The following is a 55,620-nucleotide window of genomic DNA, read 5'->3' on the forward strand; positions in this document are numbered from 1 at the left end:
GACGTGTTCTTCGACGACGGCGACGTGCCACCGACCAGCTGCCGGGTCACGTACCGGGTCAACACCGTTGCGGCGGCGGGCGGTTTCGGCGTCACGATGAGCATCACCAACACCGGCTCCACGCCGATCCCGGCCTGGAAGCTGCGCTTCGTGTTCGCCAACGGGCAGCGGATAACCGACTTCTGGGGCAGCATCGTCGCGCAGGACGGCGCCCGGGTAACGATGACCAACGCACCCTGGAACGCCGCCATCGGCCCCGGGCAGACCCTGAGCAGCATCGGATTCAACGCCGCCCGGTCCGGCCGGAACAAGCGGCCGGCCGCGTTCTCGGTCAACACCACCGCCTGCCGCGCCGGCAAGCGCAGCGACGAGGGTTCGTGAAGAGAAGGCGATCGATGCGTTCGGAGGAGTTTCGAAAACTCGGTTGGGGGGTTTGGCAGGATTACGGGGTGATGACACGGGGACCGGCAAGTTTTCTCTGGTGGCTGGCGCGGGAGTACAAGGGACGGGTCGGGCTCGGCGCCATGTTCGGATCGCTCTGGTTTCTGACCCTCGCCTTCACGCCGTACCTGATCGCCCAGGCGATCGATCGCGGCCTGCACCCGCACCGGATCGAGGCGCTGCTGTTCTGGTCGGCGGCCGTCCTGGTCACCGGCGTCGCGAGCGCGGGCATGGGCATCATGCGGCACCGCAGCATGACCAAGCTCCGGCTGGCCGCCGCGCTGCGCACCGCCGATCTGGTGATGACGCACGCGACCCGGCTCGGCGCGGCGCTGCCGCGCAGGGTCACGTCCGGCGAGGTGGTCACGATCGGCATCTCGGACGTGTGGACGATCGGCCGGGCCATGAACGTCGGCGGCGTCGGCGTGGCGTCCATTCTGGCCTGTTCGGTCGTCGCGATCCTGCTCGACCGCACCTCGCCGGAGCTGGCCCTGGTGGTGCTGATCGGGGTGCCATCGCTCGCGCTGATCGTCGGGCCGCTGCTGCGCCGCACCCAGCGAGCCGGGTCCCGGTACCGATCGCGGCAGGGCGAGCTGAACGCCCGTCTCGTCGACACGCTGGGCGGCCTGCGCATCCTCAACGGTCTCGGCGGGAAACAAACCCATCTGCAGAGGTACGAGCGGCAGTCCGCGGCCCTGCGTGACCAGGGCTACCGGGTGGGTGGACCGTCGAGCTGGATCGGAGCGCTCGGCGACGGACTGCCCGTGGTCTTCCTCGCCGTGGTGGTCTGGCTGGCGGCCCGGCTCGCGGCGTCCGGCGAGATCACCGTCGGACAGCTGATCGCCGTGTACGGGTACACGGCGATGCTGGTGATCCCGGTGAACGTGCTGATCTTCTGCGGCTTCGACGTGACTCACGGACTGGTCGCGGCCCGCCGGGTGACCGATTTTCTTCGCCTGCCCGAGGACGACCCGTCCGGTGCGCCGGCCGCCGGGGTACCGGCCGCGCTTGTCGATCCGGAGTCGGGTGTGATCGCCGAGCCGGGCCGGCTCACCGCGCTGGCCGGGAACAGCCCGCAGCACGCCGCCGCCGTCATCGACCGTCTCGGCCGATACGGTCCGACCCGGGCCACCTGGGGAGGCAGACCGCTCGAGGAGTTCGCCCAGGCGGCCGTGCGCGATCGGATCCTGGTCGCGGATCAGGACGCCGACCTGTTCGCCGGCGCGCTGCGCGACGTGGTGGCCGGCAAGCACGACCCGGACGACGACCGGGTGCGATCGGCGATCGCGACCGCCGTGGCCCACGACGTCGCGACCGGACTCGATCGGGAGGTCGAGTGGGGCGGCCGCAATCTCTCCGGCGGGCAGCGGCAGCGGCTCCGGCTGGCCCGTGCCGTCTACGCCGATCCGGAGGTGCTGCTGACCGTCGAGCCGACCTCGGCCGTCGACGCGCACACCGAGGCGGCGATCGCCGAGCGGCTCGCCGCGGCGCGCGCCGGCCGCGGCACGGTCGTGGCGACCACCTCGCCGGTGCTGCTCGACCGCGCCGACGTCGTGCACTACCTGGTCGACGGCCGGGTCGCCGCCACCGGCACGCACCGCCAACTGCTCGCCGCCGAGGCCGGCTACCGATCGCTGGTCACCCGGGTGTTCGGTGAGGACGAGGCATGAGCGCCTGCACCGAGCGGCACTTCCGCAAGCTGCGCACCCAGGCCGAAGGCGAGGGCCAGAAGCGCATGCCTAGGGTGGGCACAGCATGAGCAGCGCGCTGCCCGTTGCTGACCAGCGGGCGGTCGGGCGGGCCGCGCTGCGGCTGCTCGCCGCCGACCGCCGGTCGGTCGTTGCCATGATCGTGCTGAACGCCCTGGCCGCGCTGGCCGCCCTCGGCGGACCGTTCCTGCTCGGCCGGGTCATCGACGCGGTCACCTCCGGCGGCGCCGACCGGGTCGACCGGCTCGCGTTCGGCGTGCTCGCCTGCGCCATCGCGCAGATGGCGCTGTCCCGCTTCGCCCTGGCGATCGCCTACCGTTTCGGCGAGCGCACCGCGGCCCGGATTCGCGAGGGCTACCTGCGCCGGGCCCTCGCGCTGCCGGCCGCCGTGATCGAGCGGGTGCCGGCCGGCGACCTGGCCGCGCGGGGCACCACCGACATCGACGCGGTCGCCACCACGCTGCGCGACATCCTGCCGAACCTGCTCGTCGGCCTCGTCCAGATGTTCTTCATCATCGGCGCGGTCCTGCTGGTCAACCCGCTGCTCGGCGGCGTCGGGGTGCTCGGCCTCTCCGGCATCTGGTTCGTGACCCGCTGGTACCTGCGCCGGGCGCGGGACGCGTACCTGGCCGAGGGCGCGGCGAACTCCCGGCTCGCCGACGAGCTGGCCGCCACCACCGAGGGCGCCCGCACCGTCGAGGCGTTCGACCTGCGGCGGCGCCGGCTCGACGCCGGGCACGCGGCGATCGAGGAGACCCGCCGCACCCGAATGGCCACGCTGGCCCTGCGCAGCGTGTTCTTCCCGCTGGTCGAGACCTCGTACGCGGTGCCGGCCGTGCTCGTCCTGCTGCTCGGCGGCCTGCTCTACCTGGACGGCCAGGTCACCCTCGGCACGGTTGGCGCGGCGGTGCTCTACCTGCGCCAACTGGTCGGACCGCTGGACACGCTGCTGATCTGGATCGAGCAGTTGCAGTCGAGCAGCGCCTCCTTCGCCCGCGTCGAGGGGCTGGCGGCGATTCCCGTCCCGCCCCCGGTGGTGACCGCGCGTCCACGGGACGATCGGATCGAGGTCGTGGGCGTGCGGTACGCGTACGAAAAAGGTCGTGATGTGTTGCACGACGTCGCGCTGACCGTGCGTCCCGGCGAGCGGCTGGCGATCGTCGGCCTCTCCGGCGCCGGCAAGTCCACCCTGGGCCGGCTGATCGCGGGCGTCGATCGGCCCACCGCCGGCATGGTCACGGTGGGCGGCGTGCCGATCGCCGACCTGCCGCCGGACGAGCTGCGCCGCCAGGTCGTGCTGGTCACCCAGGAGCACCACGTGTTCCGCGAGTCGTTACGGGACAACCTGATGCTCGCCGCCCCGGACGATGAACTGCGCCGCGCGCTCGCCACGGTCGGCGCCGACTGGGCCGACGATCTCGACCGGGACCTCGGCGAGCACCCGCTCGACGGCGCGCAGGCGCAGCAGTTGGCGCTGGCCCGGGTGGTGCTCGCCGACCCGCACACGGTGATCCTCGACGAGGCGACCGCGCTGCTCGACCCGACCGCGGCGCGCACGGCGGAACGGGCGCTCGCCGCGGTCCTCCACGAGCGAACGGTCATCGCGATCGCCCACCGGCTGCAAACCGCGCACGACGCCGACGAGGTCGCGGTGATGCGCGACGGCCGGATCACCGAGCTGGGCAGCCACGACGACCTGGTCGCGGCGAACGGCGAGTACGCCGCGCTGTGGCACTCCTGGCACGCTTCCGACTCGCTGGTGGACTGACCGTGGCTGGTGACTAGTCTGACGTCGATGATGACCGGCGAAGCGCAGCACGAGGCCTGGCAGCGGCGGGTGCTGCCCCCGGTCGAGCAGCCCCGTCCTGGCCTGTGGTCGATCCCGGTGCCGATCCCGGACAACCCGATGCGCTACACCCTCGCCTACGCGTTCGTCGAGGACGACGGCGTGCTGCTGGTCGATCCCGGCTGGGACGGTCCCGAGGGCCGCCGCCTGCTCACCGAGGGCCTGGCCCGGGCCGGCGCCACCCCGGCCGACGTCACCGGGATCGTGCTCACCCACATCCACCCCGATCACCACGGGATGACCGGCTGGCTGCGCGAGCAGAGCGGCGCGTGGGTCGGCATGCACCCGCTGGAGGCCGCGACCCTGCCCGGGCGGGCCTGGCGCGACGGCCGTCATCCCGGGCTCGATCCGGCCTGGTTGCGGCGGCAGGGCGTGCCCGAGGAGGAGATCGCCGGTCTCCGCGTCTCCGTGGATCGGATCGACGTGCTGCTCGCGCTGGCGCAACCCGATCGCGACCTGGAGGACGGCGACCGGCTGCCGTTGACCGACCGATCGGTGCGGGTGGTCTGGACGCCCGGGCACACGCCCGGTCACCTCTGCCTGCACGACGCCGAGGCGGGCGTCCTGCTCACCGGCGATCACCTGCTGCCGCGGATCACCCCGAACGTGGCCGCCATCGCCACCTCGACCGGTGACCCGCTCGGCTCCTACCTGGCGTCTCTCGGCCGAACCGCCTCGTTCGTGAGCGACGAGGCGCTGCCCGCGCACGAGTGGCGCTTCCGGGACATCCCGGCCCGGGTCGCCGAGATCCTCGCCCACCACGAGAAGCGCGACGCCGAGATCCTGCGCGCCGTCGACCTGCTCGACCGCCCCACGACCTGGCAGATCGCCGCCGCGCTCAGCTGGTCGCGCGGGTGGCCCTCGCTGCACGGCGTGCTGCGCCGGCTGGCCCTCGCCGAGACGCTCGCCCATCTGTGGCATCTCGCCGAGAACGGGCTGGTCAGTTCCTCTCCCGGCGACCCGGTCAGGTGGCTAAGGTGGCGCAATGTCCGTTGATGACCGCCTCACCACACTGGATGCGCTCTGGTCGGTCTGGGCCGCCACCGGGAAGGACCTGTCCGAAGCCGACTGGCACCGGCCCACCCGACTCGACGGCTGGGACCTGCGGGCGCTGTGGGCGCACTCGGCCGGTTGGCCGTTCGGCTTCTCCGTCCTGGTCGGCCGGGTCACCGACGCCGCGCCGACGCACGACACCGCCGCCGCGCTGCTGGCCGAGTTCAACGTGCCGGACGGCATCGCCAACACGATGCGCGACCGGGTCGCCGATTCCGGCCGTGACGACGCCGCGAAGTACACGCTGGAGCAGCTCGTCGATCAGTTCGTGACGACCGGGCCGGAAGCGATCGCGGCCGCTCGTGAGCTCGGCGAGGTCACCGTGGACTACTTCGGCCGGGCGGTGCTGCCCCTCGCCGAAGCGGTCAGCATCGGCATCCTCGAGGCGACCATCCACCTGCTCGACGTGCAGCGCGCCCTCGGACAGGCACCCGAGGTCCCGGCGGCCGGTCTCGATCACTCCGCCGAGGTGCTCGCCCGCATCGCGCCCCCGATCGACTTCATCGAGGCCGCGACCGGGCGCGCCTCCACCGATCTGTTCCCCGTCCTGTCCTGACGGTCGCGGCGATCAGGGCCCGATCGGCCCGATCGCTTCGGGCGGGATGGTCGCTTCAGGCGCGATGGTCACTCTAGGCGGGATGGTCGCCCTAGGCGGGATAGGAGCAGGCGGCGGCTGCTGCCGAGGCACGGTCGGCCGGGGCCAGCGTCGCCTCGGGGAAGCCGGCACCGGTCACCGTGCGGGCGGTCACCACGCCGGTCGGGCCGTCGCCGCCCATGCACGCCGCCGCGGCGACCAGCACCGGTTTGCCGTCCTGCGCGGGGACGGCCGTCCACCGGGCGGTGAACCGGGGCCGGTCGGCGGTCTTCTCGGTGAAGGCCACCTGCCGCCAGCGCCGTTCGCCGGGCTGATCGCCGTCCGGATCGAACAGCGCCGCGAACCCGACGATCTCCAACCCGGTGCCGGTCGCGCTCAGTTGCAGCGCGTGCGAGCCGGTGACGCTCAACGCGATCGCGTTCGGTCCCGGGTGGTCGTCGGTGCAGTGCGAGGGCGCGAGGCCCGGCGGCGGGTTCCCGTGCACGATCCCGGAAGCGATCACCCGGTCGTCGGACAGCTTGAACCACCGCAGGTCCGGCGACCCGCCGGTGTTGTCGTGGATCTTCTCGCCCAGGCAGTAGCCGACGAACCCGACCGTGCACCCGCCCGGGATGGTGGTGGTCACCGGCGCATCCCGGACCGCGCCGGTGTGTACCCGGGCGCCGGCCCCGTAGGTCAGCGCGGCGAACACGGGGTGCGGGACCGCCCGAGGGCAGCCGTTCGACTCTTTCCGCTGCAGCAGGACGATTGCCCCGCCCGTGGCGACGAGCAGCACGGCCGCGAGCGGAGCGAGGACCCTCCACCGCCGGCGACGCCACCCGGTCGCGGCGGGCGGTGCGGGATCGGCGCTCACCGGCGGTGAGCCGGCCGTCCGGTCAGCCTCGGCACCGGCCTCGTCGCGGACTTGTGATCCGGCCTGGCCGGCCGAAGGGAGACCGGCATCCTCGGCAGAAAGGGCGACCGGGAGCTCGCTCACGGCAGGCGACGTCGCCGCCGGCTCGGGCAGGGCCTCCCACCGCGAGCGCCAATACGCACAGTCCCCGCGGCAGGCGCCCACATAGGCGAGCACCACGTCCAGAGTCGGCTTCCGGGCGCCGCCGGCCGCCTCGGACAGCGTCGTCGCGCTGTACCCGGCGACCTTCGCCAGCGTACGGTAGGTCGGATTGCCGGCGTCGGCCCGGACTTTTCGCAGGTCGTACGCGAAAGCCTCGAGCGGACCCGCCAGCGGATCCACCGCCCTCTCCCGGCGTGCCACCCAGCCCTCCCGGCGCCTCGCGCGCCCGGCCCCGTGCCGGAATCGCCCGGAGAATCATGCCGTCGAGCCCTCCGGCCGACAAGGGCCCATCGACTTGTGTCGGTTTCGACACAAGTAGACGGGCCCTTGTCGTACTTCACTCAGCCGCAGTGAGTCCATCCACTGGTCCAGGACGTGCTCTCGTAGGTGCCGCCCCACTTGACGCAGGCACTGGCCGCGGACAGCCGCACCGGCCCGGCGTACCACTGGAACAGCCCGGGGTTGCTCCCCGACGACCCGCCCTGAACGGCGAGTGTCGCGTTCAGCCCGACCGCCCCGTTCCCGTTGTGCACCATCGTGACGACGCAGTTGTACCCGGAGTTGTAGAGCAGGTAGATCGTTGCCGACCCGAGGTTGTGCGAGTCGATGACGCTGTACCCCGACCCGCAGACCCCCGCCGCGGTGTACGGGTTGGCCGTCGAGGATCCCGACCCGCAGTGCCCGTAGTCGCTGGTCCAGGAGCTGGACGAGTACGACCCGCCCCACTTCACGCAGGACGACGGCGCATACTCGTAGACCGGTCCCGCGTAGTACGTGTAAGACCCGGAGTCGCTGGTGGACGCCCCGCCCTGCACCGCGAGCGTCGCCTTGCCCGCCACCGCCCCCGCGATGTCGCTGTAGAGCGTCACCACGCAGTTGTTCCCGCTCGAGCCGTTGTAGAGCAGATAGACCGTCGCCCCCGACAGCGCGTGGTGGTCGACCACGTCGTATCCGTCCCCGCAGACCTGGTTGGCGGTGTACGGATTCGATCCGGACGGCGCCGGCGACCCGTCCCCGCTTCCGCAGTGCCCGTAGCCGCTGGTCCACGACGAGGTCTTGTACGTGCCGCCCCACTTGACGCACGAGTCGGGCGCGTACGCGGTGACCGGTCCCGCATACCAGTGGTAGCTCCCCGGATCGGACACCGTTCCGGAACCCTGCACGGTCAGGGTCGCGTTCATCGAAACGGCACCGCCGTCGGCGTCGGCCAGCGTCACCACGCAGTTCTTGCCCGAGTCGTCGTCGTACAGCAGGAAGACGGTCGCCGCGCCGAGGTCGTGCGAGTCGACCACCCCGAACCCGCTGCCGCACAGCGCCGACGCCGAGTACGGGTTTCCCGACGTGTCCGGGGGGTTCGAGCCGCCGCTGCCGGACGCCCCGACGAACCCGGTGATGTAGTAGCTCTCCGCCGCGACCCAGGACCCGGTGGAGGCCGACCCGGCCGGGATGGTGATCTTCACGACCGACGAGGTGACGGCGAAGTGCGCCATGCTGCCGCTCTCGCCGCCCCAGTCGCCGTTCGCGGTCACCACCGAGCCGTCCGCGTTGACCGCCGTCACGATCGCGACGTGATTGGCGTAGCCGCCGCGGCTGGAGGAGAACACGACGGCGTCGCCCGGCTGGGCGGTGCCGTGGAACGTGCCGTGCGACTGCCCGTACGTGTAGAAGCTCTGCGCCGCCGCGGTCAGGCCGGACACGTTGAGCCCCGAGTTCCGCCACACCCACTTGGCGAAGTCGGCGCACCAGTACTCGGGTCCGCCCGAGTAGCCGCCCGCGCAACTGTGCTCGAACTGCGAGCCGCCGAGCGAGTTCGTGGCCGGGTGCTGCGCGCACGTGCCGGCGCTCTTGTTGTAGTTCGCCGCGGCGAGCGTGGCGGCGCTCGCGGTCGATGCCTGCGCGGCCGTCGGCGCGGCGAGGAGCGCCGCGACGAGGGCGAGGGCAAACAGAATGCGTCTCATGCCGACACCATCGATGTCGGCTGATGAAAAAAGAAGCCGGGTCAATCAACTCCGGTCAATCAACCGGCCGGCCGGCCGGCCGCGGGCCGGCGGGGTCGGCTAGGAGCCGATGACCCGTCCGCCCAGGCCGGACCGGGACGTGGGTTGGCCGACCAGCTCGACGAGCACCTCGTCGCGGCACCCGTCGCCGAAGACGGCGGTGACGGCGTCGGTGAATGCGGCGACGAGGTGGGCGACGACTCGCGCTGCGTCCTCCCTGGCGAACACCTCCTCGCGCATGCCGAAGGTGACCGAGGGAGCGGCGGTGGCGACCGCCGTTCCGCCGCGCGCCCACCGTCCGGCGGGGATGCCGATCAGCCGGACGTCCACCGAGCTGCGGGCCCATTCGCCGTACACGGACACGACGGCGCTCGTCAGTTCCCCGATGAGGGCGGGTTCGCGTCCGGCGAGCTCGTCCTCGAGCGCGTGAAGCGTCACGTGCGGCATCGGCAACTCCTCGTCCTGTGCTCTCGCGACAATCCTCTCAAGCCGACTCGTCGGGCCGGCTCCGGACCGCCAGGACGCGATCACCCGCCGGCGATGATCACCATCTGATCCGCTCTTGCGGGGGTGATGTGGATCGCCGAAGCTGCTGCATATGACGGAGACCGGCGTCCCCACCACTCCCGCGACCCGCTGGCCCGATGTGGAGCGCGTGCCCCGCGCCCCGCTGCGCGCGGTCACCGCCAGGGCGCTGCTGAAGTTCGTCGCCGGCCGGATCCCGGTCCGGGTCGTCACCGGCGACGAGCCGCAGCCGCCCGGCCCGCCGGTGCTTCGGCTGCGCCGGCCGGACGCGTTCTACCGCCGGATCGGCACGACCGGGCTGATCGGGCTGGGCGAGGCCTACCAGGCCGGCGACTGGTACGCCGACGACCTCGCCGGGCTGTTGACCGCGGCCGCCGCGGGGATGAACGGATCGCTCGGCGGCTACCGCAAGCTGGCGAAGCTGCGGCACGTGCCGTGGCTGAAGCCGCTGCACGGCGCGCGGTCGCCGGCCAGCGAGGAGAACACGGTCGAGGGCGCCCGCCGCAACATCCAGCGCCACTACGATCTGTCCAACGAGATGTTCGCGCTCTTCCTCGACGAGACCATGACGTACTCGTCGGGTCTGTTCGCCGGCCCCGAGGACGAGGACCTGGCCGCCGCCCAGCGCCGGAAGATCGACCGCCTGCTCGACCTGACCGGCGTCGGCGACGGCACGCGGGTCCTGGAGATCGGCACCGGCTGGGGCGAGCTCGCCATCCGGGCCGCCCGGCGCGGCGCCCGGGTGCACACCGTCACCATCTCGACCGAGCAGCAGCAGCTCGCCCAGCAGCGGGTGACCGACGCGGGCGTCGCCGATCGGGTGACCATCGAGCTGTGCGACTACCGGCACGTCATCGGCGAGCGGGAATACGACGCGATCATCAGCGTCGAGATGATCGAGGCGGTCGGCCGTAAGTACTGGCCGGACTACTTCGGCGCGATCGATCGGCTGCTCGCGCCCGGCGGCCGGGCCGGCCTCCAGGCGATCACCCTGCCCGATCACCGGATCGAGTTCGCCGAGACGTACACGTGGGTGCAGAAGTACATCTTCCCCGGCGGCGTGATGCTCTCGACCGAGGAGGTGGCCCGCCAACTCGCGGCGGGCACCTCGTTGCGGTCGGTCGAGAAGCGAGCGTTCGGCTGGAGTTACGCGAAGACGCTGCGGGCGTGGCGGGAAAGGTTCCTGTCCAACGCCGACCAGGTCCGGTCGCTCGGCTTCGACGACATCTTCGTGCGCACCTGGGAGTACTACCTGGCGTACTGCGAGGCGGGCTTCGTCTCCGGCGAGATCGACGTCTGTCAGCTCATTCTCGATCGGGAGTGAGCGGCGTCGCGCGCCCCGGCTCAATCACCGCGCGCCGGCGTCTCGGGCATCAGGTAGCCGTCGCGCACGATCCGGTTCACCCCGTGCAGGTAGGCCTCCGGCGACTCCGGCTTGAGCGTGGCGAGGCCGTCCACGTACCGGTTGAACATGCTGAACGCCGCCGCGATCAGCACCGTGTCGTGCACCTCCCGATCGGTGGCCCCCTCGGCGCGCGCGTCGGCCACCAGCCATGCGGTCACGTTACGGCCGTCCTCCCGAACGGCCGCCGCGATTCGCAGCAGCGACCGGAGCTTCGCGGTGATCGGCGCCGTCTCCAGGTCGGCCCGCACCTCGTCGACGAGGCGCACTCCCTGCGGCAGCTGGGCGGCCGCGAACGCGGCGTGCGACGCCGCGCAGTAGTCGCATTCGTTCAGCTCCGACACATAGGCAGCGATCAGTTCCCGCTCCCCGGGCGAGAGCGTGCTCGGCCCGCGCAGCAACACCTCGGCCAGCATCATCAATGGTTGCGCCGTCTCCGGCCGGTACCGCAGCAGCCCCTGGATCCCCGGAAACGCGGTCTCGTCAACGCCGAGGTCGATGTGCGCCATCGCAGCAGGATAGGTGTCCGGCGATCACCCGGAAAGGCCCTGGGTGTCCTGCGCGCTCGTCGGCATCGTCCTTAGGATCGACGAAGTTGCCGATCGCATCGGGAGGAACGATGGCCGTCGCGGTTGCCGCACCCCATCCGGCCGCGGTCGAGGCTGCCCGCGAGGTGGTCGCGCGGGGCGGAAACGCGTTCGACGCCGCGCTCGCGGCGGCCGGGGCGCTCACCGTCGCCTATCCGCATCAATGCTCGGCCGGGGGTGACCTGGTCGCGATCGTCCGCCCCGCCGGGGGAGTGCCCCGGGCGGTGCTGTCGATCGGCGCGGCGGCCGCGGGCGTGGACATCGCGGCGTTACGGGCGGCCGGCGATCGGATGCCGTTCGACGGGCCGCAGACGATCACGGTGCCCGGCGTGGTGGCCGGCTGGGCGGCGATCGCCGGTCTCGGTGCGCGCCTGGCCTTGAGCGAGCTGCTCGCCCCGGCGATCCGCCTGGCGACCGCGGGTGTCCCGGTCAGCCCGGGTCTGCGGCGGGCGATCGCTGGTCGGATCGATGCGATCCGGTCGGATCCGGGCTTGTCCGCCCTGCTGTTGCGCGGCGATGACCGTCTCGTGCAGCCGGTGCTCGCCGAGACGCTCACCGCGATCGGAACCGATTGGCGTTCGTTCTACGAGGGCGACCTCGCGCGGCGTCTCGCCGCGGGCCTGGGCAGGCTGGGCAGCCCGATCGTCGCCGCGGACCTCGCCGCGCACCGGGCCGAGGTGGTTCCGCCGCTGACCCGGGCGCTCGGCGAGGTCGTCTGGCATGCGGCCCCGCCGCCGGTGCAGGGCCCGACCTTCCTGGCCGTCGTCGGCGCCGACGATCTGCTCGCGGCCTCGCACCGAGCCCGCCAGGCCCGCGACGCCCGGCTCGGCGACCCGCGCACCGGCCCGATCGACCTGGACGGGATGCTCGCGCCCGACCCCGGCCGGGCTGTTGCTGTGGATGGCGCGGCCGACGGGCGAAGGGGACCGGGCACGGGAGCGGTCCGATCGGATTCGGCCCAGGTTGGACCGAAGCCGGCCGGCGACACCGTGGCGGTCACGGCCGTCGACGATGACGGGATCGCGGTCACGCTCATTCAGAGCGTCTTCGGGAGTTTCGGGTCGGGTCTGCTCGATCCGGGCACCGGGCTCGTGCTGCACAACCGCGGCTCGTCGTTCCGGCTCGAGCCGGATCACCCCGGCCGGATCGCTCCGGGCAGCCGCCCGCCGCACACGCTCTGCCCGACCATGGCGCTCACCGGCGGCGACGTGCTCGCGCTCGGCTGCCAGGGCGGCCGCAACCAGCCGTGGATCCTGGCCCAGGTCGCCGGCGAGGCGCTCGGCTCCGACGACCTGCCCGGCTTGCTGACCAGGCCGCGCTGGTTCTTCGACGGCACCGCGGTGGTGACCGAGCCGGGCGTCGACGCGCTCGTCGACGACGCCGGCCACGTACAGGTCAGCCGCCTCCGCGCCGGCCGGCTCGCGTCCGCGAGCGACCCCCGGGCCGACGGTCGGGCCGCGGTGTTGCCGGGATAGCCGCACGGCCGGTCTGTGCGCGGTGTCGCCCGGGTAGCGCACGGCAGGTGGGCGGGGTGTTACCGGGACAGCTGCGCGGTGTTCGCGGGAGAAGGCTCGGGAGAGCCGCGCCGATCAGGGGAGCAGCTGGTCGAGGGCCGGGGCCTTCTTGAAGATCCCGTCCTGCTCGCCCAACTTGGCCACCTGGTCCAACGAGGCCCGATTGATGTCCTGCGGCCAGTCCGGGAGGATCATGCCGATCCGGACCGTGTCGTTGATGGGCGTGTAGGTGCCGACCACATCCCGTACCTCATCCGGGTTGTGCTCGGCGTATCTGAGCGACTCCTTGATCGCGTCGGTGAAGGTCGTGACCAGCTGTGGGTCCTGCACGATCGTGTCCGTGCTGGTGAAGTAGAGCGCCACCGTCAGGTCGGGCGCCGTGTCCACGAAGTTCGACGCCAGCACCTGCGCGCCCGTGGTGATCGCCTCGGAGAGCTGGGGCTCGACCACCCAGATCGCGTCGACCTTGCCCGATCGCAAGGCGCCGTTCATGGTCGGGAACGGCATCGCCTCGAACTTGAGGTTCTTCGCGTCGCCGCCGGCCTTGCGCACCGACTGGCGGACCGTCGTGTCGCCGATGTTCTTCAGCACGTTGACCGCGATCGTCTTGCCGGCCAGATCCTTCGGCGACCGGATGGTGCTGCCGTCCTTGACCACGATGGCCGAGAAGTCCCGCCCGGGACGGCCGGTCGAGGCGACCCCGCTGGCGACCGCCTTGATCGGCGCGCCGTCGGCCTGCGCGGCCATCAGTGAGGTCACGTTGCTGAAGCCGAACTGGTACTTGCCGGCCAGCACGCCCTTGACGATCGGACCGCCGCCCTGCTCCTGCACCAGGTTGAGATCGATTCCCCGCTTGCTGAAGAAGCCTTTCGCCTTGCCCAGGTAGATCGGCGCGACGTCGATGATGGCGATGACGCCGACGTCCACCTTGGTGCCGACCGGCTCCTTCGCGGACTTGGCGGAGGTGCAGGCCGTGCCGGCGAGCAGCGTAGTGAGCATGGCGACCGTGGCGAGGATCCGACGCATGGGTGTGCTCCCTGGAGAAATATGCGTGGCGGACGCAGACGGACGGCGCAAGATGCGCCGGGCGCACGGTACCGCGATCTTCATCGCAATGACACAGAGAGAATGGGCAGAACTGCATTCAGTAAGGAAGGCGTGGTGACGGAGGGTGGGCGATGTGTGCCCGAGTGACCACTGTGCCCACGATGATCAGGCAGATCACCAGTCGTGCAGGGTGCCGTCCGCCAGCCGGCTCACCGGCAGCGAGGCCGGCCGGTACGGGTATTTCGCGGCGAGCGCCTCGTCGATGTCGACCCCGAGGCCCGGCTCCTCCGACGGATGCAGGTAGCCGTCCGCGTAGCGGTACCCGTGCGGGAACACCTCGTCGGTCTCGGGCGCGTGCGGCATGTACTCCTGCAGGCCGAAGTTGGGGACGGCCAGGTCCAGGTGCAGCGCCGCGGACATGCAGATCGGCGACAGGTCGGTGGCACCGTGCGAGCCGGTGCGTACGTGGTGCAGCGCGGCGAGGTCGAAGATCCGGCGCAGGTGGGTGATGCCGCCGGCGTGCACGACCGTGGCCCGGATGTAGTCGATGAGCTGCTCGCGGATCAGCCGTTCGCCGTCCCAGATCGAGTTGAAGACCTCGCCGACCGCCAGCGGCGTGGTGGTGTGCTGCCGGATCAGCCGGTAGCCGTCCGGCAGCTCGGCCGGCACCGGATCCTCCAGCCAGGTCAGCGCGTACGGCTCGAGCGACTTGCCGAGCCGCGCCGCCTCGATCGGGGTGAGCCGGTGGTGCACGTCGTGCAGCAGCCGCAGCCCCGGCCCGAACTCCGCCCGCACGCGCGCCAGAACCCCGGGAAGGTGCGCCAGGTAGTGCTCCGTGGACCACACCGACTCGGCCGGGATCGCGGCCGAGGCGGGCTCGTAGATGGCCGCCGCGGACACACCGTACATCTCGGAAATTTCTGGAATAGCCGCTTGGACGCGAACTGCTCGATAGCCGCGGGAGACGAACGAGGCCACCGACGACAGCAAATCGTCGACAGTGGCGCCATTCGCATGCCCGTACACGGAAACCCCGGAGCGCGACCGCCCGCCCAGAAGTTGGTAGACGGGAAGCCCGGCCACCTTTCCCTTGATGTCCCACAGGGCCGTGTCGACCGCCGCGATGGCCGTCATGGTGACCGGCCCCCGCCGCCAATAGGCACCCTTGTAGAGGTATTGCCAGGTGTCCTCGATCCGCGCCGGGTCGCGCCCGATCAGCAAGGGAACAACATGCTCGTTCAGGTACGCGGCAACCGCCAGTTCCCGCCCGTTGAGCGTCGCGTCGCCGACCCCGGTGAGACCGTCGGACGTCTCGATTTTGAGCGTGACGAAATTGCGGCCCGGAGAACACACGATGACCCTCGCCGCCGCGATGCTCACTGCGGCTCCTCCTTGACCCGCGCCACCAGCTGCGTCGGATTCACGAACCGCAATGCGACGACCAGTAGCACCAGCATCATGCAGGTATAGATGACCGCCATCGCGTCCACCGACTGCTGCGCGCGGATGCCGGCCGCCGACATCGTGTAGTAGAGCGCCACCACCAGCGTCTGCGAATCGGGCCCGGCGGTGAGGAAGGTCAGCTCGAACATGCCGATCGTGCGCACCAGCACGAGAATCGAGGCGGCCAGAATGCCGGGCACCAGCAACGGCGCGAGAATCCGCAGGAACACCTGCCAGGTCCGCGCCCCGCACATCCGGGCGGCCCGCTCGATCGCGGGATCGACCTGCTCGATGAACGGCGTCATGGTCAGGATCACGAACGGGATGGAGGGCACCAGATTGGCCAGCACCACGCCCGCCATGTGCCCGGCGAGCCCGTACTTGTAGAGAACGGTGGCCAGCGGAATCCCGTAGGTGATCGGCGGCATCAGGATCGGCAGCAGGAACAGCAGATAAAGCACCCGCCGGCCGGGGAAGGTGCGCCGGGCGAGCACGTACGAGGCGGGCACCCCGACCAGCACCGAGATGCCCACCACCAGCAGGGCCACCTCGACCGTCACGATCAGCACGTCGAGCAGCGTGAATTCGTGCCACGCCTGCCCGTACCACTGGGTGGTCCAGCTCTCCGGCAGCCAGGTGTCGAACCAGCGCCGGCCGAAGGAACTGACCACGACCGAGCCGATGATGCCGGCCAGCATGACGAAGAAGAATGTCACCGAGCCCCAGACCAGCCATGCGCCGGGCGACGCGGCAATGCGGAAACGGCGGCGGCTCTGCCGCGCGGGAACGGCGATCGCGGTCATCCCTTGCCTCCCGTGGATCCGGTGTAGAACAGCGCCCGCACGCCGAGGACGGCGGCCACCACCGCGAGCTCGACCACGCCCATCACCACGGCGATGGCGCTGGCGAGCGGATAGTCGTAGGACTCGTAGGCGGCGTGGTACGCCGCGATGGAGATGACCCGGGTGGTTCCGGCCGGATCGCCGACCAGAACGGCGGACGGGAAAACGCTGAACGCCAGCACGAAGGTGAGGCAGAACGTGGTGGCCAGGCCGGGCGCGAGCAGCGGCAGCGTGATCCGGTGGAATCGCGGCCACCAGCCCGCACCGAGGGTCGCCGCGGCTCGTTCGAGAGTGGGGTCGATACCGGAGAGATAGGACAGGATCAGCAGGAACGCGAACGGGAAACCGGTGATCACCAGGGAGAAGAACACGCCCCAGTAATTGTTCGTGAGCCGCAGCGGCGCGTCGATGAGGCCGGCCGACATCAGCGTGCGGTTGAGCCAGCCGGTCGGCCCGAGGAAATTGAGCAGGCCCTCGGCGGTCAGCACCGTGCCGAGCGTGATCGGAACGACCAGCAGGATGGTGAGGAGCCGTTTGCCGCGGAAACGACCGCGCATCCGGTACGCGATCGGCACGGAGGCCGCCACATTGAACAGCGCCGCCGGCAGCGCCAGTTTCAGCGTGGTCCAGATCGTGTCCCGCTGATAGGCGTCCGCGAAGAAGTCCCGGTAGGCCCCGAACACGCCGCCGTGCGTCGGCTGAAAGGACAGTCCCAGGCCGTACGCGAAGGGATAGACGAACAGGATCAGCACGCAGAGCAACGCCGGGACGAGGAGCAGCAACTGCCGGTCCACACCGCGCTCGGCCAGCCGGTGACGCCACGCGGTCATGTCGGGAACACCAGCACCCGGGCCGGGTCGGCGACCACCGCGATCTTGTCGCCGACCGAGGGCCGTTCGGTCGCCCGCAGGTGCAGCATGGTCCCCTGCTCGGTGCGGGCCTCGACGGCGAGTTCGCGTCCCTGGTACTCGACCACTTCGACGGTGGCCGGTATCCCGCCCTCGCCCAGCCGCAGGTCCTCCGGGCGTACCCCGGCCATGACCTCGTCCGCGGGCATGAGCTCGCCGATCGCCGTGCCGCGCAGTCTGATCCCCGCGCCCTCGACGTCCACGAAGTCGCGGGACACCGAACTGACCCGCATCGGCAGCAGGTTGCGGTAGCCCATGAAGTCGGCGACGTGCCGGTTAGCCGGTCTGGTGTGCAGTTGTTCGGGCGTGCCGACCTGCTGGACCCGGCCGTCGCGCAGCACGACCAGCCGGTCGGCCATCGACAGCGCCTCCTCCTGGTCGTGCGTGACGTAGACCGTGGTGAGGCCGAGCGACTGATGCAGCCGGCGGATCTCGGTGCGCATCTCCAGCCGCAGTTTGGCATCGAGGTTGGACAATGGCTCGTCCATCAGGACCAGCGCCGGTTCGAGGACGACCGCCCGGGCGATGGCGACCCGCTGTTGCTGACCGCCGGACAACTGTCCGGGGAGCTTGGTGGCGTGTTCCTCCAGGCGTACGAGCCGAATTGCCTCGTCGGTGCGACGCCGGACCTCGGCCCGCGGCAGTCGCCGCATCTGCAGGCCGAACGCGATGTTTCGGCGCACCGAGAGGTGCGGGAAAAGGGCGTAGCTCTGGAACACCATGCCGAAGCCCCGGCGCTCCGGCGGCAGCGTGTCGAGGCGCTTGTGGTCCTGCCAGATGCTGCCCTCGGAGAGCGGGAGCAGGCCGGCCAGGCAATTCAGCGCGGTCGACTTGCCGCAGCCGGACGGCCCGAGCAGGGCGATGAACTCGCCCCGGCGGATTTCCAGGCTGAGCCCGGACAGCGCGTCCTTGTCGCCGAAGCGGCGAGTCACGCTCTCCAGGCGCAGCGCCTCGAACGACGTCACTTCTTCACCTTCGCGCCGCCGATCTGGCGGTCCCAGGTGTCGAACGCGGTGACCAGCGCTTTCGCGTCCAGCGGCACTTCCAGGGGGTTGCCGGCGATGAGCTGGTCGTACTCGGGGCGGCCGTATTCGCCGATCGCTTTCTGGCTTTCCGGCGGTGCCATGGACAGCGTCACGTCCTTCACCGCGGGGCCCGGGTAGAAATAGCCCTTGTCGTACGCCTTGGCTTGCTGTTGCGGGGTGAGCATGTCCTTGAGCAGGTTGAGGATCGCGGCCTGCTTTTCGACGTCGACGCCCTTGGGAATGACCGCGTAATGCGCGTCGGTCACCCAGTGGAAACCCTGCAGGGTGCCGACCGCGGCCTCCTTGGGCACGGTGCCGAGCACCCGCGGGTTGATGTCCCAGCCGGTCGTGCTCGCGATGATTTTCGCCGAGCCGTTCGCGAGGTTCTTCATGGTCTCGCTGGTGGTCGACGGATAGAGCGTCACATATTTGTTGAGCTCCGCCAGATAGGCCCAGGTCTTGCTCCAGCCGTTGACCGGGTCCTTGGGATTCGAGTCGCCCAGCAGATAGGGCAGACCCATCAGGAAGGTACGCCCGGGGCCCGAGTTGGCCGGCCGCGCGTATTGGACCGCGCCCGGGTTGGCCTTGGCGTACGCGAGAAGGTCCTGGGCGGTCTTCGGCGGGTTCGGCACCTTGGCCGGCAGGTACTCGATCAGCGGACCGGACGGGTAGTAGGTGACCGCGACGCCGAAGTCGCCGGCCAGCTTCTGCATCGCCGCGGCGCCGGGCAGGTAGTCGGTCATGCCGGGGACCCGATCGGCGTACGTGGGCAGGAGGGGCACCCAGAGGTTCTGGTCGATGCCGGCGGCCAGCCCGTCGACGCCGGTGAGCACCAGGTCGATGTCGACGCGCCCGGCGTTCTGCTGCGCTTTGATCTTGCCGACCAGCTCGGGGGCGGTGGCCTTGGAGTAGGTGACCTTGGCGATCTGGTCCTGGTTCTTGGACACGAACTCGTCGATCATGCCCTGGGTCAGCTGGAGGTCCCCGGCCACGTCCAGGATGTTCAGCGTCACGGCCCGGCCGGGCTTGGCGGGCACGGGCCCGTCGGTCTTGGCGCTGCCGCCGGGCTTGTCGGGGGCGCCGCACGCGGCGAGCGCCAGGACTGCGGCGAGTGTTATCGCGACTTTGCGGGACATTGGGGGTATCCCTTCAGGCGGGGACGGGGCCGGTGGAGCCGCGCACCATCAACTGCGTGGGCAGTTCCCGCCGGGCCGCCGTCTGGCGGTCCGGCTCGGCCAGGAGTTGCAGGAGCAGATCCACGCCGGCCCGGCCGGACTGCTCCTTGGGAAGAGCGACGGTGGTGAGCGAGGGGTGGACCATCGCCGCGAGGGCGATGTCGTCGAAGCCGAGCACGCTGATGCCGGCCGGGACGGCGACACCCCGGGCCGTGAAACGGTTGAGCAGGCCCAGCGCGACCAGATCGTTGTAGCCGATCACCGCGGTGACCTCGGCGGCGAGCACCTGATCGGCCGCGGCCACGCCGCCCTCGAACACCGGCATGACGTTGCCGATCTCGACCAGGTCGACGCCCATCTCGCCGGCGACCAGGCGCAGCGCGCGGACTCGCTCCCGGTTCGCCCAGGAGGAGCGCGGGCCGGCCACGTACGCGATGCGGCGGTGGCCCAGGGCGGTCAGGTGGCTGACCGCCTGGCGCATGGCGTCGGTGAACTCCGGGGTCACCGACGGAACCCGGGCGATGCGCCGGTTGACCAGCACGACCGGGGTGTCGGCGACCAGCGTGCGCAGCTCCTCGTCGGGCATCCGGGGTGAGCAGAGCACGATGCCGTCGACCTGTTTCGACAGCCGCCGCACCAGACCCGCCTCGGCGGTCGCGTCCTCGTCGGTGTCGGCGAGGAAGACCGCGTAGTCGGCCTCGTGCGCGCGGGCCTGCACGCCCTTGATGACGCTCGGGAAGAACGGGTTGCCGAGGTCGGGGACGAGCAGGCCGATGTTGCCGGTGCGACCGGTGATCAGGCCGCGGGCGGCGCGGTTGGGGTGGTAGCCGAGGGCGGTCGCGGTGCGCCGGACGCGCTCGCGGGTCTCCGGATGGACCAGTTCCGGCATGGTGAGCGCGCGGGTGACGGTGGACGCCGAGACGCCGGCCGCCCGCGCCACATCCTTGATCGTCACCGCCACGCCGTCTCCCTCATCGGGGGTCAACGGCAAGTCTGAAATCCATTTCGGACCGATGTCAAGACATCGAGCATTATCTCTTCAAGATCCCGCCGGACGTCGGTGATTCCGGATGAAAACGTTGGCGATCTTGAATCAGTGCCAGTGGCGGCCGGCTCGTCGTCCGCCCCGCTGCTCGAGCGGTGGTGGGCGGCGCCGCGTCCCGGTCCCGCACGCCCGGAGCGCGGCGCCGCCCCGGGGGGAATCAGGTCGGGACGTCTATCGGGCGACGCTAACCCCACCGGTGGCGCATGCCCCTCCACCGGGCAGATGATCATGCGTGGCCGGCCGTCGGATCGGTCTTGCCCGACCACCCGGTTCCGCTGGACTCTCGAAGACTCGCGAACGACCGACGTCCATCGATCCTTTTGCGGGCGCGGGCCGTATCACCTCGGGAAAGGGGTGCCCACCATGCTCGACAGACTCCTCTCCCGCACCGGGCCCGAAGCGCCGCCCGACCTCGAGGTGCCGCCGCCGGTCATCGACGAGCCGACGCAGAAGCTGAAGGTCGTCCTGCCGTCGATCCCGCAGCGGGTGGCCGCCCGGGCGGTGATCGTCTATGAGCAGGCGCCCCGCCGGCCGTGGCGGCTCTGGGGGTTCACGGCCGTCCTGGTGGCGCTCACGATCGGAGTGGTGCTCGGGCAGGCCGAGGCGTTCCAGCCGGTCTCCCGGGGTGCGAACGCCCAGGCCGCGACGGTGCCGTCGGCCGCGCCGACGTCGGTTGCTCCGGCCGCCGCGATGACCGCGCCGCTGGGCACCGCGAAGGCGCTGGTCTTCGAGGTGACCGGGGACGCCTCGTCGGTGCACATCGCGAGCGCCGACCTCGGCGATCGGCTCTACAGCATCGTGCCGATCGGCGTGAGCGTGCCGCCCCGGATCACCGACTCGCCGCGCGGGCCGCGGCTCGTGCTCGCCAGGACCGGGGCGGAGGTCCGGCTGAGCGCGAAGGTTTCCTGGACCGTACGCCTGGCCGCGACGTCCTCGGAGCAGACGGTCGACATGCGCGCCGGTGGTCTGGCCGCGATCGAGCTGACCGGTGCGTCGGCCCGCACCGAGCTGACCCTGCCGCGGCCGCGGGCCACCGTGAAGGTGAACGTCCTGGCGCCGGTGGGGGCGCTGCGGGTGTCGACCGTGGGCGTCGTGCCGGTCCGGCTGCGCCTCGACGGGGGAGCGCAGACCGCCGTCATCGGCGGCAAGACCCATCAGAGGGTCAAGCCGCACACGACGCTCACGCCGGCCGGATGGAAAACCGCCAAGACTAGGTACGACGTGAGCGCGGCGGCGGCCCTGGGCTCGGTGTTCGCCGATCACCTCTGATCAGGTTCGCCCTCGATCGCGTGCGGTCGTCCGTGCGTTCGATCCGGCCACCGATCGCTGCGGCCTACAGTTCGAAGCGGCTGCCGACCGAGTTCGGCCGGAAGGCGCCGGGAAGCGCCGCGGCGAGCGCCTGCTGCGCCTGCCATGACGTGCAGTGCGCCGGGACCAGCATCGCCGGTGCCTCCTCGGCCAGCGCGGCGACCGTCTCCGTGACGATCGGGCCGTACTGCAGGTGGAGGCCGCCGAGCACCGCGTAGAGCCGATCGACGCCGGTGAGCCGCTTGGCGTACCGGATGATGTTGATGATCCCGGAGTGCCCGCAACCGGTCAGGATGACCAGGCCCCGATCCCGAACGTGCAGAACTATCGCCTGGTCGTCGTGCACCGCGCGGTCCGGCTCCCAGGCACCGTCGCGGAACGCCTGATGCGCGGGCGGCATGCCGGTCTCGAACGGCGTGGTGCGGTCGACCTCGCCGGTGACCAGGATCGCGTCGTCGAGCAGGAACGACGGTTGCCGCTCCTCGATGATCGTGAAGCCGGCACCCTCGATCGCGGACCGGCTCGGCGTCGGGAAGTCGAGCGTGCGATCGGGCAGCACGAGCCGGCGCCGCAGCCAGAAGTCGGGATGCAGGAAGACCGGCAGATGGGTGGGCCCGAGCCGGGCGGAGAGCCCGTTGAGCCCCATCACGTGATCGAAGTGGCCGTGGCTGAACACGATCGTCTCGAATGTCTCGGGCCGGATCGCCAGCCGATCGAGATTGCTCATCACCCCCTCGGCCGAGATGCCGGTGTCGAACAGGATGCGGTGGCCGCCGACCTCGACCATGGCCGAGAACCCGTGCTCCGCGCGGAGGAAGTCGAAGGTTTGCTTCTCCTCGGCGAGCTCGGCCGGCAGCACCGCCAGCGGCGCCGCGGTCCCGACGAGCCCCCAGCGGCGCACGAGTCCCTCGTCGGGCAGCAACGCATCCGAGGAGTTGTCCATCAGGGTCGTGATCTGCACGCCGTCGACCGGCGCGAGGCTGATCTTTTGCATCTTCGTGAGCGTACGCTCGCCGCTCGTTTTCCCGTTGCCGCTTCACGATCGGGCGCCTGCCGTTTCACGATCGGGCGCCTGCCGCTTCACGATCGGCCGCCTGCCGCTTCACGATCGGGCGCTCACGAGGAACGCAATCGCGCGACCGCGAGGGCGGCCGGCACGGGGGAGCCCTTGCCGGTGACGGCCCCCGCCGCCAGCCGGGCGAGAGCGGGCGCGATCTGAATCCCGTAGCCGCCCTGGCCGGCCAGCCAGAACAGGCCAGGCGCTGCCGGATCGGCGCCGGCCACCGGCTGCCGGTCGGGAGCGAACGTGCGCAGGCCCGCCCATGCCGTGTGCACCGAGCGCAGCCCGAGAACGGTCGCCTCGTTGACCCGTTCGATCGCCAGCGCCACATCGATGTCGTCCGGCCGGGCATCGCACGGCTCGCTCGGCGTCTCGTCGGCCGGCGACACCAGCACGCCGACCCCTTCCGGCCGGAAATAGAACGTCTCGCCGACGTCGCCCACGATCGGCCAGTCCCGATCCACCCCGGACGCGCGCACCACAGCCGCGGTCCGCCGCATCGGTCGCATCCCGACCGGTTCCACCCCCAGCGCGGAAGCGACCCGATCCGCCCACGCCCCGGCCGCGTTCACCACGGCACCCGCCTCGACCGGTCCCGCGGCCGTGTCGAGCAGCCAGCGTCCGCCCTCGTACCGGCCGGATCGGACCGCCGCATCGAGCACGATCCGTGCCCCGCGCCGTCGTGCCCCGCCCAGATAGTGCTGGTGCAGCCCCATCACGTCGATCTCCAGTGCGCCCGGCTCGCGCAGCGCCCCCGCGCACCAGTCCGGGCGCAGCGCCGGGCAGAACGTCTCCGGCCGGGGCGCCGGCACGAGCGTGGGCTGCGCCGCCGCCATCGCTTCCAGCCGGTCCATCTGCTCGGGCGGAGCGACCCAGATCATCGGCCGCGGCTTGAGCAACTCCCCGGCGGCGTCGAAGTCCGGCCGCGAGTCGGTGGTCAGCCGGCGTACCTCCGGGCTGCCGTAGCTCTCCAGGAACATGGCCGCCGATCGGCCGGTGGTGTGGTACGCGGGCCGGCTCTCCTGCTCCAGCACCAGCACCGAGCCCGCGTCGGAAAGCTCGTACGCGATCGAGACGCCGGCCATCCCGGCCCCGATCACGGCGACGTCAGCTGAGATCCTCATGGCTCATTCTGCGTGCGAAGAGTGATTCGGCGAAGCAACTCCGGGCGGGAGTCGGCCGGCCGGCGCCAGAACTGCCGGGGAGCGTATCCCTCGCGGCGCAGCCAGTGCTCGGTATAGACGATGCGCTCCGCGGGGATCACTCCGATCGGCCCCAGCGGCGGCTCGTCGAGCGGGCGTGACCGCTCGACGTGATCGGAGTGCCAGCGGACCACCGGCCAGTACCGGTCGAAGTCATCGTCGTCCGGTTCGAGGATCCGGGCGACGCCGAAGATCTGCGCTCCGCGACTGCTGGCCTGTCCGACCAGGGGTGCGAACACGCCGACGGAGACCCGCGGGTCGGCCCGGATGTTGCGCATCTTCGGCGAGGTCGCCAGCGCGGTGAAGACGATGGTGAAGTCCAGATGGAAGTACCGCACCGGCGTCGCGAGCGGCCCACTCGCACCGGTCGTGGCCAGGACACACATGTTCTGGGAGGACAGCAGGTTCAGGATGCGTTCGTCGAGCCGAGCGCGGTCCAGCCGTCTCGTCGGAGCAGGACCTGCCAGCCAAGGGTTGGTGACCACCATGATCACACCCTGCCAGACGACCGGGCCGCTCAACCTCGAGCCGCCGGCCGGGACGTGCGACTCGGGTCAGGCGAGCGGCCGGCGCACCATGAATGCCCCGCTCGCGTCGAGCGGACCGGCGCAGATCAGATCGCCGTCGTGGCGCACGAACGATCCGGGTTGGCCGAAGAACTCCAGCGCGATCGACTCCGGAAGGACCCCGCGCCGGGCGCAGAGGGTCGCATCCGATCGGAACTGGTCGTTCCGCTCCGCTGCGCTCAGTCGCAACCGCTGCGCCGACCGCCGCAGATACCGCCCGTCCGCGGCCCGGAACGAGAAGCACTCCGCATCGGCCAGCCCGGACACGACGACGAAGGTCGCCGCCCGGCGAGTCGCCACCGAACTGCTCGGCCCCACCGCGACGAGCGCGCCGAGGCCGCCCGAGGCTCCGACGAACCGTCCGCTCACCTCCGCCGACTCCAGCGAGGCCGGCCCGAGCATCCATTGCGGTCCGGGCGGCATCGGCCGGCCCGATCCGTAGCGCGGCGGGGGCGGCCCGTTCGGGGCCGGACCGCTCGTGGATGCCGTCCACCCGGCGGCGCACAGCCCGAACCCCAGCCCCAGCGCCCCCACGGTGAGAACGATGGCGATCGGATGAGCCCGAGCGCTCCGCAGGATCGAGCTGACAACCGGCATGACGCCCCATTTCGACCCGCCCGATGTTACGAACGGCTATGCAGACAGGCAAGAAGGTCAAACCTTTATTCAGTACGCGTTGGTCGGTCGCCAAATTCGATCGATTGTGCGGTCGCGGGCCGGTATCGTCCCGCCGTCTTCCCGATCGACGGAGAGCAGGTAGCGCGTGGCACGCCATCAGGTGACCCGGGACGACCTGGCCGGAGTGGCGCGAACCGCCCTCGGCCGCGGTCGCACGCTGGCTTCGGTCGAGCGGCTCGCCGGCGGCAGCCGCAAGGGCGTCTACCGCCTGACCATGGACGACGACACCACGGCCATCGCCTATCTCTGGGGCGCGGACGAGAACTACTGGCCGGCGGCCGCGAACGACAACGACGAACGCGACCCGTTCACGTCCAGCGCCGGGCTCGACCGGTACGAGACCGCCCGTAACCGTCTCGACCGCCTCGGCCTGCGCGTGCCCGCCATCTATCACCGCGACCGCAGCCACACCCACTACCCGGCCGACCTGATCGTCATCGAGGACTTCCCGGGCGAAAATCTGGAGCAGCGCCTCGAGCGCGACCCCGCCGCCGCGACGCCGACGATGGAACGCCTCGCCGACGACCTGGACCGGATGCGTCACCACCACGGTCCGACCTTCGGCAAGGTGGCCCTGGTCGAGGCGGGCGGCACCGCCCGCCGGCCCACCTGCGAGCGGGCCGTCCTCGATCTCGCCGAGCGCTGCCTGGCCGAGGCCGCCGTCCGTGACCCCCGCATCGCCGAGGCCCGCGACCGCCTCGATCGTCGCCTGCACGAGCTGGCCGCCGCCGTGCAGCCGCGCGCCGAGTACTCGGTGGTCCACGGCGAGCTGGGGATGGACCACGTGCTGATCGATCCGGACAACAACCCGGTTCTGATCGACATCGAGGGCCTCATGTACTTCGACGTCGAATGGGAGCATGTCTTCCTGCGCATCCGGCTGGGCGCCGAATATCACCGGGTCGCCACCGACGGACTCGACGAGGCGCGCCTGGCCTTCTATCTGCTCGCCCAGCGGCTCTCGCTGACCGCGGGCCCGCTGCGCCTGCTCGACGGCGACTTCCCCGACCGCGCCTTCATGCAGGCGATCGCCGAGTACAACCTCAACGAGGCGCTCGCCCTGGCCCGCTGACGCATTCCCCAGGGAGGCAGCGTGCGGGCGAGGCGGGCCCCGAACCGGTCAGATGTGATCGCGCCAGCTGTGCTGCGGCTCGTACCCCAGCAGCCGTCGCGCCTTGTCGATCGAGAGCAGCGTCTCGTGCTCGCCCAGCTCCCTGCGCACCTCGACCCCCGGGTACACCGAGGCCGCCAGCTCGGCCGACGACCGGCTCATCACCGTGTCCGCGTTCGCGATGATGAAGATCTCGACCCCGGTGGCCCGGTAGTCGAGAGCCTTGCGGACCGCCTGCGCGCCGTCCCGGGCGTCGATGTAGCCCCACAGGTTCCACTTGCGCCGCGCGGGATCGGCGTCGAACGACGGGAACTCGGCGTAGTCGGCCGGGTCCATCACGTTCGAGAAGCGCAACCCGATCATCTTGAGCGCCGGGTTCCAGCGGCAGAACTGCGCCGCCATCGTCTCCTCGAGGTGCTTGGCCAGCGCGTACCGGGACTCGGGCCGGGCCGGGTACTCCTCGTCGAGCGGGATGTAGGGCGGCGGCGTCTCGAACGGGATGCCCAGCAGCGTCTCGCTGGACGCCCACACCACGTTGGTGATGCCGGCGGCCTTGGCGGCGGCGAAGACGTTGTAGGTGGCGACGATGTTGTTCTGGAAGGTGGCGGCGTTGCCGGTGATGCCCGGCGCCGGGATCGCGGCGAGGTGCACCACCGCGTCGATCTGGTGATATCGGTCGTCGATCGCGGTCAGCGCCTCGATCGTCTGCCCGTAGTCGGTGAGGTCGATCCGGATGTCCGGCCGGACCGCCGCGGCGTCCAGGTTGATCACCTCGTCGCCGTCCGCGCGCAGCGACGCGACCACGGCCCGGCCGAGCTTCCCGGTGCCACCGGTGACCGCGATCCGCATGACTCCCCCAAATGAGTGACCTCAAAAGGGCAGCCTAGCGATGAGTTCCGCGCCGCGGCCCGGTCTTTACCGGCAAGAATCGAGTGAGGAGCAAACCATGAGCTACGCGGACGTCAACGGCATCAACCTCTACTACGAGATCCACGGCACCGGCCGCCCGCTGGTGTTGCTGCACGGCGGCCTCGGCAACGGGGAGATGTTCGGGCCCAACCTGACCACTCTGGCCGCCGAGCACCAGGTGATCCTGCCCGATCTGCAGGGGCACGGCCGCACCGCGGACATCGACCGCCCTCTCGACATCCGCCTGATGGCGGACGACATCGCGGCCCTGATCGACCACCTCGGCCTGGACCGGCCGGACGTGGTCGGCTACTCGCTCGGCGGCGGCGTCGGCATGCAGCTCGCCTTCCACCACCCGGAGAAGGTCGGCCGGCTCGTCTCGATCTCGGCGGGCATCCGGCGCGACGCCATCTACCCGGACATGCTCGAGCAGCAGAGCCAGGTCGGCGCGGCGGCGGCCGAGTTCCTGAAGGAGACCCCGATGTACCAGCTGTACCGGCGGGTCGCGCCGCGCCCGGAGGACTTCCCCCGGCTGCTCGACAAGATCGGCCAGGCGATGGCGGTGGACTACGACTTCACCGAGGAGGTCCGCGGGCTCAGCGTGCCCACGATGATCGTCGCCGGCGACGCCGACATGTGCCCGCCGAGCCACTTCGTCGAGGTGTTCAAGCTGCTCGACGGCGGCCTGCGCGACGGCGGCTGGATGGGCGAGGGCCGGCCCGCGGGCGGTCACTCGCTGGCCATCCTGCCCGGCGTGACCCACTACAGCATGGGCGTCTCGCCGCTGATGGCCGCCGTGACACTCAACTTCCTCGCCGAGAAGTAAAGGTCCGGACCGGGTCGCCGCGGACCAGGTCGTCGTGGATCTGCCGGCGGGCGGTCGCCAGCGCCCGGACTGCCGCCTCGTCACCGGATGCCAGCAGCGAGCGCAGCCGGCGGAGGGCGAGGGCGCGGTTGAGCGAGAACTGCCGCTCGGTGTCGGCCACCACCACCAGTCCGGACGGGCGATGGGTGGCGCGGACTGCCGTGCTCGCCTTGTTGCGGTGCTGGCCGCCCGGGCCGCCGGTGCGCACCGCCACCACCTCCACATCGGACTCGGCAAACGGCGTCTGCGGCGCGTCGACCGTGCACGGCTGGGCGATCACATACCAGTTCTTGCGGCCGTGGCCGCGCCGATAGGGGCTGTCCGCCTGCCAGCAAAGCGTCCCGGTCCAGGAGGCGGCGAACGCGTCGTCGCCGATCCGCAGCATGTCCCGAGCGGAACGTGCCGGGCCGCTCGCCGGCCACCGCGTCGACCCGGGTGACCGGGACGCCGCGTCCGGCGGCATCCCGCTCGAGCCGGTCGGTCAGCCGGGCGACCGCCCACGAGCACTCGGCCTGGCCGCGCCCCGCCGACAGCAGGAGGAACGTGGTCATCGGCGGACGCGGGGGAGAGCGGCGGTCTTGTAGGTGACCAGCGGGATCGTGGTGACCACCGGGGTGGCCAGCCCGTGCGCGGTCAGGTCGCCGATCACCTGCTCGATGCGCTTGTACGCGGTCGGCGCCTCCTCGAACAGCAGCTGCCGGTCGCCGCAGACCACCAGCGAGCCGACCGGCGTGCGGCGCAGCTCGTCGACCGTGTGCTTCGCCTTGCCGCGGCGCACCGCGTCGGCCCGGGACATCTTGCGGCCGGCGCCGTGCGCGACCGAGAAGCCGGCCTCGGCGCCGGCGTGCGTGGCCACCAGGTACGAGTGGGTGCCGCGGGTGCCGGCGATCAGCACGTCCCGGCCGTCGCCGCGCGCGGCGCCCTTGCGGTGCAGGTAGCCGCCGTCGGTGACGGTCACCGAGTTGTGGCACTCGTCGACCAGCGGCTCGCCGAGCTCGGCCCCGAGCGCGTGCGCAACGCGAACGGCCAGCATGCGCCGGTTGAGCGATCCCCACCGTACGGCCGCATCATGCTCTTCGAGGTATCGCGAAGGATCGGGGGCCGGGCCCGCGCCGTGCAGCTCGGTGTGGGCGCGCAGGATGCGCTCGCCGAGGCCGCGTGATCCGCTGTGGACGATCAGCACCAGGTCGCCCTTGGCCAGGCCGAGGCGGGTGGCGTGCGACTCGTCGAGGACGGCGTCGACCCGGGCCAGCTCGACGAAGTGGTTGCCGCGGCCGACCGTGCCGAAGCCGTTGGTGTGGCCGAGCGGCAGCGCCGCGCCGGGGTCGACCGGCTCGTCGAGGTCGGGGAAGCGGGCCGCGAGCTTCTCCGGGACCGGCCGCTTGAGGCCGACCGGGAAGACCGCGATGCCGCAGCCGATGTCGGAGCCGACCAGGAACGGGTGGAGAACGGTGGAGGTCATCGCGGCGCCGATCGGGGCGCCCTTGCCGGGGTGCAGGTCGGGCATGCCGGCGACGTGCAGCATGCCGTCGAACGCGGCGACCTGGTGGCACTGGTCGACGGCGGCGGACTCGATCCAGCTGGACGGGGACGCGAAAATCTTGACAGAAGCAGGCAAAAGTGAACGCTCTTTCTCAAAACGGCAAGAAGAGCGTCCCGTACGCCGGGCGGCGCGACAACCGAATTACGGCCCGACCCGCTTCACGTACCGCAGGCACGGCACGGTGACGGAGCTGGCCACATAGTCGAACGCGCCGTCGTCGGCCCAGCCGGACCGCTCGTAGAAGCGCCGCGCCCGGGTGTTGCCGGGCACCACCGCGAGCCACGCCACGGCGTGCCCGTTCGCCGCGACCAGCCGCTCCGCCTCGGCGAGCAGCGCGTCGGCCACCCCGCCGCCGCGGAACGACGCGTCCACGAAGACCTGCTCGACCTCGTCGCCGACCACCATGACGAACCCGCCGACCACACCGCCGACCTCGGCCACCGTCGCGTCGGTCACCCGGGCCGCCGCGCGGGTGTGGAAGTTCTCCGCCGTACGCGCGGCGACCAGCTCGTCGGGCACGTGACCGAGATGGCCGTCCCGCCAGCCGGCGTGCCAGATCGCCGCGACCCGGCCGGCGTCCCCGTGCCGGGCGCGCCGCAGCGTCACCGGCGGCATGTGCAGCAGGTCGCGCAGCCGGGCGATCAGCGCGTCGAGCCGCGCGTTGGCGGCGGCCCGCTCGCCCGGGTCTGGCCGCCACAGGTGGAAGTCGGCGAAGTCACGGCCGGGCGCGTACAGGCCCTCGAAGCGCGCCCGGGCCGTCCGCAGCGCCTCGTCGTCGGACGCGTCGGCGGACAGGCAGGCGGCGATCTGCCACATCCGCTGCTGCCAGGCGAAGCCGGCCCGGCTGTCGGTCGCGAGCAGGGCGGACAGGTCGGTGGCGGTCCGCCGGGCGAGGTCTCGGGTGGCCATGATTACCCCCTGACGGAGTCAAAAGGCGGCGGGTGCCCCTGACGGTGTCAAAAGGCCCTGTCGATGGCAACCCCCGCCGGAGGACATATCCGCCCCCGGGGGTCGCATGAAAATACGGCATGGTGCATAATCTGTTCCGTGACCAAGGTTCTGTCCTCCCTCCCGGCCGGCGAACGAGTCGGCATCGCCTTCTCCGGTGGCCTCGACACGTCGGTCGCGGTCGCGTGGATGCGCGAGAAGGGCGCCGTGCCGTGCGCCTACACCGCCGAGATCGGCCAGTACGACGAGCCCGACATGGCGTCCGTGCCCGATCGCGCCATCGCCTACGGCGCCGAGATCGCCCGCCTGGTCGACTGCCGGTCGGCGCTGGTCGAGGAGGGGCTCGCCGCCCTCGCCTGCGGTGCGTTCCACATCCGCTCCGCCGGCCGCACCTACTTCAACACCACGCCGCTGGGCCGGGCGGTCACCGGCACGCTGCTCGTGCGGGCCATGCTCGAGGACCGGGTGCAGATCTGGGGCGACGGCTCGACGTTCAAGGGCAACGACATCGAGCGGTTCTACCGGTACGGGCTGCTGGCCAACCCGTCGCTGCGCATCTACAAGCCGTGGCTGGACAAGACGTTCGTCGCCGAGCTCGGCGGGCGCACCGAGATGAGCGAGTGGCTGCTCGCCCACGACCTGCCCTACCGGGACTCGACCGAGAAGGCGTACTCGACCGACGCCAACATCTGGGGCGCCACCCACGAGGCCAAGTCGCTAGAGCGCCTGGACGCCGGCATCGAGATCGTCGACCCGATCATGGGCGTCCGGTTCTGGGACCCCGACGTGGCGATCCCGGCCGAGGACGTGACCATCGGCTTCGCCGAGGGCCGGCCGGTCACCGTCAACGGCAAGGAGTTCGGCTCGGCGGTCGACCTGGTGCTGGAGGTCAACGCGGTCGGCGGCCGGCACGGCCTGGGCATGTCCGACCAGATCGAGAACCGGATCATCGAGGCCAAGAGCCGCGGCATCTACGAGGCGCCCGGCATGGCCCTGCTGCACATCGCGTACGAGCGGCTGGTCAACGCGATCCACAACGAGGACACGGTCGCGAGCTACCACAACGAGGGCCGCAAGCTGGGCCGCCTGATGTACGAGGGCCGGTGGCTCGACCCGCAGGCGCTCATGCTCCGCGAGTCGCTGCAGCGGTGGGTCGGCAACGCGGTCACCGGCGAGGTCACCCTCCGGCTGCGCCGCGGCGACGACTACTCCGTGCTGAACACCACCGGCCCGGCGTTCAGCTACCACCCCGACAAGCTGTCGATGGAGCGGACCGAGACGCCGGCGTTCGCCCCGGCCGACCGGATCGGCCAGCTGACGATGCGCAACCTCGACATCGCCGACAGCCGCGCCAAGCTCGAGCACTACGCCCGCATCGGCATGGTCGGCAGCTCGCAGGGCCTGATCGGCGCCCTGCCCGCCGGCGGCGCCGAGGAGATCGCCTCCCGGGGCGGCGTCCCCGTCGACGACGACCTGCTGGACCAGGCCGCCATGGAGTCCGGCACCGACTGACCCGACCCGCGATAGGCCGGCCGGCCCTTGGTCAAGCCGGCCCGTCCTGGCCGGTGTCGGCGGCCAGCGCGAGCATGCAGGGGCGCAGGAGCGCGATGACGTCCGCCGGGTCGGCCGTGGCGAGCTCGTCGACCTTGATGAGGTGCCGGGAGACCGTGACGCCGAGGATGACGGCGTTGATGACCGCGGCCCGCAGGTGGGCGTCGCCGCCCGGGATGGCTCGGCTGATCTGCGCCTGGTAGTGGGCCGCCCCGCCGCGGACGGCGTCGGCGGCCTCCGGGTTGGTCAGCGCCGAGCGCAGGATGGCCAGCGAGGCGGCCGGCTCGGCGGCCAGCCGGGCGGCGAGTGCGGCGAGGATCTGCTCGACGGCCTGGCCGGGCGGCCCGCCGATCTCGGGCGCCGGAGCGGTTTCGATCACCTGCCGGAACAGCTCCTGTTTGGACTCGAAGTAGTAGGTGACGAGGCCGCTGTCCACGCCGGCGGCCGCGGCCACGCCCCGGATGGTGGTCCGGTCGTACCCGTCGGCGAGGAAGGCCTTGGCCGCGGCGTCGAGGATGCGCGCTCGGGTGCGTCGGCGCTGCTCGGCCCGCGACGGGGGCGCCGGGGTGGTCATCGTCCCGACTTTACCGGTGTTGACCGTGTGTCCCAGCCTGCCCTACGCTCATTCATTGGACACGCGTCAAATGAATGAGCGGGGGATCCATGTCACCAGCCACGCCCGCCGACGTCCTCGACCTGCGCCGCCGCCTGATCCTGGACGGCGACGCCGACGGTTTCGCCGACCTGTTCGCGCCCGATGCGGTGATCGAGATGCCGTTCGGCGGGCCGCCCGGCGCGCCGGCCCGCATCGAGGGCCGGGAGGCGATCCGCGCGTACGCCCGGCAGGTCCTGGCGTCGCCGCTGCGGCTGGCGGATTTCGACGTCGTGGAGCTCCACCAGACCACCGATCCGGAGGTGGTGATCGTGGAGATGCGCACGAGCGGGACCGTGACCACGACCGGGCGGCCGTTCACGGCGACGTCCATCCAGATCCTGCACATCCGCGACGGCCGGATCCGGCTGTTCCGTGACTTCCCCGATCCGCGGGGCCTGCAAGACGGCTGACACGATTACGCTCGGCGGCCATGGCGCTCCGGATCGACCTCACCTTCGACACGCGCGACGCCGAGTCGCTCGCCGCGTTCTGGAAGCCGGCGCTCGGCTACGAGGACGAGCCACCCCCGGCCCCGTTCCGGACCCGGGACGAGTGGGTGGCGTCGTTCGGCGAGGACCCGGCGGACGAGGGCGGCGGAGCGTGGCTGCACGATCCGGACGGCGTCGGCCCGCGGCTCGTGCTGCTGGACGTGCCCGAGCCGAAGGTGGCGAAAAATCGCCTGCACATCGACGTACGCGTGGGAAAGGGCCCGGAGGCGTGGGCGCGCATCCGGGCGAAGGCCGACGAGCTGGTGGCGGCCGGCGGCAGTGTGCCGGCGACCTTCGACGGCCACCACGTCGTGATGGCCGACCCGGAGGGCAACGAGTTCTGCGTCGCGGCGTAGAGCGGCCTATCCGCCGCGCAGGCGGCGGTTGCGGTACTCGGCGACCACCAGCTCGGTCAGCTCCTCGAGCGACACCTCCGAGGTCGGCTTGTCGAAGGTGATCGAGCCGTGCTGCAGCAGGTTGACCCGGTCGCAGACGTCGAGCACCTGGGCGTAGTTGTGCGCGATGATGATCACCGAGACGTCCCCGCGGGCCTTGAGGTCGCGGATCAGGTCGAGGATCAGCGTGCCCTCCTTCGCGCCCATCGCCGCCAGGGGCTCGTCGAGCAGCAGGATCTTCGCGTCCGAGTAGACGGCCCGGGCGACCGCGACCGCCTGCCGCTGGCCGCCGGAGAGCTTGGCGACCTCCGCGTTGACGTTGGGGATCTGCACGCCCATGTCCTCGAGGTGGGCCCGGGCCAGCCGGCGCATCGCCCGGTTGTTCAGCAGCGGCCCGACCCGCAGCTCCCGGTTGAGGAACATGTTGTGGTAGACGGACAGCTCGTTGATCAGCGCCAATCCCTGGTAGACGGTGTCGATGCCGAGCGAGCGGGCGTGATCGACGCTGTGCAGCACCACCTCCTGGCCGTTGACCACGAGGCGGCCGGCGTCCGGCCGATGGTAGCCGCAGATGATCTTGATGAGGGTGGACTTGCCGGCGCCGTTGTCGCCGATCAGCCCGAGCACCTCGCCCTTCGCCAGGCGCAGGTTGACGTCGCGCAGCGCGGTGAGAGCACCGAAGCGTTTGGCCAGATGCTCGGCGACGAGGACGTCCATCATCCGCCTCCCGTCCGCCGCAGCCGCGACAGATACTGGTTGGCGATCATTGAGAGCAGGATCGCGCTGCCCAGGATGATGTTGAACGGGTTCGCGCTGATCCCGATCAGGTTGAAGCCGTTCTGCAGCTCGGCCAGGATCAGCGCGCCGAGGAGCGCCCCGATCACCGTGCCCGACCCGCCGGCCAGGGCCGTGCCGCCGATGACCGCCGCCGAGATCGCGGTGAAGGTCAGTGCCGTGCCGCCGCCGATGTTCGGGTCGATGCTGTTGATCCGGAACGCCTCGAGGATGCCGGCCAGCGCGCCGAGCATGGCCGCCATCATGAAGTTGCCGATCTTGATGCGGTTCACCCGGATGCCGGCCTCGGTCGCGCCGACCAGGTTGCCGCCTACCGAGATCGTGTGCAATCCCCATCGGGTACGGGTGAGCACGATGTGATAGACCAGCACCACGCCGAGGCACCAGATCAGCGATGCCCAGTCGGCGGCCCCGAAGATGCTCTGGATCTTGCCGTGCGCGGCCGCCGGGATCTCCGCCGGGTAGGCGTGCGAGGTCACCAGGAGCACACCCAGCAGCAGATAGTACGAGCCCAGAGTCGCCACCAGCGACGGCACCTTGAACTTGGTCACGATGACGCCGTTGCAGAACCCGATCAGCGCGGCCACCGCGAACGCGATCAGGAACGCCGGGATCACCGGCACCCCCCACAGGTCGACCGCGTAGTGCACGAGGAACGGCGCGAGCGCCGCCACCACCCCGACCGACAGGTCGATCTCGCCGCTGACCAGCAGCAGCACGATGCCGACCGCGACGATCGCGGCCGGCGCGGTGGCCTGGGCGATGTTGCGCAGGTTGTCGTAGGTGAGGAAGACGTCGTTGGACGCCCGGAAATAGATCGCCATCGCGATCGCGACGATCAGGACGCTCGCCTCGCGCCAGCGCACCAGCACAGTGCCGCCGGTGCGCAGCAGCGTCAGGAGACGCCGGTCGCGCTCGGCCGGCGTCTCCTTCTGCCTCGGCAGGGTCCCGGTCATGCTGAGCTCGCCTTGGGCATGCCCTTCTGGCCCTCGCCTTCGGCGTGGGTGGGCAACTTGCGGCAGTGCCGCTCGGTGCAGGCGGTCATGCGTGTGCGATCGGGCCGGAGCGTTCCACCAGCTTGACGTCGGTGGACGAACCCTCGTACCGGGTCTGCGTGGTCTGATAGGTGGCGACGTTGTCCTTGGTCACGAACAGCAGGCCGGTGTTGGTCTGCGGCGGCGAGATGAGGCCGCCCGAGATCTTGAACAGGTACAGGTACAGCACCGGCAGGAAGCCCTGCAGATAGGGCTGCTGGTCGATGGTGTAGTCGAGGTCTCCGGACTTGATCGAGTTGAGCGTCTCCGGGATCAGGTCGAAGCCCCCGGCCACCTTCAGGCCCTTGCTGCGCATGTTGTACTTCTTGACCGTCGCGCCGACCGCCTGGGTCGACCCGGCGTCCACCGCCAGCATCCCGGCCAGGCCGGAGTGCCCCTGGGCGTACGCGTCGATGATGGACAGTCCCTTGGTGACGTCGGCATTGGTGGCCACCGACGTGAACTTCACCGCCCCGCCGGCGTCCTTGAACGCCTGCGCCGCCCCGTCGATCCGGGGCTGGATGTTGAGCTGCCCCGGGGTGGCGATGAACCCGACCACGTCGCCGGACTGGACCGCGGTCAGCGCCCGCTGGCCCAGCGCGTACCCGGATTCGTAGAGTCCCTGCCCGATGTAGGTCAGCCGGCTGGTGCCGGGGTCGTCGCGTGCCCCGTCGGCGTTGTACGACACCACCGGGATGCCCGCGCTCAGCGCCTGGTCGACCGGCGCCTTGAACGCCGACTTGTCCACCACCGCGATGGCCAGGCCGTCCGCCTTGCCGCTGATCGCCGTGTTGGTGGCGTTGACCATCTCGGCCACCACCGAGTTCTGCGAGCCGGTCCACTGGTACGAGCAGCCGAGCAGCTTGCACGCGTCCTCGGCGCCGTACTGGGTGGGGGTGAAGAACGGGTTGGTGGTGACGTGGTTGACGAAGACGAACTTCCAGTTCGGCGTCTTCGGGAAGTTCCCGATCGCGTCCGAGCTGGTCTTGTTGTCGGACTTGCTGCAGGCGGACAGCAGCGCGGTGGCCGCCAGCGAGGCGCTGGTCAGGCCGGTGCCGGCGAGCAGCCGGCGGCGGGTCACCCCGCGGGGATCGAGGTGGTCGGCCGCCTCTTCGACGACCCTCGGTAGCTCACGAGTCATGTCGCGCCACGCCCAGCTGGTAGATGGTTGTGGTCCGGTAGGTCTGGCCGGGGCGCAGGACCGTCGACGGGAAGTTCGCGTGGTTCGGCGAGTCCGGGAAGTGCTGCGTCTCGAGGGCGAACCCGTCGCCCTGCCGGTACATGTTGCCGCTGGTGCCGATCAGCGTGGCGTCCAGGAAGTTGCCGGCGTAGAACTGGATGCCCGGTTGGTCCGTCCACACCTTGAGCTGCCGTCCGCTGGCCGGGTCGGTCGCGGTCGCGGCCAGTTCCAGGCCGGTGCCCCGCCGGTCCAGCACCCAGTTGTGGTCGTACCCGCGGCCGATCACCAGCTGGGAGAAGCCCTGCCGGTTACGGGCGCCGATGGCCGTCGCCTTGCGGAAGTCCATCGGGGTCCCGGCCACCGGGTCGATCGCGCCGGTCGGGATCAGCGTCGCGTCGACCGGGGTGTAGCGGCTCGCGTTGAGCTGCAACTTCGTGGTGTCGATCGTGCCGGTGCCCTCACCGGCCAGGTTCCAGTAGTTGTGGTTGGTGAGATTGATGATCGTTGGCTTGTCCGTGGTGGCCAGGTAGTCCATCCGGATGCCGTGGTCGTGGGTGAGCGTGTACGTGACCGTGGCCTTGAGCGTGCCGGGGTAGCCCTGGTCCCCGTCCGGGCTGGTCAGCTGCAGCTTGAGGGCCACGCTGTTGCCGTTCTTGATCGGGGTGGCGGCCCAGACGTGCTTGTCGAAGCCGACCGTCCCGCCGTGCAGGCTGTTCGGGTCGTTGTTGATCGGCAGGTGGTACGTGACACCGTCCAGGGTGAACGTTCCCTTGGCGATCCGGTTGCCGTAGCGGCCGATGAGGCAGCCGAAGTACGGGCTCTTGGCCTGGTAGTCGGCCAGGTTGTCGAAGCCGAGGGCGACGTTGGCGACGTGCCCGTGGCGGTCCGGCATGTCGATCGTCTGGAGGGTTCCGCCGTACGTGAGAATCTTGATTTTGATCCCGTTGTTGGTGAGCGTGTAGAGGTCGACGGCCTCGCCACCGGTCGTCGTCCCGAACGGTTGTTTGGTGATGGTCGCGGACCCGCCGGCGAACGAGGAGGACGCGGCCACCGCGCCCACGCCACCGGCCATCAGCAGTACCGCGCCGAGCCGGACGGCTGTCCGGCCTAATGAGATCTTGTGCATCGTGCCTCGCCTCTTTCCGCGGCGCCACGCCCTTCGCGTGGCAGGGCAGCGAGCAATGAGGGCTGACCACGGGGCGGGGGAGCCGGCACCCCATGTGGGAGAGGAACGTTTCGCACCACGGCGAAACCACAAGCGCGAAGCCGACGCTAGTATTTGCGATTGAGCAATGTCAACGCTAACAATTGTTGATCTAACTATTTGGATCAAACAGAAAACGGCCCGGATATGATCACATATCCGGGCCGTTCCGAACGGTCGTCAGCCTTGCGCGTCGGGCGCGCTGTTCAGCTCCTGCAGCTGCTGGGTGACGTGGTTGTTGAGCGCGGCGTGGTAGCTCTGCGCGAGCTGGCCCAGCCGGTCGATCTCGTCGATCAGCGCGGCCCGCTTGGCGCCGATCGCGCTCATCGCCTCGGTGTGGTTGCGCCGCGCGTCGCTCTCGATCGTCGCCGCGCTCAGCTGCGCCTCGCTGGTGATCTGCTCGGCCTTGGACCGGGCTGAGGTGATCAGATCCTCGGTCTCCCGCTGCGCGTCGCGCATGTGCTCGTCGGCCGTGCGCTGCGCCATCATCAGCACCCGTGCGTTCCGCTCGTCGTCGCCCACCTGCGCGAACGAGCCGGACGGGCCGGCCTGCGCCCGGGCCCGCTCGAGCTGGGACTGCATGCCCCGCGCGTTCTGCTCGGCCCGGTTGCGGGCCTCCTGCAGGCGCTCGAGCTGAGCGGACAGGTCGGCGAGCTCGGTGTTCATCACCATGGTCTGCGCCGGGTTGCCGCCGCCGGACATCCCGCCCCCGCCCCGGTCCACCCGGTCGCGCAGGGCGCCGTTCTCCTCGAGGAGACGGATCAGCTCCTGCTCGACCTCGTCGAGGAACGCGTCGACCTCTTCCTCGTCATATCCACGCTTCCCGATGGGTGGCTTCTTGAACGCCACGTTGTGGATGTCTGCTGGAGTGAGCGGCATCGTGCTCCTCGGTTCCCGTCGTCTGCGGTGGTGCAGCCAGATATGGTACGCAACCCGCCTGAGTCCCCTGCGGTCGGCTTGATCACTACTGACCTTTTGTGGCGGTTTGCAGCAGCGAAACGATTGCGAGTGTCACCTCGTGATTGCCCGTCCGGCCACACGCCTCGTACCGGATTGCCAAAAAGCGCACGTTCAGGAAGTACACGAAGGCGTCCGCGCAGCGCCCGGGGCCTCCGGCCGCGGACTTGGCCTCGGCCGCGAGCCGCGGGTCGGCGATCAGCCGCTGCAGCTCGGCCATCTGGGCAGCGGTGAGCTCGCCCTTGGTGGCGGTCCTGCCCCCGTCCTCGCTGCGCCACCAGGTGCCGTCCGGCCTCACCTTGATGGTCACCGAGATACCAGCAATTCCCCCCGATTTGGACATTTCCACCCCTTCGGGGGACGGCGTCCGCGGGGTGGCGGTGCCGGGCGTGCCGGCGCCGGTGGTGGCGGTCGGTGGCGGCCCGCTGGCCGGAGGCTCGCTTGCCGGCGAGACGGCCGGCGAGACGGCTGGCGAGTCGGCCGGGGAGACGGCCGGCGGCGAGCTCGATCCGGAGGCGGACGGGGTGGCATCGTGACAGCCGGCCAAGGCGAGCAGGAGCAGCGCGGCGACGGCTGCTTGCGATACGGCTCTCAGGTCGGTTCTCACGTCGGCTCTCATGTCGGCCGAACCTATGCGTACGCGTCGATGCCGTCAAACGCCGCTCAAGCGTCTCCCAGCGCGGCGGCCAGCTGGCTCGACCAGGCCCGGACCACCCGAGCCCGGCGCCGGGAGTCGTCGGTCAGCACGTCGGCCAGGGCCAGGCCGCGAGCCATGTCCAGGGTGGCCTGGATCAGTGCGCGCACGTCCGGGTCGGTGTCGTCGGCGCCGAGCAGCCGGACGGCCCGGCGGTGCACGCCGCGGGCGAAGTGCTTTTCGAGGGGCACGACGGCGACGCGCAGCGCGGGGTCGGCGGCGGCCACGGTCCAGACCTGCAGGGCGGCCCGGAACAGCTCGCCGCCGATCGCCTCGACCAGGCCGGCGACGACGGCGTGCACCCGTTCGGGGCCGGTGCCGGTCGGCTCGGGCAGCGCGTCGAGCAGGGCCGCACGCTCGGCGAACATGAACTCCAGGGCGGCCAGGATCAGCGCCTCCCGGGTCCGGAAATGATGCTGGATGGCGCCGCGGCTGATCCCGGCCTCGGCGGCGATGAAACCGACGGTGGACGCCTCCCAGCCGTGCCGGGCGAGACTCCGGATCGTTGTCTCCAGCAGGCGGCGGCGGGTGGCGCGGCTGCGGTCCTGCTTGGTCCCGGCCGGCTCCTGCTTGGTCCCGGCCGGCTCTTTGGCTCCGGCCGGCTCCTGTCCGGTCCCGGCCGGTTCAGCCATCCGCGGTCCCGGCAGGCGTCACCACGGCGAGCGGCGTGCCCTGGGTGACCTGGCGGCCGACCTGGACCGGCAGGTCGGTCACCGTGCCGGCGGTGGGGGAGCGCACGACGTGCTCCATCTTCATCGCTTCCAGCCAGAGCAGCGGTTGCCCGGCGGTCACGACCTCGCCGGTCCGCACCCCCAGCCGGACGACCGTGCCGGGCATCGGTGCGATCAGGGCGCCGGTGGGCACCCGCGCCGACGGGTCGGTGAAGCGGGGAGCGCGACGCAGCTCCAGCGAGTCCCGCGGCCCGTCGACGACCACGCGTACGTCGTCGTCCGCCCCGAAGCGGCCGATCGTCCACGTTCGCCGGACCCCGTCCACGTCCAGTTCGACGCGGTCGGCGGTCGCGGACACCAGCGTGACGTCGGCTCCCTCGACCTCCAGCCCGCCGCGACCGAACCGGTACCGGACCGATATCTCGGTCTTGTCGGTGAGGTAGGCGCGGTGCCGATAGCCGACCGGGATGTTCCGGAAGCCGCTGGTCACGCCGGGCAGCAGCGGGCCGCGTTCGGCGGCGGCGTCGGCGAGCGCCGCGGCCAGCGCCGCCAGCTCCGGATGGGGGTGATCCGAGATCAGCGAGGCCGGCGGGTGGGCGGCGTAGAAGCCGGTGCTCGCCGTCCCGTCCAGGAAGTCCGGGTGCAGCAGGCTGCCGACCAGCAGATCCCGGTTGGTGGTCACACCGTGGATCCGGGCCCGCCGGAGGGCGGCGGCCAACCGCCGGGCGACCGTCTCCCGGTCCTTGCCGTACGCGATCACCTTGGCGAGCATCGCGTCGTAGTGCGTCCCCACGACACTGCCGGGCTCGACACCCGCGTCGAGCCGGATGCCCTCGCCGGTGTCGTGCCGGAAATTCCCGGTGACGTCGGGTAGGCCGAAGGCGACGATCGTGCCGGTCTGCGGGCGCCAGTCGGCGGCGGGGTCCTCGGCGTACAGTCTCGCCTCGATCGCATGCCCCGCCATCGCCGGCTCCGGCCCGGTCAGCGGCTTGCCGGCGGCCACCTCGAGCTGCAGGCCGACCAGGTCCACCCCGGTCACGCACTCGGTCACCGGGTGCTCGACCTGCAGCCGGGTGTTCATCTCCAGGAACCAGAACCCGCCCCGCTCGTCGGCCAGGAACTCGACCGTGCCCGCCCCGCGGTAGCCGACCGCGGCCGCCGCGTCCCGGCCCGCCTTGAGCAGCCGCTCCCGCAGGTCCCCGCCGAGCCGCTCGACCAGGGGCGACGGCGCCTCCTCGAGGACCTTCTGGTGGCGCCGCTGCACCGAGCACTCCCGCTCGCCGAGGGCCCAGATCATCCCGTACCCGTCGGCCATGATCTGCACTTCGACGTGGTGACCGTTCTCCAGGTAGCGCTCGCAGAACACGGTCGGGTCGCCGAACGCGGACGCGGCCTCGCGCGCCGCCGACGTCACCGCCTCCGGCAGGTCGTCGAGGGCGCGGACGATCCGCATCCCGCGCCCGCCGCCGCCGGCCGACGCCTTGACCAGTACCGGCAGGTCCGCCTCGGTGATCGTGGCGACGTCGAGCCGGTCGAGGACGGGTACGCCCGCGACGGCCATCCGGCGCTTCGACTCGATCTTCGAGCCCATCACCTCGATCGCCTCGGGGCCGGGCCCGATCCAGGTCAGGCCGGCGGCCGCCACGTCGCGGGCAAAGGACGGGCTCTCCGACAGGAACCCGTACCCCGGGTGAATCGCGTCCGCACCCGCGCGCAACGCCGCCGCGATGATCAAGTCGCCGCGGAGGTAGGTGTCGGCGGCCGAGACGCCCGGCAGCCGCACCGCGCTGTCCGCCTCCCGCACGTGCGGCGACCCCGCGTCGGCGTCCGAGAAGACCGCGACCGTGGCCAGCCCGCGACGCCGGCAGGTGGCGAAGACCCGGCGGGCGATCTCCCCCCGGTTCGCGACCAGAACACTGGTGAACATCTGCCGCCTCACATCCGGAAGACGCCGAAGGACTCGGTGCCGCGCACCGGCGCCGAGTGGATCGCGGAGAGCGCGACGCCGAGCACGTCCCGGGTGTCCCGCGGGTCGATGATCCCGTCGTCGTAGACCATGCCGGACAGCACCAGCGGCATCGACTCGGCGGTGATCTGCTGCTCGATCATCTGCCGGACGACCTGCGCGCCGTCCTCGTCGAACGGCCGGCCCCGGGACAGCGCGGACGCCTTCGACACCAGGTACGTGACGTCGGCCAGCTGCTGCGCCCCCATCACCGCCGAGCGGGCGCTGGGCCAGGAGAAGACGAACCGCGGCTCGTACGCCCGCCCGCACATGCCGTAGTGGCCGGCCCCGTACGAGTTGCCGATCAGCACCGAGACGTGCGGGACGGTCGAGTTGGCCACCGCGTTGATCATCATGGCGCCGTGCTTGATGATGCCGCCCTGCTCGTACTGCTTGCCGACCATGTACCCGGTGGTGTTGTGCAGGAACAGCAGCGGGGTGTTCGACCGATTGGCCAGCTGGATGAACTGGGCGGCCTTCTGCGACTCGGCGCTGAACAGCACCCCGTTCGCGTTGGCCAGGATCCCGATCGGGTAGCCGTGCAGTCGCGCCCAGCCGGTCACCAGCGAGGTCCCGTACAGCGGCTTGACCTCGTCGAAGTCGCTGTCGTCGACGATCCGCGCGATGATCTCCCGCGGGTCGAAGGGCGCCTTCAGGTCGGGCGGCACGATGTCGAGCAGCTCGTCAGCGGCAAACCGCGGCTCTTTTACCGATAAAGGCGACTTACCTGATTTTTCCCAACCTAGCCGCGCAACGATCCGGCGCCCGATCCGGATCGCATCCTGCTCGTCCAGCGCATAATGGTCGGCCAAACCGGACACCTGCGCGTGCATCGACGCCCCGCCCAGCGACTCGTCGTCCGACTCCTCCCCGGTGGCCGCCTTGACCAGCGGCGGCCCGGCCAGGAACACCTTCGACCGCTTCTCGATCATCACGACGTGGTCGCTCATCCCGGGCAGGTACGCCCCGCCGGCCGTCGAGTTCCCGAAGACCAGCGAGATCGTCGGGATCCCCGCCGCCGAGAGCCGGGTCAGGTCCCGGAACACCGCCCCGCCCGGGATGAACACGTCCTTCTGCGTCGGCAGGTCCGCACCCCCCGACTCCACCAGCACGACCAGCGGCAGCCGGTTCGCCAGGGCGATCTCGTGCATCCGCAGCGTCTTGCGCAGCGACCACGGGTTGCTCGCGCCACCCTTGACCGTCGGGTCGTTCGCCACCAGCAGGCACTCGACGCCGCTGACCACGCCGATCCCGGCCACCACGCTGCCGCCCACCGCGAACGGCGAGCCGTAACCGGCCAGCGCCGCCAGCTCGAGGAACGGTGAATCGAGGTCGAGCAGCAGCTCGATGCGCTCCCGGGCGGTCATCTTGCCGCGTGCGTGGTGCCGCGCGACCGCGTTCTCGCCGCCGCCGGCCACGGCCTTCGCGGTCTCGGCGGCGATCTCGCCGAGGGCGGCGAGCATCGACTTGCGGGCGGCGGCGGCCTCCGGGGCCGCCGGGTCGAGGGTGGAGCGGAGGACGGTCACCGGGATTCCTCCAGGAGGGACACGGGAATGTCGACATGGCGGGAGCGCAGCCACTCGGCCAGGCCCTTGGCCTGCGGATCGAAACGGGCCTGATAGGCGACGCCCTCGCCGAGCAGACCCTCGATCACGATGTTGACCGCCAGCAGGTTGGGCAGGCGGGTGAGGTGGAGCTTCTTCCCGGCGGTCTCCGGCAGCAGCTCGCGCACCGTCTCCTCACAGATCAAATTCTCGAGCCAGAGGTACGCGTCGGGGCGGCGCACCCAGATGCCGATGTTGGCGTCGCCGCCCTTGTCGCCGGAGCGCGCGCCGGCGATCGTCCCGAGCGGGAGGCGACGGGTCTGCTCGGCGCCTGTGGGTGGGTCGGACGCGGGCGCGATGCCGGCTGTGGATGGGTCGGACGCAGGCGCGATGCCGGCTGTGGATGACGGCTCGGAATTGTCGGTCCCGGGTGGGATGCTCGGCCCCACCCAGGACGGGGTGGGGGCGGTCTGTGGCCCCACCGCCGGATCTTGCGAAAAAACCGGCGGCGGCGGGATCCGCGCGACCGTCCCGTCGTCCAGCACGACCTCGTGAGCCACCGAATCCTGCGGGACGTACCCCGCCGTGAAGACGCCGTAGGGATGGGCCGACCCGGGCGGCGTGGTGGCGAAGAAGCCCGGATACGACCCCAGCGCCACCTGCACCGCGGCGTTGCTGAACGCCCGATCCACCACCGGCCGCGAGGTGTCCCGGCCGACCACCGTGAGCAGCGCCGACGCCTGCTGCTGGGTGGGCGCGTCGGCGGCGTCGACCCGGGCCAGGGTCCAGGTCAGCTCGGCGGGCCGCGTCGGCAGCCCCGCCTCGAACTGGCGGCGGAACAGGCCGGCTTTCGCCTCGACGTCGAGGCCGGTGAGCACGACGGTCACCTCGTTGCGGTAGCCGCCGACCCGGGTCCGCGAGACCTTGAGCTCCGGCGGTGGCGGCTCGCCGCGTACCCCCGAGATCGCGACCCGGTCCGTGCCCACCTGCCGCAGCGAGATCGAGTCGAGCCGGGTGGTCACGTCCGGCCCGGCGTAGCGTGCGTCCTGCACCTCGTACATGAGCTGGGCCGTGACCGTCCCGACGGTGACCGCGCCGCCCGTGCCCGAATGTTTCGTGATGACGCTGGACCCGTCCGGCGAGATCTCCGCGATCGGAAATCCCGGCGCCGCCAGGTCGCTGATCTCGGTGAAGAACGGATAGTTGCCGCCGGTGGCCTGGGTGCCGCATTCGAGCACGTGCCCGGCGACGGTCGCACCGGCGAGCTGATCGAGAGCGAACTGGTCCCAGCCGAAGTGGGCGATGGCCGGCCCGATCACCAGCGAGGCGTCGGTGACCCGGCCGGTGACCACGATGTCGGCCGCCATGGCCCGGGCGATGCCGAACGCGCCCAGGTACGCGTGGTCGCCGGGGCCCAGCTCGTCGCCGCGGACGAGCGCGACCGTGGGGGAGAGCCCCTGGTCGGCGGCGAGCGACCGGATCGCCGCGACGAGCGCCGCCGGGTTGACGCCGCCGGCGTTGGTCACGATCCGCACCTGCCGGTCGAGCGCGAGCCGCAGACAGTCCCGCAGCTGGGCCACGAAGGTGGGCACATATCCCATCGCGTCGTCCGCCAGCCGGTCGCGCGACAGAATGAGCATGGTCAGCTCGGCGAGGTAGTCGCCGGTGAGCACGTCGAGGTCGCCGCCCTCCAGCATCTCGCGCATCGCGGAGAGCCGGTCCCCGTAGAAGCCGGAGCAGTTGCCGATGCGGATCACAGCCCCGAGGCTCGCACAGGCGGCAAAAACAAGCAAGTGCGCTTGTTTTTCCGGGGCACGGAAAGCTACCGTGCGGTAATGCGGCTCAACGAGGACCACCACGCCTTCCGCGACAGCGTCCGCCGGTTCGTCGACACCGAGGTCAACCCGCACGTCGACGAGTGGGAGGCGGCCGGTCGCGCCCCGCTGCACGACCTGTTCCCGAAGGCCGCCGCGCTCGGCCTGCTCGGCCTCGAGTACGACCCGCGGTTCGGCGGAGAGGGCGCCGACCACAGCTTCCAGATGGTCGCCGCCGAGGAGTACGGCCGGATGCACGCCAGCGGCGTCGGCATGGCCCTCGGCGTACAGGCGATGATGGCCACCCCCTCGCTGCACGAGTTCGGGTCGGCCGAGCTCAAGGAGACGTTCCTGCGGCCCGCGATCACCGGCGCCGCGGTCACCGCGATCGCCGTCACCGAGCCGGACACCGGCTCCGACGTGTCCCGGCTGCGCACCCGGGCGGTGCGCGACGGCGACGACTGGGTGATCACCGGGCGGAAGGTGTACATCACCAACGGCACCCAGGCGGACTGGCTGTGCCTGCTCGCCCGCACCTCGGACGAGGGCGGCTACCGGGGCATGTCGCAGATCGTCGTGCCCACCGACCGGCCCGGGTTCGCCGTGGCCCGCACGTTCGACAAGCTCGGCAACCGCTGCTCGGACACCGCCGAGCTGGTGCTCGACGAGGTGCGGGTGCCGGTCGCGTACACGATCGGCGAGCCCGGCCGCGGCTTCCAGCAGCAGATGCGGCAGTTCGTCACCGAGCGCATGTTCGCCGCGTACACCTCGGTCGGCCAGTGCCAGTACGCGCTGGACCGGACGCGGGCCTTCGTCAAGGAGCGAAGCGTGTTCGGGGCGCCGCTCGCCGACCGGCAGTACGTGGCGTTCAAGCTGACCGAGCTGCAGGCCGAGGTGGACCTGCTGCGCAGCCACAACCTGCAGACCTGCGAGGCGCTGATGGCCGGCGAGGACATCACCCGGCCGGCCACGGTGGCGAAGCTCAAGGCCGGCCGGCTGATCCGCGAGGTCGCCGACTGGTGTCTGCAGTTCCACGGCGGCGCCGGCTACCTGGAGGAGACCTGGACGTCCCGGATGCTCCGGGACGTCCGCCTCATGTCGATCGGCGCCGGCGCCGACGAGGTGATGCTGCAGGTGCTGGCCCGCCTGGACGGCCTGCCCGCGTGAGCGCCTCGGTCACGACGGCGTGATCAGGCGGGTCTCGTAGGCGACCACCACGGCCTGCACGCGGTCGCGGAGGCCGAGCTTGGCCAGGATCCGGGCGACGTGCGTCTTCACGGTCGCCTCGGACAGGAAGAGCCGCCCGGCGATCTCGACGTTGCTCAGGCCCTGCGCGACCAGGATCAGGACCTCGCGTTCGCGGGGTGTCAGGGCGGCGAGGTCGCGGTGCAACGGCGACTCCCGCGGTCCGGGCGTGGTGAAACGTTCGACCAGGCGGCGGGTGATGCTCGGGGCGAGCAGGGCGTCACCGTCGCGGACGATGCGGACCGCGGCGACCAGGTACTCGGGGGTGACGTCCTTGAGCAGGAAGCCGCTGGCGCCCAGGCCGAGGGCCGCGTAGACGTAGTTGTCGAGGTCGAACGTGGTCAGCATGATGACCCGGGGCGGCTCGTCGCCGGCCAGGATGCGGCGGGCGGCCTCGATGCCGTCCATGGCCGGCATGCGGATGTCCATGAGGACCACGTCGGGGCCGGTGCGCCGGACCGCGTCGACCGCCTCGGCGCCGGTCTCGGCCTCGGCGACCACGTCGATCCCGTCCGCCGTGAGGATCATCCGGAAACCGGCGCGGACGAGCGCCTGGTCGTCGGCGATCACGACCCGCAGCGGCTCGGTCATCGGGATTCCAGGGGCAGCTGGGCCTGAACCCGGTAGCCGCCGGTGAGCCGGGCGGCGGCCTGCAGGGTGCCGCCGTACACGGCGAGCCGCTCCCGGAGGCCGGCGAGGCCGCGCCCGGTGGAGCCGGCGGATTCCGGGGTCGGCCGGCCGCCGGTGTCGGTGACCGTGATACGCAGCTCGTCCGGCGCGTAGGTGACGTCGACCGTGGCGCGGGCGCCCGAGGCGTGCTTCACGGTGTTGGTGAGGGCCTCCTGCACGACACGGTAGGCGGCGAGCTCGACGCCGGCCGGTAGCGGGTGCCGATCGCCGCTGGTGGTGACGGTGACGTCGATGCCGGCGTCGCGGACCCGGTCGATCAGCGGGGGGAGCTGGGCCAGGCCGGGCTGCGGGGTGAGGGTTTGCTCGTCGTCGTCCGCGGCGGCCAGCAGGCCCATGACGCCGCGGAGCTCGCCGAGGGCCGCCCGGCCGCCCTCCTCGACGGCCAGCAGGGCCTCCCGGCTGGCCTCGGGCGCGGTGTCGAGCACCTTGCGGGCGGCACCGGCCTGGATGACCATCATCGACACGTTGTGGGTGACGATGTCGTGCAGGTCGCGGGCGATGCGGGCGCGTTCCTGGCGAGTGGCCTCGCGCAGCGCGTCGGCCCGTTCCCGGCGCAACCGGTCGGCGTGCTGACGCCACGTACGCATCCCGTTGACGGCCAGCCCGATGGGCAGCAGGACCAGGAACGGCACCGTGCCGACCGGGACGATCGGCACGGCAAGGTCGTGGAACGAGCTGTACAGCAGCGCCGCGAGCGGCAGCGCGGCCAGCGCCGGCACCCGGTAGGGGCTGTACGCGGCGGCGGTGTACCCGGCGATCACGCAGGCGTAGAACGAGACGCGCAGGATGTCGGTGCCCGGCGACTCGCCGTGCAGCGACAGCACGGTGATCCCGAGGATGACCATGAGCGTCCCCAGCGGGTAGCGGCGGCGCATCAGCAGCGGGAGGATCGCGGCGACGGCGATCCAGCCCGGACCCTGCGGATTGACGGGCCACGGCTCAGGGGGAAGGACCGGAACTACCGGCGCGCCGGGAATATCCGGTATGTGCATCACCGTCGTTCCGTCGCTGGTGGTCTCGAACAGGTGCCCGGCGATGTCGGTGCCGCTGAGGACCACGACTATGAATACCGCGACCAGCAGCACGTCGAAGGCCCAGTTGCGGGGGGTCATCCGCGGCTGCGGACCATCACGGCGCAGCACCGGCGCGCGAAACCGGCGCCATCGGGAGCGCGGCGGTGGATCAGCGTTCACCGGCCCATTGTGTCCGGGCGGGCGAACCGCACGCATCCATCGGGCGACTACGCCGCAAGGATGACCCCGGCCCGCGAAGCCGCTCTCCCGGCCGACGACCGGTGCGGCCGGTTCTCCCTAGCGTCACCCACCATGATTGATGTCGCAGATGTGAGCCGCCGCTACGAGGGCGACCAGGCCGCCCTCGACCACCTGAGCCTGTACGTGGCCGAGGGCGAGTGCCTGGCGCTGCTCGGCCCCTCCGGCAGCGGCAAGTCGACCCTGCTCAACCTGATCGCCGGCCTCGACCGTCCCACCGGCGGCACCGTGACGGTCGCCGGCACCCGGGTGGACCGGCTGAGCGAGGCCGCCGCCGCCCGCTACCGGCGGGCCACCATCGGCCTGGTCTTCCAGTTCTTCAACCTGCTCGACGACCTGACCGTCGCCGACAACGTGCTGCTGCCCGCGCAGATCGCCGGGCGGCCCGCCGCCCGGTCGCGCGAACGCGCCCGCGAGCTGCTCGAGACCCTCGGCATCGACCGGCACGCCGACGCCTATCCCGGCCGTCTCTCCGGCGGAGAACGCCAGCGGGTCGCCGTGGCGCGGGCGCTGATGAACCGGCCGCCGTTGCTGCTCGCGGACGAGCCGACCGGCGCGCTCGACACCGCGTCGGGCGCGGAGGTGCGCAAACTGCTGGTCGACCTGCACGCGGACGGCCAGACGATCGTCCTGGTCACTCACGACGAGGCCCTGGCCACCGCGGTCGCCACCCGCACCGTCCGCCTCGTCGACGGGCGGGTGACGGGCATGACCGACTGCACCGAGCGGCACCTCCGTGAGTTGCGCGGCCAGGCCGCAGGCGAGGGCCAGAAGGGCATGCCTGAGGAGGGCACGGCCTGATGAGCGCCATCCGGACCGTGGTACGTGGGGCGCAGCGACGCCGGGTCTCCACGATCGTGATCATCGCGGCGACGACGATGGCCGTGACCGCGACCGTCCTCGCCGGCCTGCTGCTGGCCGCGTCGTCGGCGCCGTTCGCCACCGCGTTCGCCCGGCAGAACGGCGCGCACCTGACCGCGCTCTTCGACTCGGCGAGGACGACCAGGGAGCAGGCCGCGGCCACCGCCTCGCAGGCCGGGCAGGCGATCGGCCCGTTCCCGGTGGCCACCGCCACCGTCAAGCAGGATCCGCACAACCCGCCCATCCCGCCGCTGAAGGTCGTCGGGCGGGCGAACCCGGGCAGCGACCCGATCGACAAGGTCACCCTGCTGGCCGGACGCTGGGCGCGCACCACGGGCGAGATCGTGGTGGCCCGCACCAACCTGATGATCCCCACCGGCACCACGCTGCGGCTGGCGAACGGGTCCACGCTGACGGTCGTCGGCGAAGCCCGGTCGCTCAGCCAGACCGCGCAGGGCTGGGTGACACCCGACGAGGTCGCCGCGCTCGGGCAGACCGGCTGGCAGATGCTCTACCGGTACGCCGACGCGGGCACCGAGGCCGCGATGACCGCGCACCGCACCGCGCTGGGACCGGGCGTGCAGGCCCAATCCTGGCTGCAGGTGCGCGACGACGCCGGGCACCGCACCCGGCTGTACGTTCCGCTGCTGAGCGCGTTCGGGCTGATCGGCCTGGCCCTGGCCGCGCTGGTCATCGGCAACGTCACCGCGGGCACGGTCGCCTCGGCCACCCGCCGCATCGGCGTCATGAAGGCGCTCGGGCTGACCCCGGCGCAGGTGGTGCGCGCGTGCCTGGCCCAGGCCCTGATCCCCGGCCTGATCGGCGCGGTCCTCGGGATCATCGCCGGTGACCTGCTCGCGGTGCCGCTGACCGCCGACGTCGCCGACCTGTTCGGCACCGTCCCGATGTCGGTCACCCCGTGGGTGGACGCCGCCGCGATCATCGCCGCCGTGCTGGTCATCGCCGCGACCGCGGCACCCGCCGCGTGGCGGGCCGCCCGGTTGCGCACGGTCGACGCGCTCGCCGTCGGCCGCACCCCGCACCACGGCCGTGGCCGCGTCGCCGCCCGGCTCGCCGCCCGCACGAGGCTGCCGAGGCCGGTCAGCCTCGGGCTCGCCCAGCCGTTCACCAGGCCGGCCCGGCTGCTGGCCATGCTGCTGACGATCGGGATCGGCACGGCGGCGGTGACCTTCGCGATCGGCCTGGCCATCTCGCTGCGTCAGGTCCAGGCCGCCGACCAGAAGCCGGACACCTCCGCCGACGTGCTCGTCGCGCCGGATCCGGGCGGCACCGACCCGCGGGCCGTCCTCGCCGCCGCGCCGGGAACCGGGCAGTTCTACGGCCGGGGACCCGCGGACATCGCCGTCGACGGGCTGCGGGAGCCCGCTCGCGGCACCGTCACCAGCGGCGACGCCCGCTGGGCCGGTTACGAGATGCTCGACGGCCGCTGGTACACCGCACCGGGCGAGGCCGTCGTCAGCACCGGCTTCCTCACCGCCACCGGCAAGCACCTCGGCGACACGGTCACCGGCGCCGGCCACGGGCCGCTCACCCTTGTCGGCGAGGTGTTCGACGGCAGCGCCAACAACCACCTGTACACCGACGTCGCGAGCATCCCCGGCCAGAAGCCGATCCTCGAGTGGTACGTCAAGCTCCGGCCCGGCACCGACCGCACCGCCTACCTCGAGGCGCTGCTGAGCAAGCACGTAGTCGCCGAGGCCACCCGGACCGAGGGCCTGGACGGGACGCTGATCGTGCTCGACTCGCTCACCGCCCTCCTCACGGCGCTGCTGGTGTCCGTGGCCGGGCTCGGTGTGCTCAACGCGGTCGTGCTCGACTCGCGCGACCGGGTGCACGACATCGGCGTACACAAGTCGGTCGGGATGACGCCGAAGCAGACCGCCGCGATGGTCGTCGCCTCGGTCGGCATCCCCGGCCTGATCGGCGGCCTCGCCGGTGTCCCGGCGGGACTCCTGCTGCATCGATGGGCGCTGCCCGCCATGGCGCACGGCGCCGGCATCCGGCTTCCCCGGACCACCGTCGACGTGTTCGCGCCGGGCCTGCTCGCCGTCCTGGCGCTGGCCGGCCTGGTCCTCGCGGCCGCCGGCGCCCTGCTCCCGGCGGGCTGGGCGGCCCGGACCCGCACAGCGGTGGCACTGCGCACCGAATGAGAGCCCGGACCGCCGACGGAGGGAGGGCACACTAGCCGCCGTAGCTGTAGCCGCCGCCGCTGCCGGGGACCTTGACCGGCAGCCCGCGGCGTGCCCGCTCGCCGCGCCAGGCCACCTGGCAGATGTCCCACGCCGTGCCGACCACCACGATCAGGATGATCAGAAGTGAGAGCCAGTGCTTCACGTCCGAGTCCGGGCCGACCGTCGCGAACCGGTGGAACTCCGGGTTGAAGAACCGGTCGGTGGCCAGCAGCCAGACCAGCGGGACCGCCCCGGCCAGCTGCAGCACGGCGTTGACCAGGGTGACCGTGCGGTTCCACGTGCCCAGCCGCCACACCCACACCTGGTAGGCGCACTGCAGCAGGAGCACCACGATGAAGTACGGCCACCAGAACGACCAGTTCGCCGGGTCGAGCACCGGGACGCCGAGGGTGAACTGCTGCCAGACCAGCGCCGCGATCAGCAGCACCGGCCAGACCAGGCTCATCGCCAGCTGCGCGACCGGCATCCCGCTCGGCTCGTACTTCGGCAGATCCTTGACCGACCAGGCGACCCGCAGTTTGTCCTTCGCGGTGCCGGTGCGCTCGATGATCGCGAAGATCAGCGTCGTCCAGAACAGCATCTGCACGCCGACGGTGAGCGTGGTGGTCACCGCCGTGCCGATCACCTCGCCGAACGTCGAGCCGTCGAGCACCTCGAGGACGACCAGGACGGCCACCACGAGCGGCAGCACGGTGGACAGCAGCGTCACGGTCAGCCGCCGCCACGGTGGAAAGAGGGCCGGCCCGATCAGGTAGCCCGAGCGCCCCGCGTAGCTGTCGGCCAGCCGATCCGGATCGCCGAGCTCGGTCAGCGTCGCCTCGACGGCGGCGTCGCGCTCCGCCCCGGCGTCCACCCGGGCGTCCACCGCGTCCGCTATGGACGCTCGCAGCTCACGGTCGATGTCGGCGCGCTGCTGCTCCGGGACGCGGCGCAGAGCGGTGTAGACGTAACGGTCGACGAGACTGGTCATTTCTTGCTCCCCGTGGTCGTGTCCAGATCGGTGATCGCCTTGCCGAGCCGGGACCACTCGGTGGTCAGCGTGTCGGCGAGCGCGTCGCCCTGCTCGGTGGTGCGGTAGAACTTCCGCGGGCGCGCCTCGTCCGTGTTCCACTCGCTGGTCAGCAGCCCCTGCGCCTCGAGCCGGCGCAGCAGCGGATAGAGCGTGTTGGCCTCCACCTCGAAGCCGGCCCCGCTCAGCGTCTCGAGCAGCGAATAGCCGTAGCCCGGCTCCCGCAGCACCATCAGGCTCGCGACGACCACCGTGCCGCGCCGCAGCTCCTGCAGATGCCCCGCGAGCGTCGCATCCATTGTCATGCGAGAGACGATACTGTGCCACACACACTATGGCAAGCTGATACAGCGATGTGCGATTCAAAGGCAGATCATTCGGTACGCGACGACGGCCCGGCAACCGCAGCGGCGGCCGCCCCCGATGCGCCTCGCGAGCTGGCTGCAACGCCAGCCCGTGACGCGACCGCCGGGCGGAGATCGGTGGTCAGATCCGGACGCGATGACCCGCGGGTGATACGTGAGCGCCCCCTCGCGGTCCACGCCGCCGGTTCCTACGCAGCGCGACGACCACGACCGCGACCAGCGCGAGCGCACCGGCGCCGAGGGATCCGACGAGCCACCACGAGACCGTCGACGGCGGATCGGTCATCGTCCCCGAGATCCAGCCCGCGAGCTGATCGGTCCGGGCCGCGAAGTCGGCGCCCGCGTGCGGGCACAACGGCCCGGTGCTGACCACCGCCAGCAGGGTCGCCGTCCCGTCCCTGCCCTCGCGGAAGTACGGCCCCCCGGAGTCGTGCGGGCAGGCGCTGGTGTCGTCCGCCGGCCGGGCCCCCGACATGTCCAGCGTCGTGTCCCGCACCCCGTCGACCTCGAACACCCCGGTCCGCAGCCCCGGCGACGCCGCGTCCTCGTCCCCGGTCAGCGCGCCGAACCCGGTCAGCCGCAGCCGGTCGCCGACCCGCGGCGGCTCGGTACCGACCCGGATCGGGCGGACCCCGCTGATCGGCGCGCTGAGCTCGGCCAGCGCCACGTCGTGGTCCGGCGCCTGGTACGCCGCGATCACCGGGACGGTCCGGGCGCCCACCGTGGCCGTCGTCCGCCGGGCGACCGTCCGGCTGACGTGCTTGCCGCCGGCGTCCCGGAAGCAGTGCCCGGCCGTGATCACCCAGCGCGGCGCGACCAGCGACCCGGAGCACCAGCTGTCCCGGCTGCCGCCGTCCCCGGTCGGGATGCCGATCATCGTCAGCTTGGCGGAGAACTGGTACTTCCCGGCCGGCGGACGGTCCCCGTGCGCGATGGCGTCCGCCGGTCGAGGGGTCCCCACGACCATTGCCACCACCACCGCGCCGAGGGCGAGATAGTTTCGCACCGTACGTAGCACGGCGATCAGGCTGCCGGGCGGGCCGTCGAGCGACCGTCAGCGAGCCGCTTACGGAACCTTTATCCGGCCCGTGCCAGCCTGTGGCGTACACCGAAGAAGGGGAACCGCGTGCGGGTGCTGCTGGCCGACGACGAGCGGATGCTCGCCGACACGGTGGCCGACGGCCTGCGCCGGCTGGCGATGGCGGTCGACGTGGTCTACGACGGGGACAGCGCCGTGGAGCGGCTCGACGTGAACCGCTACGACGTGGCCGTCCTCGACCGGGACATGCCGGGCCGCACCGGCGACGAGGTGTGCCGCCGCATCGTGAGCTCCGGCGCCACCACCCGGGTGCTGCTGCTGACCGCCGCGGCCGGGATCCGGGACCGGGTCGAGGGGCTCGGGCTCGGCGCCGACGACTACCTGACCAAGCCGTTCGCGTTCGCCGAGCTGGTGGCCCGCCTCCAGGCCCTCTCCCGGCGCTCGGCCCCGGCCCTGCCCCCGGTGCTGGAACGCGACGGCGTCACGCTCGACACCACCCGGCACACCGCGTCCCGCGACGGCCTCGTCCTCACCCTCTCGCCCAAGGAGTTCGCCGTGCTGCAGGTGCTGCTGCGGGCCGGCGGCCAGGTGGTCAGCGCCGAGGACCTGCTCGAACAGGCCTGGGACGAGAACGCCGACCCGTTCACCAACTCGGTCCGGGTCACGATCATGACGCTGCGCCGCAAGCTCGGCGACCCGCCGGTGATCCACACCGTGCCCCGCGTCGGCTACCGGCTCGGCTCGTGACCCACCGCTCCCCGGCCCGGCGGATGCTGCTGGTCTGCGCCCTGCTCCTGCTCGCCGCCCAGTTCGCCGGGAGCCTCGCCGACCGGCTGGTCGCCCTCTGGGTCGACTTCGTGCCGGTCTCGTGCGGCTCCCCGGGCAACGCCGGCTACCTGTGCAACCAGCTGTTCCGGCACCCCAGCATCGTCCCGCTCACCACCCGGCTGCTCGTCCTGCTGGTGCTGCTGGCGATCGGCGCGGCCGCGATCCGCTGGTGCCTCGCCCCGCTGCGCGACATCGTCCCGCTGATCGCCGACGTCGGCCCGCAGAACCTCGGCCACCGCCTGCGCCCCGGCACCGGCCGCGACGAGCTGGCCACCCTGGGCCGCGCCATCGACGACATGATGGACCGGATCGCCGTCGGCTACGACGCGCAGCGCCGGTTCGCCGCCGACGCCTCGCACGAGCTGCGCACCCCGCTCGCCGTACAGCGGGCACTGATCGAGATCAGCATGGCCCAGGATCTGACCGCCGGCCAGATCGCGCTGCTCGCCACCCAGCTGCTGGAGACCAACCAGCGCAACGAGCGCCTGATCGAGGGCCTGCTGGTGCTCAGCGAGAGCGACCGCGGCCTGGTCGCCCGCTCCCCGGTACGCCTGGACGAGGTCACCCGGACCGTGCTCGCCGCACACCAGGCCCGCGCCGCCGAGTCCGGGGTCACCATCACCAGCACGCTCGAGCCGCGCACCGTCCAGGGCGAGCAGGTGCTGCTGGAACGCCTGGTCACCAACCTCGTGCAGAACGCGATCAAGTACAACC

At 71.4% G+C, this 55,620-nt stretch carries 53 protein-coding genes and 1 pseudogene (1 of these 54 only partly in view); 19 read left to right on the forward strand and 35 right to left on the reverse strand.

Annotation, left to right across the window (positions count from 1 at the left end):
• From ODJ79_RS23990 to ODJ79_RS24010, 5 genes are all read left to right on the forward strand, one after another.
• Window positions 1-381: cellulose-binding domain-containing protein (locus ODJ79_RS23990; protein ID WP_263025805.1), on the forward strand; the 381-nt coding region annotated here is incomplete at its 5' end.
• Window positions 382-524: 143 nt separating this feature from the next.
• The gene (locus tag ODJ79_RS23995; protein WP_263025956.1) at window positions 525-2,111 is read left to right on the forward strand and encodes an ABC transporter transmembrane domain-containing protein; all 1,587 of its coding nucleotides are present in this window, start codon (window positions 525-527) and stop codon (window positions 2,109-2,111) included.
• Window positions 2,112-2,196: 85 nt separating this feature from the next.
• Window positions 2,197-3,918 carry an ABC transporter ATP-binding protein gene (locus ODJ79_RS24000; RefSeq protein WP_263025806.1) on the forward strand — a complete coding sequence of 574 codons (1,722 nt, stop codon included), beginning with the start codon at window positions 2,197-2,199 and terminating at the stop codon, window positions 3,916-3,918.
• Between the two features lie 27 nt (window positions 3,919-3,945).
• A complete protein-coding gene (locus ODJ79_RS24005) occupies window positions 3,946-4,992 on the forward strand; it encodes an MBL fold metallo-hydrolase (protein WP_263025807.1) in 1,047 nt (348 codons plus the stop codon).
• The gene (locus ODJ79_RS24010; protein WP_263025808.1) at window positions 4,982-5,605 is read left to right on the forward strand and encodes a maleylpyruvate isomerase N-terminal domain-containing protein; all 624 of its coding nucleotides are present in this window, start codon (window positions 4,982-4,984) and stop codon (window positions 5,603-5,605) included. The genes ODJ79_RS24005 and ODJ79_RS24010 overlap by 11 nt, the downstream gene beginning before the upstream one ends.
• A gap of 91 nt (window positions 5,606-5,696) precedes the next feature.
• Here the strand turns inward: ODJ79_RS24010 and ODJ79_RS24015 are convergent, their stop codons facing one another.
• The 3 genes from ODJ79_RS24015 to ODJ79_RS24025 all read right to left on the reverse strand — a co-directional run bounded on the left by ODJ79_RS24015 (window position 5,697) and on the right by ODJ79_RS24025 (window position 9,142).
• Window positions 5,697-6,878, reverse strand: coding sequence for a hypothetical protein (locus ODJ79_RS24015; RefSeq protein ID WP_263025809.1), 1,182 nt, complete (start codon window positions 6,876-6,878; stop codon window positions 5,697-5,699).
• Between the two features lie 161 nt (window positions 6,879-7,039).
• Window positions 7,040-8,656, reverse strand: a complete 1,617-nt coding sequence (locus ODJ79_RS24020) for a CHAP domain-containing protein (RefSeq protein ID WP_263025810.1) — start codon at window positions 8,654-8,656, stop codon at window positions 7,040-7,042.
• Between the two features lie 99 nt (window positions 8,657-8,755).
• Complete coding sequence (locus ODJ79_RS24025; protein ID WP_263025811.1) at window positions 8,756-9,142, reverse strand: tautomerase family protein; 387 nt, start codon at window positions 9,140-9,142, stop codon at window positions 8,756-8,758.
• A gap of 151 nt (window positions 9,143-9,293) precedes the next feature.
• Here ODJ79_RS24025 and ODJ79_RS24030 point away from each other — a divergent pair, with 151 nt between their 5' ends.
• Window positions 9,294-10,544, forward strand: a complete 1,251-nt coding sequence (locus ODJ79_RS24030) for an SAM-dependent methyltransferase (protein ID WP_263025812.1) — start codon at window positions 9,294-9,296, stop codon at window positions 10,542-10,544.
• Window positions 10,545-10,564: 20 nt separating this feature from the next.
• On the opposite strand, the gene ODJ79_RS24035 is transcribed toward ODJ79_RS24030, so the two are convergent.
• Entirely contained in the window at window positions 10,565-11,131 is a 567-nt protein-coding gene (locus ODJ79_RS24035) for a carboxymuconolactone decarboxylase family protein (RefSeq protein ID WP_263025813.1), read from the reverse strand.
• Between the two features lie 110 nt (window positions 11,132-11,241).
• On the opposite strand from ODJ79_RS24035, the gene ODJ79_RS24040 reads away from it, so the two are divergent.
• Window positions 11,242-12,684: a gamma-glutamyltransferase gene (locus ODJ79_RS24040; RefSeq protein WP_263025814.1), complete on the forward strand. Its 1,443-nt coding sequence runs from the start codon at window positions 11,242-11,244 to the stop codon at window positions 12,682-12,684.
• 114 nt (window positions 12,685-12,798) lie between these two features.
• On the opposite strand, the gene ODJ79_RS24045 is transcribed toward ODJ79_RS24040, so the two are convergent.
• The 7 genes from ODJ79_RS24045 to ODJ79_RS24075 all read right to left on the reverse strand — a co-directional run bounded on the left by ODJ79_RS24045 (window position 12,799) and on the right by ODJ79_RS24075 (window position 20,124).
• Window positions 12,799-13,749, reverse strand: a complete 951-nt coding sequence (locus tag ODJ79_RS24045) for an ABC transporter substrate-binding protein (RefSeq protein ID WP_263025815.1) — start codon at window positions 13,747-13,749, stop codon at window positions 12,799-12,801.
• A 195-nt stretch (window positions 13,750-13,944) separates the two neighbouring features.
• The gene (gene manD / locus ODJ79_RS24050) at window positions 13,945-15,150 is read right to left on the reverse strand and encodes a D-mannonate dehydratase ManD (protein ID WP_263025816.1); all 1,206 of its coding nucleotides are present in this window, start codon (window positions 15,148-15,150) and stop codon (window positions 13,945-13,947) included.
• Window positions 15,147-16,016 (reverse strand): ABC transporter permease, encoded by an 870-nt coding sequence (locus ODJ79_RS24055; RefSeq protein ID WP_263025817.1) that lies wholly within the window; start codon window positions 16,014-16,016, stop codon window positions 15,147-15,149. Before ODJ79_RS24055 ends, manD begins: the two co-directional genes overlap by 4 nt.
• Window positions 16,013-16,885, reverse strand: coding sequence for an ABC transporter permease (locus ODJ79_RS24060; protein ID WP_263025818.1), 873 nt, complete (start codon window positions 16,883-16,885; stop codon window positions 16,013-16,015). Before ODJ79_RS24060 ends, ODJ79_RS24055 begins: the two co-directional genes overlap by 4 nt.
• The gene (locus tag ODJ79_RS24065; RefSeq protein WP_263025819.1) at window positions 16,882-17,928 is read right to left on the reverse strand and encodes an ABC transporter ATP-binding protein; all 1,047 of its coding nucleotides are present in this window, start codon (window positions 17,926-17,928) and stop codon (window positions 16,882-16,884) included. Before ODJ79_RS24065 ends, ODJ79_RS24060 begins: the two co-directional genes overlap by 4 nt.
• Window positions 17,925-19,124 carry an extracellular solute-binding protein gene (locus tag ODJ79_RS24070; protein ID WP_263025820.1) on the reverse strand — a complete coding sequence of 400 codons (1,200 nt, stop codon included), beginning with the start codon at window positions 19,122-19,124 and terminating at the stop codon, window positions 17,925-17,927. Before ODJ79_RS24070 ends, ODJ79_RS24065 begins: the two co-directional genes overlap by 4 nt.
• 13 nt (window positions 19,125-19,137) lie before the next feature.
• On the reverse strand, window positions 19,138-20,124 hold the full coding sequence (locus tag ODJ79_RS24075) for a LacI family DNA-binding transcriptional regulator (RefSeq protein WP_263025821.1): 987 nt from the start codon (window positions 20,122-20,124) through the stop codon (window positions 19,138-19,140).
• Between the two features lie 447 nt (window positions 20,125-20,571).
• Between ODJ79_RS24075 and ODJ79_RS24080 the strand changes: the two genes are divergently transcribed.
• A complete protein-coding gene (locus tag ODJ79_RS24080; protein ID WP_263025822.1) occupies window positions 20,572-21,477 on the forward strand; it encodes a hypothetical protein in 906 nt (301 codons plus the stop codon).
• 64 nt (window positions 21,478-21,541) lie between these two features.
• Here the strand turns inward: ODJ79_RS24080 and ODJ79_RS24085 are convergent, their stop codons facing one another.
• The 4 genes from ODJ79_RS24085 to ODJ79_RS24100 all read right to left on the reverse strand — a co-directional run bounded on the left by ODJ79_RS24085 (window position 21,542) and on the right by ODJ79_RS24100 (window position 24,941).
• Window positions 21,542-22,510 carry an MBL fold metallo-hydrolase gene (locus tag ODJ79_RS24085; RefSeq protein ID WP_263025823.1) on the reverse strand — a complete coding sequence of 323 codons (969 nt, stop codon included), beginning with the start codon at window positions 22,508-22,510 and terminating at the stop codon, window positions 21,542-21,544.
• Window positions 22,511-22,632: 122 nt separating this feature from the next.
• Window positions 22,633-23,700 (reverse strand): NAD(P)/FAD-dependent oxidoreductase, encoded by a 1,068-nt coding sequence (locus tag ODJ79_RS24090; RefSeq protein WP_263025824.1) that lies wholly within the window; start codon window positions 23,698-23,700, stop codon window positions 22,633-22,635.
• The gene (locus ODJ79_RS24095) at window positions 23,697-24,266 is read right to left on the reverse strand and encodes a pyridoxamine 5'-phosphate oxidase family protein (protein ID WP_263025825.1); all 570 of its coding nucleotides are present in this window, start codon (window positions 24,264-24,266) and stop codon (window positions 23,697-23,699) included. Before ODJ79_RS24095 ends, ODJ79_RS24090 begins: the two co-directional genes overlap by 4 nt.
• A 66-nt stretch (window positions 24,267-24,332) precedes the next feature.
• A complete protein-coding gene (locus ODJ79_RS24100) occupies window positions 24,333-24,941 on the reverse strand; it encodes an AbfB domain-containing protein (protein WP_263025826.1) in 609 nt (202 codons plus the stop codon).
• Between the two features lie 166 nt (window positions 24,942-25,107).
• Between ODJ79_RS24100 and ODJ79_RS24105 the strand changes: the two genes are divergently transcribed.
• Complete coding sequence (locus ODJ79_RS24105; RefSeq protein WP_263025827.1) at window positions 25,108-26,094, forward strand: phosphotransferase family protein; 987 nt, start codon at window positions 25,108-25,110, stop codon at window positions 26,092-26,094.
• A 48-nt stretch (window positions 26,095-26,142) separates the two neighbouring features.
• Here ODJ79_RS24105 and ODJ79_RS24110 read toward each other — a convergent pair whose 3' ends face one another.
• Window positions 26,143-26,982 (reverse strand): NAD-dependent epimerase/dehydratase family protein, encoded by an 840-nt coding sequence (locus tag ODJ79_RS24110; protein WP_263025828.1) that lies wholly within the window; start codon window positions 26,980-26,982, stop codon window positions 26,143-26,145.
• Between the two features lie 97 nt (window positions 26,983-27,079).
• Here ODJ79_RS24110 and ODJ79_RS24115 point away from each other — a divergent pair, with 97 nt between their 5' ends.
• Window positions 27,080-27,868 carry an alpha/beta fold hydrolase gene (locus ODJ79_RS24115; RefSeq protein ID WP_263025829.1) on the forward strand — a complete coding sequence of 263 codons (789 nt, stop codon included), beginning with the start codon at window positions 27,080-27,082 and terminating at the stop codon, window positions 27,866-27,868.
• Here ODJ79_RS24115 and prfH read toward each other — a convergent pair.
• The 3 genes and pseudogenes from prfH to ODJ79_RS24130 all read right to left on the reverse strand — a co-directional run bounded on the left by prfH (window position 27,846) and on the right by ODJ79_RS24130 (window position 30,359).
• Window positions 27,846-28,458 (reverse strand): annotated as a pseudogene (gene prfH, locus ODJ79_RS24120) (peptide chain release factor H). The gene ODJ79_RS24115 and the pseudogene prfH overlap by 23 nt on opposite strands.
• A complete protein-coding gene (locus tag ODJ79_RS24125; RefSeq protein ID WP_263025830.1) occupies window positions 28,455-29,525 on the reverse strand; it encodes an RNA ligase RtcB family protein in 1,071 nt (356 codons plus the stop codon). The pseudogene prfH and the gene ODJ79_RS24125 overlap by 4 nt, the downstream one beginning before the upstream one ends.
• A gap of 66 nt (window positions 29,526-29,591) precedes the next feature.
• The gene (locus ODJ79_RS24130; RefSeq protein ID WP_263025831.1) at window positions 29,592-30,359 is read right to left on the reverse strand and encodes a GNAT family N-acetyltransferase; all 768 of its coding nucleotides are present in this window, start codon (window positions 30,357-30,359) and stop codon (window positions 29,592-29,594) included.
• 138 nt (window positions 30,360-30,497) lie between these two features.
• Here ODJ79_RS24130 and argG point away from each other — a divergent pair, with 138 nt between their 5' ends.
• Entirely contained in the window at window positions 30,498-31,910 is a 1,413-nt protein-coding gene (gene argG, locus ODJ79_RS24135) for an argininosuccinate synthase (protein ID WP_263025832.1), read from the forward strand.
• Window positions 31,911-31,941: 31 nt separating this feature from the next.
• Here argG and ODJ79_RS24140 read toward each other — a convergent pair whose 3' ends face one another.
• The gene (locus ODJ79_RS24140) at window positions 31,942-32,523 is read right to left on the reverse strand and encodes a TetR/AcrR family transcriptional regulator (RefSeq protein ID WP_263025833.1); all 582 of its coding nucleotides are present in this window, start codon (window positions 32,521-32,523) and stop codon (window positions 31,942-31,944) included.
• An 89-nt stretch (window positions 32,524-32,612) separates the two neighbouring features.
• On the opposite strand from ODJ79_RS24140, the gene ODJ79_RS24145 reads away from it, so the two are divergent.
• Both ODJ79_RS24145 and ODJ79_RS24150 read left to right on the forward strand, forming a co-directional pair.
• Window positions 32,613-33,014, forward strand: a complete 402-nt coding sequence (locus tag ODJ79_RS24145; protein WP_263025834.1) for a nuclear transport factor 2 family protein — start codon at window positions 32,613-32,615, stop codon at window positions 33,012-33,014.
• A 20-nt stretch (window positions 33,015-33,034) separates the two neighbouring features.
• On the forward strand, window positions 33,035-33,448 hold the full coding sequence (locus ODJ79_RS24150; RefSeq protein ID WP_263025835.1) for a VOC family protein: 414 nt from the start codon (window positions 33,035-33,037) through the stop codon (window positions 33,446-33,448).
• 6 nt (window positions 33,449-33,454) lie between these two features.
• Here ODJ79_RS24150 and ODJ79_RS24155 read toward each other — a convergent pair whose 3' ends face one another.
• The 6 genes from ODJ79_RS24155 to ODJ79_RS24180 form a co-directional block, all read right to left on the reverse strand.
• Entirely contained in the window at window positions 33,455-34,204 is a 750-nt protein-coding gene (locus ODJ79_RS24155; RefSeq protein WP_263025836.1) for an ATP-binding cassette domain-containing protein, read from the reverse strand.
• Complete coding sequence (locus ODJ79_RS24160; protein WP_263025837.1) at window positions 34,204-35,238, reverse strand: ABC transporter permease; 1,035 nt, start codon at window positions 35,236-35,238, stop codon at window positions 34,204-34,206. The genes ODJ79_RS24155 and ODJ79_RS24160 overlap by 1 nt, the downstream gene beginning before the upstream one ends.
• A gap of 85 nt (window positions 35,239-35,323) precedes the next feature.
• The gene (locus ODJ79_RS24165) at window positions 35,324-36,457 is read right to left on the reverse strand and encodes a sugar ABC transporter substrate-binding protein (protein WP_263025838.1); all 1,134 of its coding nucleotides are present in this window, start codon (window positions 36,455-36,457) and stop codon (window positions 35,324-35,326) included.
• Entirely contained in the window at window positions 36,447-37,622 is a 1,176-nt protein-coding gene (locus tag ODJ79_RS24170) for an aldose epimerase family protein (protein ID WP_263025839.1), read from the reverse strand. The genes ODJ79_RS24165 and ODJ79_RS24170 overlap by 11 nt, the downstream gene beginning before the upstream one ends.
• Window positions 37,623-37,880: 258 nt before the next feature.
• Window positions 37,881-38,579 carry a DivIVA domain-containing protein gene (locus ODJ79_RS24175; RefSeq protein ID WP_263025840.1) on the reverse strand — a complete coding sequence of 233 codons (699 nt, stop codon included), beginning with the start codon at window positions 38,577-38,579 and terminating at the stop codon, window positions 37,881-37,883.
• An 85-nt stretch (window positions 38,580-38,664) separates the two neighbouring features.
• On the reverse strand, window positions 38,665-38,967 hold the full coding sequence (locus tag ODJ79_RS24180) for a hypothetical protein (RefSeq protein WP_263025841.1): 303 nt from the start codon (window positions 38,965-38,967) through the stop codon (window positions 38,665-38,667).
• Between the two features lie 79 nt (window positions 38,968-39,046).
• On the opposite strand from ODJ79_RS24180, the gene ODJ79_RS24185 reads away from it, so the two are divergent.
• Entirely contained in the window at window positions 39,047-39,193 is a 147-nt protein-coding gene (locus ODJ79_RS24185) for a hypothetical protein (protein ID WP_263025842.1), read from the forward strand.
• Between the two features lie 127 nt (window positions 39,194-39,320).
• Here ODJ79_RS24185 and ODJ79_RS24190 read toward each other — a convergent pair whose 3' ends face one another.
• From ODJ79_RS24190 to ODJ79_RS24205, 4 genes are read right to left on the reverse strand one after another with little or no spacing between them, the layout of a single operon-like run.
• Complete coding sequence (locus tag ODJ79_RS24190; protein WP_263025843.1) at window positions 39,321-39,983, reverse strand: TetR/AcrR family transcriptional regulator; 663 nt, start codon at window positions 39,981-39,983, stop codon at window positions 39,321-39,323.
• Complete coding sequence (locus tag ODJ79_RS24195) at window positions 39,976-41,949, reverse strand: biotin carboxylase N-terminal domain-containing protein (RefSeq protein ID WP_263025844.1); 1,974 nt, start codon at window positions 41,947-41,949, stop codon at window positions 39,976-39,978. The genes ODJ79_RS24190 and ODJ79_RS24195 overlap by 8 nt, the downstream gene beginning before the upstream one ends.
• 8 nt (window positions 41,950-41,957) lie before the next feature.
• Complete coding sequence (locus tag ODJ79_RS24200; RefSeq protein ID WP_263025845.1) at window positions 41,958-43,553, reverse strand: acyl-CoA carboxylase subunit beta; 1,596 nt, start codon at window positions 43,551-43,553, stop codon at window positions 41,958-41,960.
• Window positions 43,550-45,328 carry an acyclic terpene utilization AtuA family protein gene (locus tag ODJ79_RS24205; RefSeq protein WP_263025846.1) on the reverse strand — a complete coding sequence of 593 codons (1,779 nt, stop codon included), beginning with the start codon at window positions 45,326-45,328 and terminating at the stop codon, window positions 43,550-43,552. Before ODJ79_RS24205 ends, ODJ79_RS24200 begins: the two co-directional genes overlap by 4 nt.
• Window positions 45,329-45,406: 78 nt before the next feature.
• Between ODJ79_RS24205 and ODJ79_RS24210 the strand changes: the two genes are divergently transcribed.
• Window positions 45,407-46,552 (forward strand): acyl-CoA dehydrogenase family protein, encoded by a 1,146-nt coding sequence (locus ODJ79_RS24210; RefSeq protein ID WP_263025847.1) that lies wholly within the window; start codon window positions 45,407-45,409, stop codon window positions 46,550-46,552.
• Between the two features lie 9 nt (window positions 46,553-46,561).
• On the opposite strand, the gene ODJ79_RS24215 is transcribed toward ODJ79_RS24210, so the two are convergent.
• The gene (locus tag ODJ79_RS24215; RefSeq protein ID WP_263025848.1) at window positions 46,562-47,221 is read right to left on the reverse strand and encodes a response regulator; all 660 of its coding nucleotides are present in this window, start codon (window positions 47,219-47,221) and stop codon (window positions 46,562-46,564) included.
• Window positions 47,218-48,513 carry a sensor histidine kinase gene (locus ODJ79_RS24220; protein WP_263025849.1) on the reverse strand — a complete coding sequence of 432 codons (1,296 nt, stop codon included), beginning with the start codon at window positions 48,511-48,513 and terminating at the stop codon, window positions 47,218-47,220. Before ODJ79_RS24220 ends, ODJ79_RS24215 begins: the two co-directional genes overlap by 4 nt.
• A 132-nt stretch (window positions 48,514-48,645) precedes the next feature.
• Between ODJ79_RS24220 and ODJ79_RS24225 the strand changes: the two genes are divergently transcribed.
• Window positions 48,646-49,392: an ABC transporter ATP-binding protein gene (locus ODJ79_RS24225; RefSeq protein WP_263025850.1), complete on the forward strand. Its 747-nt coding sequence runs from the start codon at window positions 48,646-48,648 to the stop codon at window positions 49,390-49,392.
• Window positions 49,392-51,623 carry an FtsX-like permease family protein gene (locus tag ODJ79_RS24230; RefSeq protein WP_263025851.1) on the forward strand — a complete coding sequence of 744 codons (2,232 nt, stop codon included), beginning with the start codon at window positions 49,392-49,394 and terminating at the stop codon, window positions 51,621-51,623. Before ODJ79_RS24225 ends, ODJ79_RS24230 begins: the two co-directional genes overlap by 1 nt.
• 31 nt (window positions 51,624-51,654) lie before the next feature.
• On the opposite strand, the gene ODJ79_RS24235 is transcribed toward ODJ79_RS24230, so the two are convergent.
• The 3 genes from ODJ79_RS24235 to ODJ79_RS24245 form a co-directional block, all read right to left on the reverse strand.
• Entirely contained in the window at window positions 51,655-52,635 is a 981-nt protein-coding gene (locus ODJ79_RS24235) for a permease prefix domain 1-containing protein (protein ID WP_263025852.1), read from the reverse strand.
• On the reverse strand, window positions 52,632-52,979 hold the full coding sequence (locus ODJ79_RS24240; protein ID WP_263025853.1) for a PadR family transcriptional regulator: 348 nt from the start codon (window positions 52,977-52,979) through the stop codon (window positions 52,632-52,634). Before ODJ79_RS24240 ends, ODJ79_RS24235 begins: the two co-directional genes overlap by 4 nt.
• Before the next feature lie 181 nt (window positions 52,980-53,160).
• On the reverse strand, window positions 53,161-54,057 hold the full coding sequence (locus ODJ79_RS24245; RefSeq protein WP_263025854.1) for a S1 family peptidase: 897 nt from the start codon (window positions 54,055-54,057) through the stop codon (window positions 53,161-53,163).
• Between the two features lie 108 nt (window positions 54,058-54,165).
• On the opposite strand from ODJ79_RS24245, the gene ODJ79_RS24250 reads away from it, so the two are divergent.
• Window positions 54,166-54,825 (forward strand): response regulator transcription factor, encoded by a 660-nt coding sequence (locus ODJ79_RS24250; protein WP_263025855.1) that lies wholly within the window; start codon window positions 54,166-54,168, stop codon window positions 54,823-54,825.
• Window positions 54,822-55,620, forward strand: partial view of a sensor histidine kinase gene (locus ODJ79_RS24255; RefSeq protein ID WP_263025856.1) — the 5' portion only. It continues 290 nt past the right edge of the window; the window shows 799 of its 1,089 coding nt (coding positions 1-799); it begins with the start codon at window positions 54,822-54,824; its stop codon lies off the right edge, out of view. Before ODJ79_RS24250 ends, ODJ79_RS24255 begins: the two co-directional genes overlap by 4 nt.

It is taken from the genome of Actinoplanes sp. KI2 (genome assembly GCF_025630775.1).
GTDB lineage: Bacteria > Actinomycetota > Actinomycetes > Mycobacteriales > Micromonosporaceae > Actinoplanes.

Excerpts from the sequence above, each read along its gene's own strand:
- ODJ79_RS23995 (WP_263025956.1), top strand. The coding sequence starts at position 525 with ATGTTCGGATCGCTCTGGTTTCTGACCCTCGCCTTCACGCCGTACCTG.
- ODJ79_RS24000 (WP_263025806.1), top strand. The coding sequence starts at position 2,197 with ATGAGCAGCGCGCTGCCCGTTGCTGACCAGCGGGCGGTCGGGCGGGCC.
- ODJ79_RS24005 (WP_263025807.1), top strand. The coding sequence starts at position 3,946 with ATGATGACCGGCGAAGCGCAGCACGAGGCCTGGCAGCGGCGGGTGCTG.
- ODJ79_RS24010 (WP_263025808.1), top strand. The coding sequence starts at position 4,982 with ATGTCCGTTGATGACCGCCTCACCACACTGGATGCGCTCTGGTCGGTC.
- ODJ79_RS24020 (WP_263025810.1), bottom strand. The coding sequence starts at position 8,656 with ATGAGACGCATTCTGTTTGCCCTCGCCCTCGTCGCGGCGCTCCTCGCC.
- ODJ79_RS24025 (WP_263025811.1), bottom strand. The coding sequence starts at position 9,142 with ATGCCGCACGTGACGCTTCACGCGCTCGAGGACGAGCTCGCCGGACGC.
- ODJ79_RS24030 (WP_263025812.1), top strand. The coding sequence starts at position 9,294 with ATGACGGAGACCGGCGTCCCCACCACTCCCGCGACCCGCTGGCCCGAT.
- ODJ79_RS24035 (WP_263025813.1), bottom strand. The coding sequence starts at position 11,131 with ATGGCGCACATCGACCTCGGCGTTGACGAGACCGCGTTTCCGGGGATC.
- ODJ79_RS24040 (WP_263025814.1), top strand. The coding sequence starts at position 11,242 with ATGGCCGTCGCGGTTGCCGCACCCCATCCGGCCGCGGTCGAGGCTGCC.
- ODJ79_RS24045 (WP_263025815.1), bottom strand. The coding sequence starts at position 13,749 with ATGCGTCGGATCCTCGCCACGGTCGCCATGCTCACTACGCTGCTCGCC.
- ODJ79_RS24055 (WP_263025817.1), bottom strand. The coding sequence starts at position 16,016 with ATGACCGCGATCGCCGTTCCCGCGCGGCAGAGCCGCCGCCGTTTCCGC.
- ODJ79_RS24060 (WP_263025818.1), bottom strand. The coding sequence starts at position 16,885 with ATGACCGCGTGGCGTCACCGGCTGGCCGAGCGCGGTGTGGACCGGCAG.
- ODJ79_RS24070 (WP_263025820.1), bottom strand. The coding sequence starts at position 19,124 with ATGTCCCGCAAAGTCGCGATAACACTCGCCGCAGTCCTGGCGCTCGCC.
- ODJ79_RS24080 (WP_263025822.1), top strand. The coding sequence starts at position 20,572 with ATGCTCGACAGACTCCTCTCCCGCACCGGGCCCGAAGCGCCGCCCGAC.
- ODJ79_RS24085 (WP_263025823.1), bottom strand. The coding sequence starts at position 22,510 with ATGCAAAAGATCAGCCTCGCGCCGGTCGACGGCGTGCAGATCACGACC.
- ODJ79_RS24090 (WP_263025824.1), bottom strand. The coding sequence starts at position 23,700 with ATGAGGATCTCAGCTGACGTCGCCGTGATCGGGGCCGGGATGGCCGGC.
- ODJ79_RS24095 (WP_263025825.1), bottom strand. The coding sequence starts at position 24,266 with ATGGTGGTCACCAACCCTTGGCTGGCAGGTCCTGCTCCGACGAGACGG.
- ODJ79_RS24100 (WP_263025826.1), bottom strand. The coding sequence starts at position 24,941 with ATGCCGGTTGTCAGCTCGATCCTGCGGAGCGCTCGGGCTCATCCGATC.
- ODJ79_RS24110 (WP_263025828.1), bottom strand. The coding sequence starts at position 26,982 with ATGCGGATCGCGGTCACCGGTGGCACCGGGAAGCTCGGCCGGGCCGTG.
- ODJ79_RS24115 (WP_263025829.1), top strand. The coding sequence starts at position 27,080 with ATGAGCTACGCGGACGTCAACGGCATCAACCTCTACTACGAGATCCAC.
- ODJ79_RS24130 (WP_263025831.1), bottom strand. The coding sequence starts at position 30,359 with ATGGCCACCCGAGACCTCGCCCGGCGGACCGCCACCGACCTGTCCGCC.
- ODJ79_RS24140 (WP_263025833.1), bottom strand. The coding sequence starts at position 32,523 with ATGACCACCCCGGCGCCCCCGTCGCGGGCCGAGCAGCGCCGACGCACC.
- ODJ79_RS24145 (WP_263025834.1), top strand. The coding sequence starts at position 32,613 with ATGTCACCAGCCACGCCCGCCGACGTCCTCGACCTGCGCCGCCGCCTG.
- ODJ79_RS24150 (WP_263025835.1), top strand. The coding sequence starts at position 33,035 with ATGGCGCTCCGGATCGACCTCACCTTCGACACGCGCGACGCCGAGTCG.
- ODJ79_RS24155 (WP_263025836.1), bottom strand. The coding sequence starts at position 34,204 with ATGGACGTCCTCGTCGCCGAGCATCTGGCCAAACGCTTCGGTGCTCTC.
- ODJ79_RS24160 (WP_263025837.1), bottom strand. The coding sequence starts at position 35,238 with ATGACCGGGACCCTGCCGAGGCAGAAGGAGACGCCGGCCGAGCGCGAC.
- ODJ79_RS24165 (WP_263025838.1), bottom strand. The coding sequence starts at position 36,457 with ATGACTCGTGAGCTACCGAGGGTCGTCGAAGAGGCGGCCGACCACCTC.
- ODJ79_RS24170 (WP_263025839.1), bottom strand. The coding sequence starts at position 37,622 with ATGCACAAGATCTCATTAGGCCGGACAGCCGTCCGGCTCGGCGCGGTA.
- ODJ79_RS24175 (WP_263025840.1), bottom strand. The coding sequence starts at position 38,579 with ATGCCGCTCACTCCAGCAGACATCCACAACGTGGCGTTCAAGAAGCCA.
- ODJ79_RS24190 (WP_263025843.1), bottom strand. The coding sequence starts at position 39,983 with ATGGCTGAACCGGCCGGGACCGGACAGGAGCCGGCCGGAGCCAAAGAG.
- ODJ79_RS24195 (WP_263025844.1), bottom strand. The coding sequence starts at position 41,949 with ATGTTCACCAGTGTTCTGGTCGCGAACCGGGGGGAGATCGCCCGCCGG.
- ODJ79_RS24210 (WP_263025847.1), top strand. The coding sequence starts at position 45,407 with ATGCGGCTCAACGAGGACCACCACGCCTTCCGCGACAGCGTCCGCCGG.
- ODJ79_RS24215 (WP_263025848.1), bottom strand. The coding sequence starts at position 47,221 with ATGACCGAGCCGCTGCGGGTCGTGATCGCCGACGACCAGGCGCTCGTC.
- ODJ79_RS24225 (WP_263025850.1), top strand. The coding sequence starts at position 48,646 with ATGATTGATGTCGCAGATGTGAGCCGCCGCTACGAGGGCGACCAGGCC.
- ODJ79_RS24230 (WP_263025851.1), top strand. The coding sequence starts at position 49,392 with ATGAGCGCCATCCGGACCGTGGTACGTGGGGCGCAGCGACGCCGGGTC.
- ODJ79_RS24235 (WP_263025852.1), bottom strand. The coding sequence starts at position 52,635 with ATGACCAGTCTCGTCGACCGTTACGTCTACACCGCTCTGCGCCGCGTC.
- ODJ79_RS24240 (WP_263025853.1), bottom strand. The coding sequence starts at position 52,979 with ATGACAATGGATGCGACGCTCGCGGGGCATCTGCAGGAGCTGCGGCGC.